The sequence below is a fragment of the Paenirhodobacter ferrireducens genome (assembly GCF_004022265.1).
Lineage (GTDB): Bacteria > Pseudomonadota > Alphaproteobacteria > Rhodobacterales > Rhodobacteraceae > Rhodobacter > Rhodobacter ferrireducens.
The window spans coordinates 1-57671 of the sequence record NZ_SAVB01000026.1; the positions used below are offsets into that span (position 1 = coordinate 1).

A 57671-nucleotide genomic window follows, 5' to 3' on the forward strand; every position below is an offset into this window, starting at 1 on the left:
CCCCACGCCGCCCATGGCGGAAAGCCGCCCGCCGTGGTCTACTTCAACCAGATCGAAACCGACCAGCAGGCGCAGAGAGTAGCTTAAATCATCCCGGAAACTGTCCAAGGGATCGGGAGTAGCTCACAAGGTGCCGATCGAAATCCGGAACTCCTCATCGCCCTCGACAATGGTCCGATGCCGATGGAGCTCGTCGATCGCCCTGCATACCGCGTAGTGGAAGCGGCCATAAATCTGTTGCTCATCGGAGAGTTGGGCCGCGACGCTCAGGCCACCCAACCTCAGCTTGGCACTCCCCTCCGGCAAGAGCTGCGAAGGGGCGATAGTCACGGCGCCGGATTTCATCAATTCGACGAAGGACGAAAACCCAAGGATACTCATCTGGCCGCCGATCGGGTCCGCCAGCTCATAGCCTTTCGAGCCGACCTTGCGGAGCAGGAGGTCGCGCCCCTGGACCACGATTTCGGTTCCGGCTTCGAAGTTGTAGCGAGGCGCGATCGTCATGACGCAACCTCGATGCGCGACCATTCCGCGATCACATGATCGAGGTTCGCACGCAGGGCGCCACGCGCGATCAGGCGGTAGCAGGATTTGAAGACCGTCTTCTGTGGCAAATCGAGCAGCGGAAAAAGATCACGCATCAGCCAGAGCGAGCGATAGTTTCGCGCGGTCCAGAGCACCATGTCGTCAACCTCCGGTTCCGGAGACTGAATGGCTTCATGCAGGCGGAAAAGGTTCTCCCGCCGCTGCCGTGAATAACGGCCGGCGTCGACGATCTTAATATTGTCTGCGGCGCTCGGGGAAGTCGCGGCCTTAATGGCTTCGATGTCGCGCCACGTCCGAGGCTTTTGCAGGCTGTCGGAGTTGCGAACGAAGATAAGCGAGCGCCGCCCATCCATGAAAGTGGCAAGCAGGTCATGGGTATAGCTTGGACCTTTGCGGTCACCAGGACGCAGATAAACCTTCAACGGCTGGAATTGCAGATCATAGAGGAGAGGCGAGAGCAGCAGCTCGTGGGCGACGGCGGCTTCCGCTGCACTTTCGGCAATGCCGGACTTGGGCTGGAAGTCATTCGCGATGGTCCGATACGTCAGCCACACACGATGAGAACTTGCGCTCCGGAAACCGGGATTGCGGACCCCATCGTAGGGCAAGACGCCGTGAATGCGCCCGAGCGTGATCTTGGACTGCCTGGGCAGCTTCGCCGGCGAATAGTTCCAGCTGTCATGATCAATAGTCTGATCGGCAGACATGACTTCTCCGTTCCCGGAACAGCGTTGCGCCGGGTGCATTTTTGTTTCTTTTCAAGAGGACATGCCACTCTTGCCACGCTCAACCGCTGTCGGTAGCGTGACAGATGTGAAGATGCGGCAGTACCTCTGCTTCTGGTGCCCGTCCTGGGCGAAATTCCGTCCTACCCCACCCGGCAGTGCTTGGGTGGGCTATGCGCTCATTTTCCGCGAAGTCGGCGAAAATCCCAATTAAAAACGCGTCGCCAAGCCTTCATGAATGTGGAAAACTCAACTAACTATATGATTTTTAATGGATAATCTAGGCCACTCCAGTCAATGGAGCATCGGCCGCCCCTGTTGGTCCGAGCCTAGCTCCAGCATCCGTTTGACGGTCCGGATGTTGATCTGATGGCCTGCCTCGAACGCCCCAGCCAGCGCGGCCGTAATGGCCGCTGAGATAGCGGGCGAGAGCTGCCGCTTCTCGGCCTCACGCAAGACGAGTTCATTGATTTGTTCCCGGGTGGGAGACGGTACGCTGACGACGCGGATCCGTGACAGGAGCGGTTCCGGCAGGCCGCGCAGGCTATTGGAGGTGAAGACCCAGTTGATGAACGACATATCGAACTGGTTCTGGAGATATGGGCAGGTCCATCGGCAGGCTGTCATTTCCTCGAGCAGCGGGAGAAGCGCATTCGGTAGACTGAAAGACCGGCCCTTGTCGGACATGACCGAGCCAGACTTCTCTATCTCGTCGATGATGACGAGCGGATTTGCAACCTGCCGCATCAGCATCAGGCTAATGAGCCTGCCGGGGCCGGCATTTGACCAGCCGCGTTGGCTGCCGACAAGCCCGAAGCTGGCATTCTCACCTGTGGCGTCTACGATCATATCCGGCGTTCCCAGAAGCTGCGCGAGACGACGTGCCCAGGCGCTTTTGCCGATGCCCGGCGGGCCATCGAGAAGAATTGGTGCAAATCGGGCGCCGGGCATGCCACCTGCCAGGTTTTGATGAAGGCTGCGCCAAACATGGGTTGTCGCTTCCGCAATCCAGGGAAACTCCGCATGGAGCGCCGCGGCGATCTCGTCGATATGATGCGCAGAGCGCAGGTCGAATATCTCGGCGCCGTCGCGACAGCCTTCCAGCATGGCACGGTCTTCTCTGGACAAACGCGTTGGCTCGACTTCCTTCAAATGGTGGCGGTGGATCTTCTGCGCCCACCGCCTGATCCGGATCTCGAGCGCTTTCGGGAGCTCATTCTGCGGGTAACGCCATAACTCATTGTGCGCCGCGCGCTCTTCCAGGGGGATGCCATCGGAAATCTGACGCTTGTCCTGCAATTCGGTATAAAATTCCTTGAGACGCTTGATGATCGCGGCCTCTTCTAGCGCGGGATCGGGCTGTTTGCTCAGGATGAAGCGGGTTTTGGGCATGGATAGGTGCTTTCGTCATTGCACCGCCAGCCGCCATGACGGCGGTCATGCGGGCAGAGCGTTGGATTGGAGGGAAGGCTGAATTCGCTGTGCGTCGAACATCTCTCTGAGCCGGAGGCTGGCCGGCCAAGAAGAATTCAGTATCAGCTCAGGGTATGAAGCGCAGGTATCATCGGGCACTCGCAGAGGACAGACATGGGAGGGACGCACCATTCCATCGGGAGTGGACGATTATTCGGCGAGCCCATGCCATAGCGCCCGAACTACCGCAAGTGATTCTAAGTTGCTGATATTATGTAAAAAATTCGGTTCAGTTTTTCGCAAATGCGAGATCGCCTGACCGGCAGGTGTCCTGGCCGACGTCCGCACATCGCCTCGAGCATGAGCCATGCGACCCATCAACTATAATTCGCCGCCCTGGTGCAGGCTCATCCAACGTTCCAAGCGCGGTCCGGTCGTTCATCTCGCGATCGCCCTGACCCGTATGGGCGGGAACCCGACCTTCGCTGCGCCGATCACGAACGGCGGCGATGCGGGACGAAGCGGGCATTTGCAGCACATCGCACGAATGTCCGTTTTCAGCAGGTCATACTCTGGAACGACAGCTCGCCGTCGCGCTCTATCGTAAGCATCCGGCGTAGGCCGCGGTCATGCAGCGAGTTTGCGTTCCGTTGGCTGCCAGTTCCACGGTAGAAGGCCCGGCACCCGTGAAGCCGTTGTGTTGGGGAGCCAGGCGAGGACGTCGGCGAGCCAAGTCTGCGGGTCGATGTCGTTCATCTTGGCGGTGACGATCAGGGAATACATGAAGGCGGCGCGGTCACCGCCGCGCTCGGATCCGGCGAAGAGCCAGGACTTCCGTCCCAGTGCGACACCGCGCAGCGCCCGCTCCGCTGCGTTATTCGTCAGGCAGACCCTGCCGTCGTTGAGGAACCGGGTGAAGGCAGGCCAGCGCTCCGCCTTGAACATGTAGTCGATCGCCTTGGCGACCGGGTTGTGCTTCGACAGCCGGTCGCGTTCGGCGCGTAGCCAGCCTTGAAGATCTTCGAACAGAGGCTGGGACAGATGGTCTCTGGCCGCCTGACGGGCCGCAGCCGTGAGCCCGTTGATGCCGCGCTCGATGTCGAAGATCACGTCGATCCGGGCGACGGCCTCCAGCGCGACGGGGGAGATGTCATGGGCGGGTTTGCCCTTCCGGGTATTTCCCTTGATGTCGGCGAGCTCGAAGAACTTCCGGCGGGCGTGACTCCAGCACAGCGCAGACTCGACTGGCCCCGGACCTCGGTCGGCGCGGTATAGATCGTTGTAGCCGCCATAGGCATCGGCTTGCAGGATGCCCTGCCACCCCGCGAGATGCCGGTTCGGGTTGACCATTCCTCGGTCACGAGAGAAGTGGAACAGCGCGGCAGGTGGGCTGTCGCCACCGAAGGGGCGATCATCGCGGACATAGGTCCAGAGCCGCGCGGTTTGGGTGCCGCCCTTCGCCAGCAACGGCACTGTCGTGTCGTCACCGTGCAGCCGCTCGGCATCGAGAACATGGGCCCTGATCAGCGCATGGATCGGCTCGAGCGCAGCAGCGCAGGCCCCGACCTGGTCGGCCAGCGTCGAGAGGCTGATCTCGATGCCTTCCTTGGCATAACGCTCGGCCTGGCGGTTCAAGGGTTGATGCTGTCCGAACTTCTCGAAGAGGATCATCGCCAGCAGGTTCGGACCGGCCCAGCCACGGGGTGTGGGGTGGAACGGCGCTGGCGGCTGGCTGATCTTCTCGCACTGCCGGCAGGTGAACTTCTCACGCGCCGTCTGGATCACCTTCCACTGCCGGGGAATGACCTCAAGCGTCTCGGTGACATCCTCGCCCATCTTCACAATGCGATCCGAACCACAGCAGGAGCAGGTGGTGGGCGCTTCAATGACCACACGCTCGCGCGGCAGATGCTCCGGGAAGGGCTTGCGCGCCGGGCGGCGGCGCTCGAACCCGGCGACGGTCGTGGTCTTCGCCACCTTCTCGGCAGCGATCTCGTCTTCGGTGGCCGCGGCCTCCAATTCCTCGAGTTGCAGCTCCATCTGGTCGATCAGGCGGGCGCGACGTTCCGAGCTGTGGCCGTATTGCTCGCGCCGGAGCTTGGCGATCTCGAGCCGGAGATGTTTGATCATTGCTTCCGAGGTCGAGACGACGGCCCGGGTCTGCGCTAGCTCGCTCTCGGCAGCCTCGGCGCGGGCTTCCGAGGCCGCAAGGGCGGCGCGCAATCTGGCGATCTCGGAGGCAGTATCTGACATGGACGAGACCTACCACGTGGCCCTCTAAAAGCCCATGCAAATAAGGCAGGTTGCACCGATTTACCCGGCCTTTGCAGGACGTTGCGTCCAGCGTGGATTGCGCCAGTCGATCCCCTCCAGGAGATAGCCGAGTTGGGCTGTGGAGATCTGCACCGCCTCGCCGGCACCACTGGTTGGCCAGATGAACTTCCCGGCCTCCAGCCGCTTGGTATAGAGCGACATGCCGACCCCATCGTGCCAGAGCAATTTTACCAGATCGCCCTTGCGTCCGCGGAAGCAGAAAATCTCGCCGGCGTGCGGGTCGCGCCCGAGCCCCTGCTGCACCGTCAGCGCCAGGGTGTTCATACCGCGCCGCATATCGGTGACCCCACCTGCAATCCACACGCGCACCCCCGCCGGGAAGGCGATCATCGGCCCTCCAGGGCCGGAAGCAGCCGCGCCAACACCTCAGGCTCCACCGACGAGGGGACGAGGAGCCGCCGCCCATTCCTGAACACGATCTCGAGCTGAACATCCCGGGTGTCGCGCGGCGCCTCCTGTGCCGTCACGGGCACTACCGCAGGTGCCACGGGCGAAACCGCCAGCGGGATGAAAGCGGGCGGCGCATCGACGCCAAGTTCGCCAGCCCGATACTGTCGACGCCATATCGTCAACAGAGAGCGCGACACACCATGTCGGCGCGCCGTAGCCGAGACCTGACGATCCCCCAGAAAGCTCTCTTCAACGATCCGGATCTTCTCCGCATCATCCCAATGTCGCCGGCGCGGCACATCCGCGGCAGATAGGACTTCAATCTCGGGTCTGAACTTATGGTCGGCCATAAGGTCGGACTTAGCACCGCCAGAAAAATTCCGTCAGACGGTCCTCGCCGGAACGTTACGCTCTATCGACAGTCGCGGGGTGTCTTAACCCGTCCGTTTCTGTCATCGGCGAAATCGACCGTTATTGCCCTGCCAACCATCTACCCCCGACCTTTTGGCCTGAAGACATGCATCGCGCCACCACAGGCGCAGGAGCTGCGGCGAGAGCATGGCGTTGCGGTCCTTGCGGCCCTTGCAAGCCGATTACCTGTCCGTCAGAGTGAACCACATTCAACCATGAGCGTAACAGTTGCGGAACACCGCAACTCTTTTCTTGCGCGCGAATATCTCTTGTGCGCGAATATCGCTAAACTCGAAAAAACAATACGTTACCAAAATGCACAGTTTTATCAGCAAAAACAATGGTGTACGCGGATGGCTCTCCCGCTTGGGTGCCGATAGTAATGTGTCGCTTGATCGATTGGCATGGGTCGAAACTGCCTTCAATGCCGCATGGACCGGTCCAACTTCTACTCCGTTTATCACAGACATCCAAACTCGCGGTGATCTCCTCGACGAGGCGGCACATTTCGCTCATGAGATACCGCTGTGGCGCCTATTCAATTCTGCCCCGACGCTCGCGGTCTGGGCCGTTCTCATCCCGCTTGCGCGCAACTACGGCATCTCGACCAATGAGGTTTACCGCCATATCAGCCGCTTCGTCGGCGAGAGCTTTGATGAACAGGAGGCCCGCGAGGATCTCAAGACCCGCTACCGCCGCACCGCCCGGGCTCTCGGCCTGCCGGTATTCGGCAACGAGCCGACAGGCCTCTTTTTCGCACCACTCGGTCCGGCCCATGCCCACCACGGTGATCTCGCCCGAGCCTTTGTCGGTGCCGCCCTCCACATTGGCCCGCCAGCAATCGAGGATACGGCTTCCGCACGGCGCTGGCAGAGAAGAGTTGTGGCTGATCGCTGTGCAGGACTCGCCCGCCTCAAGGCGACCATCGCCTTCGACACCTCCGCCCATGTCGCCCGCCGCTTCGAGGCCTGGCGACAGGGCGAAAGCCCCGTGGGAGATACCGAAGCCCATCTCTTCGAAGCTTATGATCAGGCGGCACGAAGCCTTGGTCGTTCAAGAGCCGACATCGTCGGCCCGCCGCGCCTCGTCTGGACCGGAGATCACCTCACCCTCGAAACCGAGACGTCGCGCGAACTACAATCCCTGCGGCTCGGGGCCATCCCGACTCGACTTGCTGGCGGCAAACGCCTCCAGGTGCCCCCGCCTTGGCGCCCGACCATTCGCTGGACCGCGGGCACCCTCTCCCGGGACATCCCCCTTGCCCCCGCGGAAGGTGAGGTTCTGGTCTTCGATGCCGACACCGGCGCCATGCTCTCTCGCCTCTCCTCTGAACAGGGGGAAATGGAAATTGCCGCAGAACGGCTCATCGTCCTTTCCGGAGCCCCTTTCACAAGCCTTTCTTTCGGCGACGCCATCCCCGCAAAGGATGCGTCCTTCAGAATTGCCTGGGTCAATGCGAACGAAACCCTCGCTTTCGAGGGTCGCTCCGACCTTTCATTCACGCGTCCGGTCGAAGACGCCATTTGGATCGACGCCCCGGTTCTCGGACGCGACGGAAGCAGGGCCCTCTATGCCTGCAACGGCGGGCTGCAGGTGCGGATCGACCCGGAGATCGGCGGGCCAACCCGGATCATCCGGACCCGCATCGGCGGACAGGTCCGTTTCCACCAGGTCGATCTCGGCGCCACCGGCGAACTCCGCATGGCCTTTGCCGACGCCCATCTCGAAGCCCTCGCCGATCCAGCGGAAGTCCTCTTCGAGGTCCTTACGCCCGGGGCGGCCGGAGACCTCGAAGCGCGGGTCGCCCTGACCACGCGCTGCTGGATATGGCCCGGCATCTCCGCCCCCGACGGTGACCTTGCGGACGTCCCGATCCCTGCCAATTTTGACCCTGCGCGCAGCGCCGGGCTGCGCGCGATCGATGGGCGCCTTTCGGTCGATCCCGAGGCTGACCAGGAAACCCCGATCCTCGGGCTTTCCGGTCCTGACAGAGTTCACGAATTTCGCCTTGTCGCCCGTGGCGAGAAGCTCTGGCACTTCCGGGTGGCGCGCGGCGACAGGGTCTACGTCCCGCGCGGGGCCACGCTGGTCTTCGGTCACGCCAACCGACACGATGCCCTCATCCTGCGCTCGCCGGACCGCGACGCCTCGCTTCTCGTTCTCGGCCGTGAGACCCGGCGTCCCTTCTATCGACGACAGACCATTGAGATCGGTGCGGCGGATCTCGAAGAGGACACTGAAGACGACCGCATTGCCCTGCGGAGGGCGGACGGGCGCGTCGATCTTCTCGCCCGGCTTCGCCGCGCCACCGACCCGGCGGGCCTCGAAATCAGCGAAGCCCCCGACGAGATCCGCCTGCGCTTTACCCCCCGGACAGACTGCGACGCCCTTCGGGTTCGCATAGAGCCCGTCCGCGGAGCCCTGATCGAGGGGGAATATGCCTTCGGCCGCGCACCCCTCGATCTTCCTTCGCTTCAGGGCGTTCGCACCACGCGCGATCCCGCGACCAGCCAGGTCGAGGTCATCCTCGATCCTTCGCAGCTGCCTGCGCCGGCGCGCGCCACCTTTCTTCTGCGCGACAACGCGGGGGTACTCCTTCCGCTTCGCGATGTCCGCAATGCACCGGTCGCGATCGGGCTTGCCGGAGAGATCAACACGCCGCAGCGAGGCCATCTCCTCGATCTTGCCCGCTTTCTCGCCGAACCCCAGCCGGACAGCCTGGGCGGACAAATCGGTCGGGCTCTCTCGCCAGCCTACGAGGCGGCACTGAATCACGTTGGCAAGTCTCACATGCTCGGATCGATCAAGCCTCTCCTCGCCGTTGTCCGGGAGGATCGGCAGCCACCCCGGCATGACCTCATCGGCGCCGCTCCCTGGATCTTCGAGGCAAGCCCGATCGCCTTCGGCGACCTCGACACCGACACCGGCCTTGCGCCGATCTCCGACATGGCCGGAGAACCCTCGCCAGTGCCGCCTCCGCGCGTCGATGGAGATACGCCACTTTCGGACTGGCTCGGGCGCGTCTCGACGGGTGCTGGCATCCCAACCGGGTTCCAGGCCGACAGGCTCCAGCATGCCTTCCAGGCCCTGCGCTGGCGGCTCAAGGAAACCGATCTCCACGACCTCGTCGGGGAAGAGACGCTTGCGGGAACCGTCAAGCTGATCTGCGGCGCCCATGTTGAAGGCCTCGAGAAACTTCGCTCCTTCGATCCGGGCGGAGGTGCGGACCCGCTTCCCGCCCGGATCGCCGCGCAGGTCGAGCGCCTTGCCCGCAGTTGCGCCGAACGCCGGTCTCACGCCTTCGTCGATGACGTCGTGTTTCGAACCGGCCTACCCCGGCGCGAAGTCGGGCAGGTACTGACCCTCATGCTGAGGGTCGGCGTCGAGTTCTTCGCCTATTTCCGTGCGCTCTGGGCGCATGCCAGCAAGGATGGATCCCCCTCCGCATGACGACCCTCAATCCCAACGATTTCCGCGAGCATCTCAACAACGTCCTTGCGCGCTTTGTCGCGACGTCTTCGCCAATCAACGACATCCGTGCGCCCCGTCTCGCAGAAGAGCTCAGGAACGTCATCGGGCAGCTCGACTTCGTCAAAGGGCCTTATGTCGAGACCCTTCCCGATTTCGAGAAGGGAAAATCTCTCCGCGGACTCCGGGAAGAAGGCCTTCTCACACCGCATTGGCAAACCCTCGCCTCGACAGCTCCTGCCGTCTTCGCCCGGCCCCTGCACGCTCACCAGGAAGCGGCAATCCGGCGGCAGGACAACTACCTCGTCGCCACCGGAACCGGTTCAGGGAAAACCGAAAGCTTCCTCTACCCCCTGGTCAACGACATCCTGTCCCAGGGGGATCTCGAACGCCCGGGAGTGCGCGCGATCCTCGTCTACCCCCTGAACGCGCTGGCCAACGACCAACTGGGGCGGATAGCGAAGCTCCTCTTTCACGACCTCGGCGATCCCGGCATCACGCTGGGAAGATACACGGGCCAGGTCAAGTCGCGCGCCACGCGGGATGAGGAAATCACGCGCCTTCGATCCTCCCCGAGTTTCATCGAGGCCTTCGGCGAGGATGCCGACGTGCCCGCGAACTGGCTCCTTTCCCGCGCGGAGATGCGCGAGGCTCCGCCGCACATCCTGATCACCAACTACGCGATGCTCGAGCACATCCTGCTCCTTCCGACCAATCGGCAACTGCTGGCCGGCGCTGACCTGCGCCGTATCGTGCTCGACGAGATCCACACATATGCCGGCGCCCAGGCGATCGAGGTCTCCTTCCTGCTGCGCAGGCTCAAGGCCCATCTCGGCATCCCCGACGGGCAGATCCGCTGCACCGGGACCTCGGCCTCGCTCGATCCCCGCCGCAAGTCGGAACTTGCGGATTTCGCCTCTCGGCTCTTCGGCGAACCCTTCGCCGGAGAGATCTCCGTCATCACCTCGGAACGCAAGATCCATCCCAGCCTGGCCGGCGGCGCCATGCCGAGCGGCCTCTCTCCCGAACACTGGGCGCGCGCACGAGATCTTGCCGAAGCCGCGCGCGACGCGGTCCAGAACGACACGCCGATGTCGATCGAGGACTGGAATCTCGAGACCGAATTTCTCGACCTTCCCAGACTGCACCTCGATGACGCCCCCTCTCTCGGCGATGCGCTTATCGAAAGGCTCGCCGGATTCGAGGAAATCCACCGCATCGCCCGGCGTCTCGAAGGCGGATCGGTCGCAATCGAAATCCTCGCGCGCGAGGTCTTTCCCGATGCAGGGGAAGCGGCCGTCGCCGCGCTCGTCGGGCTGATTTCCGTGGGCGTTCTCGCCGTCAGTGCCGACGCAGCGGTCTTTCCGCTTCTTCCTGCCCGCTATCACCTGATCTCGCGGGCGCCGGACCGCACCGGGATTTCGCTTGCGGCCGGCGGCGCTGACAATCTCCGCGAAGTCCTGATCGGGGCCGAACGTGACGACGAGGACCGCCCGGTCTACGAGCTCTACGTCTGCCGCAACTGCGGCGAGCCCTACCTCGAAGCCTGGGACAACGGCATTTCCCTCGACCCGACGCCTGGCGCGGGAGACCGCCATCTCTTGCGGCTTGTGCCGGGCGGGCTGACGATCGAGGAGGAAGATGACACCGAGATCGCCCTTCCCGGCCAGATGGTCCATCTCGATCCCTCGAACGGGCATCCAATGGAGGAGGGAACACCCGGCACGGTTGCCCTCGAGGCCGTGCCTCTCGAACAGGATCCCGACGACGGCAAGCGCTACATGCACCGCTGCGTGGCCTGCAATCATCGCTCCGCGCGATTTAATGAGCCCATCACAACCGTACGTCCCGGCGACGAGGCGATCGCGGCAGTCGCCGCCCAGACCCTCCTCGAATCCATGCCGTCACACGATCTCGGCACCACCCCCCCGATGGGCGGACGCAATCTCCTCGTCTTCTCCGATAACCGCCAGGATGCCGCTTTCTTCGCCCCATTCTTCGAGCGCACATCACGCGAACAGGCAGTGCGCAGTGCGATTCTTCGGGTCGTCGAGCGCAGCGGGCGCATGGATATCGACAACATCACCGGCGCGATCCTGCGCGAGCTTCAGGCCGACGGGCTTCGCCTCTACCGTCCCGGCGTCGTTCCCGAGCGCGAGACCGGGGAAAACGAACGTCTCCGCCTCAAGGCTCTCGTCGCCGCCGAGATCACGGTCTTCGGGCGGGGACGTCTCAGCCTCGAGGGCTTCGGTCTCATCGGGGTGGATTATGACGCCATCGCACGGCCCGTCGAGATGGTCCGGCGCGCTCTTCCCGACGCCATGAAACCCTACGCCGATACCTACGTCCGCTACCTGCTGAAAATGATCCGCGAGCACCGCGCGATCGCGCAGAAAGAATCCGGCATGATCGACCTCGAGGACGAGTCGATCTGGACGCGTATCGCCTCACAACAGAACCGCTGCGTGAGCCGTGAGCGCAATCCCCACACGAACCTTCCGCTCAGCCTCGTGCCGGCCGCCGGCCGGCAGAACCGCTTCACCGACCTTCTCGAACGCATGGCCCAGGCCTGCGGCACGACGATCGACGAGAATCAGGTCCGCGATGTTCTGACCCAATTCTGGAAAGCCATCGAGCACCCGAAATCGATGACCTCGAAACATGGTGTGGGACGCGGCCTGAAACTCGACCGGGGCCTCTTCATTCTTCCCGGCTCCGAGGTGTCGCTCTACCAATGCCTGTCCTGCGGCACGCGAACCCAGTTCGATACTGCCGGCGTCTGCCAGTCCATGAGGTGCAATGGAAAGCTCCACGAGGTTCCACGGGACGAACGCCAGACCCTCGATGCCCGCAACCACTACGTGGCCCGCTACCGCGAGCATCCGCAAATGGGCATTGCGCGCGAACATACCGCGGCGATCTCCAGCGAGATCAGGTCCGAGATCGAGGAGAAATTCAAGGCAGGCGAAGTCAACCTCCTGTCCTGCACGACCACCATGGAAATGGGGGTCGACCTCGGTGATCTCGAGTCGGTCCTGTGCAAGAACGTCCCGCCCTCGATCGCCAACTACCAGCAACGCGCGGGACGCGCCGGACGCCGCGCCCAGGTCGCGCCAATCGTACTCACCACCGCGCGTTCCGGGCGCTATGACCGGGCAGTCTTCGAGAAGTTCTCCGAATATCTCGCGGCCCAGCCGATCATCCCCTACCTCAGCCTCGACAACGCGGGCTTTTTCCGTCGTCACCAGCTCTCAATGCTGCTCGCGCGCTTCCTCGAACACCGCCTCGCGGGATACACCCGGACGGGATCTCCCCGCATGCGTGACGTCTTCGCCGATGCCCTGACAGAGGAGGCCAGAAAGACGTTCGACACCTCCTTCGCCGACTGGATCGAGCAGGCGGAGCCGGACCTTGCGGTCGCCGCAGACCTGGCTACCCGCTTGCCTCCTTCCCTTCGATCGATCGCGCTCGACGCGGCAGGTCTGAAGGCCGCCCTGAGCGAGCGGATCTCGCAATTCGCGGACATGGCCTGGGGTCGTTTCGGACTGATGCAGGAAGCAATCGACGACCTCGAGGCACGCCGAAACGATCTCCAAAAGACGGAAGCCGACAAGTTCATCAAGATCGACCGGTCGCTGGGCGCCCTGCGCACCCAACAGAAGCTCTACATGAACCAATTCCTGATCGACCAGCTATCGCGGCGAGCGATCATCCCCACCTACTCGTTTCCGGTTCACTCGGTCTCGCTCGAGGTTCTCAATACGGCCGGTCAGACCGCCGACACCGCCGTGCTCGAACTCGACCGCGACGGCTCGATCGGAATTTCCGAATACGCGCCGAGCGCCGAGATCGTCGCCGGAGGCCGAGTCTGGGTAAGCGCCGGGATTTCCAAGCGATCGAAATTCACCGGAGACGACGCCTTCATCGAACGATCCCAATACCGGGTCTGCGGTGCCTGCCGTTCTCCCCAGATCACCCTCCAGGGCGTGGAGCCAAAGAAGCATTGCCTGCAATGCGGCGCCGTGTTCCACAAGACCAATGCGACCCGGGCCTTCATCCGGCCCCATGGTTTCGTCACTTCCGTCGCCGATGGTCAGGGGCGCGACCCGGGCGCGACCCGGATCCGTCCGACAATCTCCGATGAGGCCCTGCTTCTCACGGAGGCTCCACGCTCCAAATACACCGCGACCGACCTGCCCGGCATCCTGACCTTCCACGCGCCGGGCTCGAACCGGCCCGAGGATGAACTCGGGCGCATCATCACCGTCAATCGCGGACGCCATGGCGGCGGCTTCGCCTGGTGCCCGAGCTGCGAGCACGCCGTGCCCGCGCATGGACATGGTCCCGACCTCGCCTGGCAACAGCCGACGCTTCTCGCTCCCCATGTCAACCCACGCAGCGGACAGCCTTGCCGTTTCGATCCCACCAAACAAGCTTGGCCGATCGATCTCGCCCATGTCTTCGAAACCGATGTCCGCGGTCTTCTCTTCGAGAGCCTCCCCGCAACCCCATCGGGGGACGCCATCCCCTCTGACAACTCCCTCGAACGCACGCTGCAGGAGGCCTTGCGGCTCGGCGCCGCCGAACTCCTGGAAACCAATCCGCGTGACCTTCGCGCGCTCGTTCAGAAACTCGACGGCCTCATCGTTGTCGTCATCTACGATTCCGTCTCCGGCGGGGCGGGCTACGCCACGCGGTTGACAAACGAGACCGGGTATCTCGCGCGAGATCTCCTTCTCTCCGCCCGCAAGATCCTCAACTGTCCCAACCCCGATTGCATCACCAGCTGCACGCGCTGCCTCAACGACTATTCGAACCAGCGCCACTGGCACATGTTCAATCGCCGCCCAGCCCAGGCATGGATCGAGACGATCCTGCTCGATGCCGGCGTCAAAATTGACCCGCAATGGGACATCTGAAACACATCGAAAGACAGACAGGCGCCTTCATGCTCAAGCACAAACCCCTCGATCCAACTGTCCGTTCGACGATGACGGAGTTCTCCATCTCCAGGAAGCCCCCTGGAAAGACGGATTTCCCGAAGTCCCATCCCGCTTGCATCGTCATGGCCGGATGGACGACCGAGGACTGGGAAAAGCTCGAAAGCTTCGGTGACTTTCCCCTTCTGGAAATCTGCCCTGAGGCTCCAGCCTACTTTGCGCAGGCAGGCCATTTCTCGGCGCGCGACCTCCGCAATATCGTCTCGACCTTCGGCCTCGACGTAGATCATCACGATGCGGAGGCGATCTATCACATCATCCTCGAGCGCGCCGAAGGGGCTCCCTGGGTTCTTCCAATACTCGAGACGATCATCGCACCGCAAAGGGTCAAGAACGGCGGTTTCAAGAATAAGAACAAGGTTTCCCAAGTCCTGCAGAAATTTCCTCTTTTGAAACTGCGTCTCAAGGCAAACCCACAACTCCATGAGCGGACAGGCGAACTTCTTCTTCCGCCGGTCGCCCCCGATATCGCCGTGGCAGCCTTCTGCGAATACGCGATCGAGGCCTACTACCAGAAGACCGAAAACAAGAGCCTCTTCGAAGAGCACTACATCGAGGCGAGGAAGATCCTATCGGATATCAGCCCTGCCGACATCATCATGGTCGAGCTTGGCCAGATCGATGACATCGAGGATTGGGACGAGCACGCATCCCTGATCTCATCCCTCATGTCCGACTACCCTGACGCCGTCTCCGAGCACCTCCATCTCCACCTCATCGCCACCCTGAAGCATTTCAGCCAGCACATCACGCAGACGAGCAGCGTCGACGATCTTGAAACCATCATGGTACTCTCCGGGGCCGCGGCAAAACAGGCAAAGCTGCTGCAGACCCCGCGCAAGGAAACCGTGATCGAACAGGTCCGGAAACTCGGAATCGAGGTGGATCTCAACCTCGTCACCGACGAAGCGGTCGCCACGCTTTCTGCCGCGCTGGATGCGGGTCTCGTCATGCGGGTGCGCATCCAAGACCTCGCCATTGCCGACCTCGAGGAAAAGATCGCGGAAACCAAGGAGGCGATCGCCGCGGCGAATGCCGAGGAAGATTACGCCCTTCTCACCCGCCTCGCGCCGCAGGCGGGGGAGGAGAAGGAGGCCCTGCGCGTCGCGCGCGAGGTTCAGGAGGCCATTCTTCTCTGCCTTGGCGAGTTGGTCTCTGGCACGGCGGAAGATCAGGATGCTGCGCTGGCCGAGCTGCGCGCCTTCATCGAGAAGAACGACCCGGACACAGAAGACTACGCCGAGGCCGATGCTTCCCTGGCATCCGAACTCTTCACCCTGCCCGACGCCGAAGAAGACCCCGTCGAAGACCACACCGCCGCGGACGATGTCGACCCCGAAGACGCGGTCGAGGACAACTCGCCCATCGACGCCACGAGCGTCTCCTCCGACCTCGTGAATAGCGATGATCCCGAAACCGCTGGGCACGATCAGGCGGAGGGGAACACATCTGAGCCGACTGTCACCGATGCATACGAGGAAGACACCGTCGAGGCGCAAAACCCTCACGCAGGCATCGATGAGAACGAAGGCGCGGCGAAGGAGATCGAACCGCAGGACGTCGATCCCCAGCCTGACGCCGATTCCGTCGCTATCGAGAATCCCCTCGAAGACGCACCGATTCAGTCTGCCATTGAGACGGCGGAAGATAGATATTCTGAACCCGAGGCGCTTCCCGATCTCATCCCCCGGATTGAGCCTGAAACCTATGTGGCCGAGATCGACATCGACACCACCCCGCCGGTCCCAGTCTCGGTGCTGGCAAGCCTGATCCATCGCAATCTCCTCGGGATCGCCGCTGATGCGGCGAAGAGCTTCGAACACGAAGGCAAGCACTGGCCGATCCGGGCCGTTGTCCTCGAGGCCGCCGCCGGCAGCCGCACGCCCCATCGCAAATACGGGGCTGACACCCAGCGGTTCCTGGAACTCGCCACCCGTGGGGCGGGTGATGCCGCATCCGATGTCGGATCCATCCTGCTCCTCGGAGCATTGATCCGGCCCGCGCTACTCGAGACTTCCCTCTCCAGCCTGCGCAATATTCTCCACGAGCTTTGCCGCGGCAGCCTCGGGCAGCACCTGCAGCAGGCCACCGATGCGATCTCGGAACTCGATTACGACTTCCCGCCCGACGCCGACGAGCTGGCGCGCCTCTCCGGTGGCCAACGCACGCCCCAGAAACAGAGGCTTGCGGCCCAGCTCGGGAAATGGGCCGACACGGTGTCGGCCAAGACCTCGCGCTGGCCCTTCGCCACCGCCATCATGCACTACATCGCCTCGCCCGCCGGCCCCATCGGCGCGGCTCTCTCCGCGATCAGTAACGGCAACAAGAATGCGGCCAGCCTCGCCCGCGAGGCGATCGACGGTCTCTCTTCCGCCTCGAAAATCGAGACGCTGGCCGCGGAATACGCGAGCGAGGCCGGGCGCAACACGGCCCGCCTGCACCCCAAGGGGATCGAGTATCTCGAGCGCCAGCTCGAGGAGCCCCTCGGCCTTCTCGACAGCTGGATCGACGCAACCACGCGCGAGGGCAGCCAGGGGCAGAAATCCGAGGCGCGTCTGCGCACCATCGTCGGCAACCTCATCTCCCGCCTCGAGAAAGCCGAAACCGGGCTGCGGGCGGAGGCGACAAGCGCCCCCGACACACTTGCTGGAGCAACTGCCCACTGGGTTGCGGATCAGGTCCGCGAAGTCCTGCAGGCACTGCGCGGAGAAGATACCGGCGCCTTCGCGACGCTCGATGAAGCGCTCGCCGCGGAACGCGATCTTCTGCCCGCCTCGGTGCGTGACACGCTCGATATCCCCGAGGGCCGCTTCGACGCCTTCAGCGATCTTCTCAACAAAACCGCAATTCCCGATCCCAAGGGCGCCCTGGCCCAGGCGCGCGAGGAAGGCGCCTTCGATACCGCATCCCGTCTCGCCAGCCGTTTCGGCATCGACGTCCAGGACGGCCTGACCCATGACATGAAGGTCTTCGCGAAAACCTGGAGCGCGGAGATCAACACCCGCGTCCGCCGCCTCAAGACCCTCTCGAAGGTCGACTACAAGCACCAGGAAGAGATCTCCAGGCGCCTTGCACTCTGCGAGATCCTTCTGGGGCGCCTCACGGCGGTCGACAACGGATCCGAGGTCCACGACCTTGCCGAACTACCGGCGGCTGCGGCCGAGATCGACGCCACATGCGCCCAGATCGAGGCCAAGATCCGCGCTGACCAGGTCCAGCGCATCGACCAATACCGCAACGACCGCAACTCGGAAGAAGCCGACACCCTGCTCGGGGCTCTCGACGGCATCACGGTCGAGGCGGCCGAAGACCGCATCGCGCAACTTCGCGATGGTCGCTCCGCTGCGATCTTCCAGACCGAACTTGGCGGGCTCGTGTCCGACTTCCTGCCCGACTTCCTCGCCTATGCGAGCTCTGCGCAATGGCCCACGACCAGCGAAGCGCTCGAGCGCACCGTCGCCGCGGCGGGGCCTCTGCATATCGAGGAAGATCGTCGCGGCGCCGGCCTTGATCTCATCCATCTCTACCGCGCCATCGGCACCTCGATGCAATCGAAGCAGCCCGATCTGCCGAAGGTTAAAGTGCTCTTCGAGGAGATCGGCTACGACAGCGTGAAGATCCACAACCCCCGGCCGGTCGGCCGTTCCGGACTGTGGCAGGCCCAGCTTGGCGGCCGGATCCAACCCCTCCGCTCCGGCGACTGGTTCCTGCCGCCGGTCTTCGGCTCGCAGGCCGCAAACGGGGCCGGCGCTGATCTCGTGCTGATCGGACGCGATACCCTTCCCGAGAACCTCGTGAAGACTCTCTCTTCGGACATGCCAGCGATCCTTCTTTTCGCCGGCGTCATCGATGCCCAGCGGCGGCGTGAACTCGCCGAACATCTGCGCGACAACGCGATCCCCGCACTCCTCATCGACGAGGCCCTCATTACCTTCGCGGCAACCCGCCGTCAGGCCAGGGCCCGGACCATCTTCGAATGCGGATTGCCCTATGGCCGCGTCGAGCCCTACACAACGGACGCGGGCCAGCTGCCGCCAGAGATGTTCTTCGGGCGCAGCGAAGAGATCCGCCTCATCATGTCGAAAACGGCTGACGGCTGCCTCGTCTACGGCGGGCGTCAGCTCGGCAAGTCCGCCCTTCTGGGCCATATCGCCCGTACTGAGCATGCCCCCGAGAAGGACCGGATCGTCGTGACGCGCGAGGTCCGACCGCTTGGGAAATCCGAGAAGCCTTCGGAGATCTGGTCCCATCTCGCCTCGATGCTTTCACCCGAGATCGTGCGTCCCGCCAGCCGCAACGCCGAGGATGTATCGCGTGACATCAAGGCCTGGCTCATGCACCATCGACAGGGTCACATCGTCGCCATGTTCGACGAAGCCGACAACTTCATGGATGCTGATACCCGCGACGACTACCCCGAGCTCGCCCGCCTCAAGAAACTGATGGAAGAGAGCGGGCGCGCGTTCAAGGTCGTCTTCGCCGGCCTTCACAACGTCCAGCGGATGTCTCACCAGCCGAACTCTCCGCTCGCCCATCTCGGCCTGCCCATCTGCATCGGTCCGCTGAACCGGACCGAGGACGACAAGCGCGCCGCGCATGATCTCGTCGTCTCGCCGATGCGCGCAGCGGGCTTCCGTTTCGAGAACCACGAGGCGATCGAGGAAATTCTGGCCTGGGCCAACTACTACCCCTCTCTGATCCAGGAATACATGAAGGGGCTTCTCTCCACTCTCCACGGCAGCGGTTCGGGCAAGCCCTATCGACTGCCCGAGGGCGATCCCCTCTGGCCGATCTCGAGCGACACCCTCTTTGATCACCGCGGCTTTGGCGAGATCGAGAACCGGATCCGCTTCAAGTTCCACCTCACGCTGAATCTCGATCCACGTTACGCGCTCGTGGCCTATACGCTCGGCCGGCTCAACGTCGAGGGCCAGGAAGACAAAGCCCGGGTCACCGGCTTCGATCCACGCGAGCTTCTCGACGAGGCGAGCACCTTCTGGCCGCGCAGCTCCGAGATCCCGGCCCTTGCCGCCTTCGAAGCCTTGCTCGAGGAACTCTTCGACCTTGGCGTTCTCGGCCGCGTTCCGATCCCCGGAACCAAGCGCTTCCGCTACCTGCTGGGCTCGCGCCAGGTCGCGACCATGCTCGGCTCCGAGGACGACATCTACCATGCGCTCGCCGAAATCGAGGAAAAGGATCCGGAGGTAGCCTATGACCGCTCCGTCCATCGGCGGCGCTACAACCTGAACACCTCCGGCAACCAGGGCGAGTTTTCCTACTGCCCGCTCACCGACCTCCAGATCGAGCGCATCGTCCAGCCCCAGGATGCTACCGGACAGATCGTCTGCGGCCTTGAGGCCCTCGGGCTTTCCAAGGTCGGCTCGTCGCTCAAGCGCATTGCCGAATCCGGCAACCTACCCGGAGCCCCCGAGCAGGGGATCAACGTGGAGATCGTGCGCAGCAAGCGCGAATTGCGCGCACCCGTCGAACGCAAGGGCGCCTCGCAAAACCCGGTGATCCTCGTCTTCACGCCGGAAGATCGCAAGGAGGCGCATGATGCGCTGACCTGGCTCGAGCATCAGCCGCGGGTTCTCAATAAGCAGGTTCGTCCGCTTCTCCTTCTCGATGCCGCCAACACGGAGATGCGCGACATCGCCACGCGGCGGCCCGAACAGAGCCAGTTTCTCACCGCCTGGGGGGCGGAGATGATCCGCATCCACCTGAGCCATATCGAAAAGGTGGAGCTCGATACCAAGCCGATGCGGTCCGCCATTCTTGCGGCGGCCGGCGGCATCCCTTCCGAAACCATCAAGCTGATCTCCGCGATGCGGGTGGCGGAAGACCCGCTGGAAGTCGCTCGGGAATGGAAGGTGTCTTTCCGTATGCCGGCAGGACTTCTCAATGGCCCCCTGGGCAAAGCCCTTTCCATTCTCGACATGGGGGATGACGAAGACGCTGACACTTTCAACGAGATCCTGCGCGATCACGCAGGAGCCGATCTCGTCGACATCGGGCCGGACCTTGTCGCAACCGGTCTTGCGACCTGGTTCAAGAAGAAAGCTGGACGCATCCGCCGCTCCGCACTTGGCGATCTGCTCGCCAGGGAGACGGAGTGACCTGCCCCCCGGAAGTTCCCTCGGCGTGATGTAGAGTCTGCCCAACCTGAAGGAGCAGACGAGATGAGGAAAAGCCGTTTCACCGAGGCGCAGATTATCGGGATGATCAAAGAGCAGGGTCAACGCACTGCGTTGACGGTTTGCCGACGGCCGAGCTCTGCCGGAAGCATGGTTTAAGCCCTGCCACGTTTTACAAGCTGAAGGCCAAGTATGGCGGGATGGACCTTTCAGACGCCAATCGGCTCAAGCAGCTCGAGGCCGAGAACACGAAGCTGAAGCGCCTTGTGGCCGATGTCATGCTGGACAATGTCGTGCTGAAGGATCTGCTGGGAAAGCCCTAACGACGCCGATGCAACGGCGGGACGCGGTGCTGCGGGCGATGAAGGATCATCCGATCTCTCAGCGTCGGGCCTGCGTCCTGATCGGTGTCGATCCGAAGACGGTGCGGCGAAAGAGGCCGCCCGATAACCCGGAAATCCGTGAGGCGATGCACGAGATCGTCGAGAAGCGCCGTCGCTTCGGCTATCGGCGCGTCGGCATCCTGCTCGAACGCAAGGGCATGATCATGAACGAAAAGAAGCTCTACCGGATTTACCGGGAAGAAGGCCTGTCGGTGCGCCGCAGGCGTGGCCGCAAACGAGCGCGGGGCAGCCGAACACCAATGCCGGTGCCGTTGCGGCCGAACCAGCGGTGGTCGTTGGACTTTCTGTCAGACACGTTCGGGGCCTGCCGAAAATTCCGCATCCTGGCCGTGAACGACGACTGCTGCCGCGAAAACCTCGCCCTGATTGCTGACACCAGCATCTCGGGAGCCCGGGTCGCGCGGGAATTGGACGCCCTGGTCAGGATCTATGGAAAACCCGCCTGCATAGTTTCTGACAATGGCACCGAGTTCACCAGCAAGGCGATATTGAAATGGGCCAACGCCAACAAGGTCGAATGGCACTACATCGACCCCGGCAAGCCGCAGCAGAACGGCTTCATCGAGAGCTTCAACGGCAGCCTACGCGACGAATGCCTCAACGAGGAGATCTTCGACAGCCTCGCCGATGCCCGCCGCACCCTGGCCCTATGGCGCTACGACTACAACCACATCAGGCCGCATTCCTCGCTGGGCAATCAAACCCCGGCAGAAGCGCGCCGGGCGCTTGAGCAATCTGAGGGCTCCGCGCCCGGCGCGCTTGCCCAACCCGAAATCGACCACTATCAACCCCAAGGACTCTCGTCATGACTGAGGGACCAGCAGGGGGCAGGTCAGGCCGCGTCGACCGGGAGTTCCTCCTGAAGTCGGACAACGGCATTCGCCATCGGGCTCGAACCGATGGCGCCTCGATGGCTCATTCTTCACCAGCCGGCACTTCACCGCCCTCGTGCGCAGCTACGGCCTTCGCCAAGAGTTCATCACCCCGCACTGCCCGCAGCAGAACGGCATGGTCGAGCGCCTGATCCGCACGCTCAAGGAGCAGTGCGTTCACCGCCACCGCTTCGAAAGCATCCAGCACGCGACCCGCGTCATCGGTGACTGGATCAGCTTCTACAACAACCGCCGCCCTCATCAGGCCCTTGCCATGCGCACGCCCGCCGAGGCATTCAGATTAGCGGCTTAACCTGAGCAGATTCCGCTGGGTCGATACAGGCGACCGGTTCGGGCGGGCACACAGCGCTCGAAACCGAGCGCCAGAAGATCGAGCTCCTCGACGAAGAGGTCGACGACACGGACCAGGTGATCCTCGCAGATCCAGTCCTCGAGACGATCAGGGAAAAGCGTGACCTGGTCTCGGTCGATGCCGTCGATGAAACCTGCCATCCTAGTCTCCCGTTGCCTCGCGGAAGCTTATCACGGGACAGCGTTTCCACACAGCCTCGGTCCTGCCCCTAATAGCCCACTACTCCGAACAAGGTCGAAAGACAAATCTAAAGCTATCTGTATCGAGAAGAGCAAAAGAACTCTTCAAATGATCCGTTTCAGTCTGCGCTCTTAGCTGCACTCTCGCATGAGACATGTCAATATATCCACACCAATCCCAGTCATAGAACTCAACAAACAAAAACGCACGCCCATCGTCGACGGGAAGCAGTTTTATATCGCCCCAGTACGTATTTCCATCAGCTTGATTTTTCTCAAAACGTGCTGGAATGTGACGCATTCCCTCCTTGGGCACCATGAGAAGCCAATCAAGCGGCCCAGCTCCAAACTGGGACGAAAGCTCCATCATTCCAAGTGGTTGCAAAACTATCGCTTCAAAAAAGCCGGCTTCTATTCTCTTGAATACCGGGTACAATTCAAGGCACTCCCCAAAGTTTTGCCTTGCAAAGTACGTATTCCACGCATGTCTCGCTGCCTCGCGGAAAAGAGATATCCGTCCAGTGACATCAATATCATTCATCTTAGTGCCCCTTCAGACCGAAACTGGGCCGATCCGGAAAGAACTCACACGTCTCTGGGTTTTGGTGATACCTGATCTCATGCCAATATCCATTATCATGCCCATGCCCCGGTTTTTTACGTGCCACCTATGTCCCTGCGGGCAAGGATTGCAATTCCCATCGCAATCCCGCCCGGGGTTCACTTTTGGAAAAGTCTCCGGGTCTGAGTTCCCCCTAGCTTCGGAATAGATCCAGTCGATCGCTACAGCCGCTCCAACAATCGCCGCATACCCTGCCCACTTGGGCAATGCAGCATCAGAAGGATCGGGAACCCCAATATCGATTGATATCCACCTTCCGACAACAGAAGTTGCGCTCTCCCCCCTCGGATCGCCCCACCTCCCTGGACTGCTCTGCACATACCCATTGCTGTGACCCCCGATAGTTCCTCCAGTTGATGCTAGAATCCGACCCAATGAGAGGACCGGACATGAAGCCATCGAAGTTCAACGAAGCCCAGATCATCGGCATCCTGAGAGAGGCCGAGGCGGGGGCGAAGACCGCTGATCTCTGCCGTCGGCACGGGATCAGCACCTCGACTTTTTACGCCTGGAAAGCGAAGTTTGGGGCATTGAGGTCTCGGACGCGAAGCGGTTGAAGGCGCTCGAGGAGTGAGCCCGTGAGCGCCACCGGTTCGAGAGAACGGGCGAACAACTCGAAGTTGAAGCGCCTGTTGGCAGATGCCCTGCTCGACCAGGCCGCGTTGAAGGATCTGCTCTCAAAAAAATGGTAACGCCCGCCGCCAGGCGCGAGGCCGTCGCGATCCTCGTGGAGGTCCACGAGATGAGCGAGGTTGGAGCGTGAGGCAAACAGTCCGGGGGACAGTTTGTAGCGAACAACGGCGTGTTCCGTTATCGGGGCGGACCGGACGTCGGTCCGCTACCGCAGTCGCCGACCCGACGACGCCGGGCTGCGCGAGCGCATGCGGGCGCTGGCCGGCGAACGACGTCGGTTCGGCTATCGGCGGCTGCATGTGCTGCTGAGACGAGAGGGACTGGTGATGAACCGCAAGAAGACCCAGCGGCTCTACCGCGAGGAGGGTTTGTCGGTGCGCAAGCGACGGGGGCGCAAGAAGGCAACCGGGACACGGGCGCCACTGCTGACCGTCGCGGTGCCGAAGGCGCGGTGGTCGGTCGATTTTGTGCATGATCAGTTTGCCAACGGCCGGCGTTTCATTCGCCATTGGGCTCGGACCAATGGCGCCACAATGGCTCATTCTTCAACGTGATCGACGATGTGACCAAGGAATGCCTGGCCGCCGTGGTGGACACCTCGATCTCGGGTCGTCGGGGGCGCGGGAGATCTCAGCGGTGATCGCGCGACGTGGCAAGCCGGGCTTGATCGTCAGCGATCACGGCACCGAGTTCACCTCGAACGCGATGCTGGCCTGGACCGAGGAGGCGGGCGTGTCCAGGCATTTCATCGCGCCCGGCCAGCCGATGCGAGACACGGGATCTGCGAGGCCTTCAACTCGAAGATGCGGGACGAGCTCTTGAACGAGACGCTGTTTCACGGGCTTGACCACGCCCGCGCCGTCGTCGCGGACTGGGTGGCGGACGACAACGCCGACCGACCGCACTCCGCCCTCGGTTACCAGCCCCCCGCCGCTTTCGCAGCCCAACTCACCGCAATGGGCGACCGGCTCCACGCAACGGAAACGTTCCGCCGCTCGCCCATTGCTCCCGCGGGGCAACCGCGCCAAACTCAACCGCGGACTCTGGCATCAGCTGGATGAATGTCGGGGGTCACAGCAGCGCCTTCTACGCTTCGCTGCCCCTTGGGAGCCGTCGCCGACCTGCAGCTATCGCTGATTTTTGCGTCTGCCGTGCTGCGCCTGCAGCGAATGGCGACTTCGCTTCCGATCCCGAAACGGCTATGGAACCGCATATCCAAACACATAGGGCGTTTGAGAACACAGGAGGTGTATTTGCTGCGGAGACTTGCCCTTACGGTGGAGCCGGTTGACCGCGAGACGCTCCCGTCGCTGTTTTCGCGCATGGCAATCCTGAATGGAACCGACGCCGTCAACTTCGCCCTCGATCTCGGTATCACCTTTCGGCGTATCCTGGAGCAGGACGAAGAGGCCGTCGCGATTTTTGCAGAACGCGCAGGATTGTCGTCCACGCAGCTCACCGAGCTGCTCTCCTGGACAGGTGAACGCATCGGAGACGTTCGGATGCGGTTTCGGAAGGAAGTCTTCGTCTCGCGGGCCCTACGAAACCCGATAGTCCGGGGCTGCCCACACTGCATGCGTGAGCAAGCAGCCGATCAGCCCCATCCGTTGCGGCACATTGCCTTGCGGGGGGACTGGCTCTGCAGAGGTGTTGATATTTGCCACCAGCACCGCCATCCGCTGGTTCCCTTGTGGTCTAGCTCGCGCCCCATCGAACGGGATAATATAGGAGCGAGATTGGCGGAAATCCTGCCAGACCTGCGAACAGGATCATTCGACTGCGTGCGCATTGATCCTACCGACTATGACCTTTGGCTCGATAAGCGTCTATCGCAGGGTATCGCTGCCGACGACACATGGCTGGCCTCACAGCCAGTGTTTCCGGCGATCACACTCTGTGAGTTCATTGGTGCAGCCTTGCTGCGCAAACAGGGCGAGGTTCCGGACGATCGGCGCGCCAAGGCCACGGGCTTTGCCTTCGTGTCGCAAGGCCCTGATGGGATCCGAGCGGCTCTGGACATCCTTATGCGATCACAGGACGGGGGCCACATCGTGACGCAGGGCGAATTGGGTCCGCTCTTTAATCACCTTAATAGCATCTACCTTGATGACGATGCCTTTGCGGTATTTCGCGGGATCCTTCGTGATTATTTTCTGGAAATATGGCCTTTGGCCCCAGGTGATGACCTTCTAGGGCAGGCCGTGACAGAGCGGCGTCTCCACTCTCTTACATCAGCATCCAAGGAAACCGGAATCGGCCCGGCTGTTCTTAATGATTTCTTGACAGAGGCGGGCGCGTTTGCGCCCAGTGACGCGCGTGCCGATGCTCGCAAGACCTTTGACGCGAAGGCCTGGCAGCACATTCTGGATGAAATCCCGACATTGGTCGGCCCAAGCGCGCTGCGACGGGCAATCGGCGCAACGCTAGCCGAATTGAAAGGGTTGAAGGCTGACGGTATCCTCGTCCCGAGAACCAACATCGCCACGATCAAATCGCCCTGGCGGATTGCGGATGGCCAAGCTCTTCTTGAGGAGTTGGAGGCCTATGCGCAGCCGGTTGCCGCAGAGGAGCCAGGGTGGGAGACGATCCAACTCGTTCACAAGCGGCTGGACCTTCCTGTCGGCGAGATCATTGCGGCCATTCGGACGGGTTCTCTGCACCTTGGTCAGCGTCCTGATGTGTCCGGGTACCACGGGCTTGTGGTGGAAATCACTGAAGTTGCAGCGTTCAAGGCGAAGTCCGCTCCGCAGCGCAAGCCGTCGACCAACAAGGCAGAGGTGACCGCAGCGGCCTTCGCCCGGTCGGCGGGGATTCGGGGGAAAGGTCAATTCCTGGCTCTGATCGAAGGTGGTCACACGTCTGCGATGCTGGTTGTGAATCCCACGACCCGGCGTCAGGAATGGCGCATGAGCCACGACCACATCTCTGCGTTTGAGGCGAGCTATACCACACCGACCCTTCTGTCCGCCGAAACCGGTGCGCATCGCAACACGATCCGGGCCGTTCTGCAGAGCGAGGGGATCCAACCGTTCCGACCGAACGGCCTGGATGTCGGACCGGTCTATCTTCGGAACGTTGTTGAGCCGGTTGTGACCCTCTTGAAAACTCAGGGAAAAAATGACCTCTAGACAAGGGTCATACTGAAACACCGTTTTATCTCAGTGCGCTGGAAGAAATCTTCAACATCGCATCCCAAGTCTCTTGACAGGGGTGTGCATGGAAAATCGCCATTTCGTGCAAGCTTATGGTGCATCGGCAGCGGAAAGATTGGCGACCCCACCAGGACTTGAACCCGGAACCTAGCGCTTAGAAGGCGCTTGCTCTATCCAGTTGAGCTATGGGGCCGCACGCCCCCCGTTTTGCGCGAAGCGGCGCGCGCGTGCAAGCCCGCTCGGGCTCAAAGCGCAATCGTCATGTAAACGCTCATCGGATCAAGCCGGTAGCCCTCGAAGGGCGGGCAGGTCTCGAAGCCCGCGGCAAGGTAGAGCCCACGCGCCGGGGCGAAGCTGTCCTGCGAACCGGTCTCTAGGCTGAGCCGCGAATACCCCGCCGCCCGCGCCTCGGTCACCAGATGGCCGAGCAGCATCCGCGCCAGCCCCCGCCCGCGCAGCTCATAGAGCACATGCATCGACTTGATCTCGGCATGGGCTGCGTCGATGCGCTTCAGCGCCCCCATGCCGATGGGCCGCCCCTCCTCGCGCATCACGTAAAACAGGATGCCCGGCGCGGCGAGCGCGTCGGCGGGCAGCATGTGGATCGACCCGGGCGGGGTGTCGGCGTGCATCGCCTCGGTATGGCGCGCGTGCAGCAGCGCCAGCTCCTCCTGCACCGGGTGTTCCAGCGTGATGGTGATCATGTCTCTCCTCCCCGCGGCGATCCGTCGCCTCTGCCACAGCCATTCTCGCCGCTTCGGCAGGCGAAGGGAAGACGGGCAATGCGCCGTCGCGTGCCGCGCCATTGCGCACCGGGCGAAGATCCGCGCGGCCGTAGCGTCACTCCCGGCCAGCCCCCTTGCCGCGGGCAGCCGACGGCGGCTAGCATCCCTCACCCGATCCCGCGCGGCGCATCGTCATTTCCGCCCCGCGCCCATCCCGGAGGATTCATGAAGCTTTCTGTCGCCATTTCCGCCCTCGCTCTTCTCGCCGCCGCCCCCGCAGGAATCGCGGCGACCGTCCCCGAGGGGACGAAACTTGCCGCCAACCAGAGCTATACCTTCTGGCTGCTCGACGCGATCAAGTCGATGGACCCGCAGATCAACACTGATGTCGAGGGGTCGGACATCCTGCGCAACCTCTTCGAGGGGCTCTACAACGAGGGACCAAAGGGCGAGCTGGTGCCGGGTGTGGCGACGGGGTTCGACCTTTCGGACGACAAGACAGTCTATACCTTCCACCTGCGCCCCGAGGCGAAATGGTCCGACGGCAAGCCGGTGACAGCGCAGGATTTCGTCTATGCCTGGCGCCGCCTCGCCGATCCGAAGACCGCCTCGGAATACGCCTGGTACATGGAGCTGATGCAGGTGAAGAACGCCGCGGCGATCACCGCGGGCGAGAAGCCGGTCGAGGAGCTGGGAGTGAAGGCGGTCGATGACCACACGCTCGAGGTGACGATCGAGACGCCGCTGCCCTATTTCCCGCAGATGCTGGTGCATGGCTCGACCTTCCCGGTGCGCGAGGATGTGATCGCGAAATACGGCCAGGACTGGACCAAGCCCGGCAATCTCGTCGGCAACGGCGCCTATGTGCTGAGCCAGCACCTGCTGGGCGAGCGCATCGAGATGGACAAGGCGCCGACCTACTGGGATGCCGAGCACACCGTGATGACCCATCTGACCGCGCTGACGATCAACGACAAGAATGCCGCGCTGACGCGCTATCTCGCGGGCGAGCTCGACCGGGTCGAGATCCCCGCCGGGCAATATCCGCGGCTGAAGAAGGAATATCCCGATCAGGCGATCTCCTCGCCCTATTCGTGCAGCTACACCTATCTGGTGAACCTGTCCGACAAGGGGCCCGAGGCGCTGAAGGACGTGCGGGTGCGCAAGGCGCTGTCCTATGCGATCAACCGTGACGTGATCGTCGACAACGTGCTGCAGGGCGGCCAGAAGCCCGCCTACAACTGGACCCACTGGGCGACCGCGGGCTTCAAGATGCCCGATATCGACTATGCGCACTGGACCCAGAAGGAGCGCACCGAGAAGGCGAAGGAACTGCTCGCAGAGGCGGGCTATGGCCCTGACCATCCGCTGAAGCTGACGCTGAACTACAACACCTCGGACGACCACAAGAAGATCGCGATCGCGGTGCAGCAGTTCTGGAAGCCGCTCGGCGTGGCGCTGACGCTCAACAACATGGAGTGGAAGGTGCACACCGACAAGATGCAGAACCAGGACTTCGACCTTGCGCGCTATGCCTGGTGCGGCGACTACAACGAGGCCTCGACCTATCTCGACTTCTTCACCTCCTACTCGGGCCACAACAACGGCAAGTTCCTGAACGCCGACTATGACCGGATCCTGAAGGAGTCGAAGACCGCGGCCGATCCGCAGCCGCTCTACACCGAGGCCGAGCAGATCCTGGCGGATCAGATGCCGCTCCTGCCGATCTATCACTATGCCAAGGTCGACATGGTGAAGGCCGACATCAAGGGCCTGCCGACCGAGAACGTGATGCAGACCTGGTACGGCAAGGACCTGTACCGCGTCGCCAAGTAAACCGCAGCCCGGGTGCGGGGCCCGTCCCCGCACCCAGCCACCGGACTTTCCGCATGATCGTCTACATCCTCAAGCGTCTGGCCATCGCGATCCCGACGCTCCTGCTGCTCATCGTCCTGTCCTTCCTGCTGATGCACGCGGCGCCGGGCGGCCCCTTCACCCAGGAGCGCGGCCTGCCGCCCGAGGTGCTGGCGAACCTGAACGCCAAATACGGGCTCGACCAGCCGCTGTGGCGGCAGATCACCTCCTATGTCTGGGGCATCGTCAGCGCCTTCGATTTCGGCCCCTCCTTCGTCTACAAGGACCGCTCGGTGAACGACATCATCGCGCAGGGATTCCCGGTGACGCTGACCTATGGTTTCCTGTCCTTCCTCGTCGCGGTTCTGGTGGGCGTCACGCTCGGCGCCATCGCCGCGGTGCGCCACAACACGGTGATCGACTATTTCGCCGTGGGCCTGTCGATCGGCGCGCAGGTACTGCCGAATTTCGTGATGGCGCCGATCCTCGTGCTGGTCTTCACCCTCGCCCTGCACTGGCTGCCGGGCGGCGGCTGGCGCTTCAACGACCCGCATTTCTGGGTGATGCCGGTGATCGCCCTCTCGACCTCCTACATGGCCTCGATCGCGCGGATCATGCGCTCGTCGATGCTCGAGGTGCTGACCTCGAACCACATCCGCACGGCGCGGGCGAAGGGCCTGTCGGGCCTGCGCATCGTGCTGCGCCACGCGCTGAAACCCGCCCTGCTGCCGGTGATCTCCTATCTCGGGCCCGCCTTCGTGGCGATGATCACCGGCTCGGTCATCGTCGACATCTATTTCTCGACCGGCGGCATCGGCAAGGCCTTCGTCGACAGCGCGCTGAACCGCGACTATGCGGTGATGATGGGGATCACCATCCTCGTCGGCGCCCTCACCATCCTCTTCAACCTCGTCGTCGACATCATCTACGGATGGATCGACCCGAAGATCCGGTATTGAGCCCATGGTCATCGACAGCCAGAAAATGCAGTCCCTCGCCGCCGCCACCGCGCGCGAGGACATCGCCGGCCGCTCGCTCTGGGCCGATGCGCGGCGCCGCTTCCTGCGCAACAAGGCGGCGCTCTTCGGCCTTCTGCTCCTTGTCTTCGTCGTGTTCTTCGCGCTCTTCGGCAACAGCCTCGCGCGCTGGAGCAATGACGAGATCGACTTTGCCGTGATGGGACAGGCGGCCGAGCTGGGCGGTCCCTCTCTCGAGACCGGCCATTACTTCGGCACCGACGACCTTGGCCGCGACCTTTTTGCGCGCACCGTTCAGGGCACGCAGATCAGCCTCGCCGTCGGCATCATCGGCTCGGCGATCGCGGTCGTCGTCGGCACGCTCTGGGGGGCGACCGCAGGCTATTTCGGCGGCCGCATCGACAACCTGATGATGCGCACCGTCGATATCCTGCTGGCCATCCCCTACATGTTCGTGCTGATCCTGCTGCTGGTGATGTATGGCCGCTCGATCACCATGCTCTTCGCCGGCGTCGGGCTGATCTCCTGGCTCGAGATGAGCCGGATCGTGCGCGGCCAGACCCTGTCGCTGAAGAACCGCGACTATATCGAGGCGGCGCGGGCGATCGGCGTGCCGGCGCGCACCATCATCCGCCGCCACATCCTGCCCAATCTGATCGGCGTCGTCACCGTCTTCGCCACGCTTCTGGTGCCGAACATGATCCTGACCGAAAGCTTCATCTCCTTCCTCGGCCTTGGCGTGCAGGAACCGATGACCTCGCTCGGCGCGCTGATCTCCGAGGGCTCGGGCACCATCGCCTATGGCACGCTGTGGCAGCTCGCCTTCCCGCTTCTCTTCTTCGTCACCACCCTCTTCGGCTTCTTCTTCGTCGGCGACGGGCTGCGCGACGCGCTCGACCCGAAGGATCGCTGACATGGCGCTGCTCGATGTGAACGCCCTCTCCGTCCGGTTCGACACGCCCGAGGGGACGGTGCATGCGGTCAACGAGGTCTCCTTCTCGATGGAGCGCGGCGAGACGCTGGGCATCGTCGGCGAATCCGGGTCCGGCAAGAGCCAGCTCAGCTTCGCGATCATGGGGCTTCTGGCGAAGAACGGCCGCGCCACCGGCTCGGTCCGCTTCGAGGGCGAGGAGATCCTGAACCTGCCCGAGCGCGCGCTGAACAAGCTGCGCGCCGACCGCATCGCGATGGTGTTCCAGGACCCGATGACCTCGCTCAACCCCTATATGCGGATCGCCGACCAGATGGCCGAGGTGCTGGAGCTGCACCGTGGCCTCGACCATCGCACCGCGGTGGCCGAGGCGGTGCAGATGCTCGACGCGGTGCGCATCCCCGACGCGCGCAACCGGGTGCGGCTCTACCCGCACGAGTTCTCGGGCGGCATGCGGCAGCGGGTGATGATCGCGATGTCGCTCCTGTGCCATCCCGACCTGCTGATCGCCGACGAGCCGACCACCGCGCTCGACGTCACCGTGCAGGCCCAGATCATGGCGCTTCTGGCCGATCTGCAGCGCGATTTCGGCATGGCGACGATCCTCATCACCCATGACCTCGGTGTCGTCGCCGGGTTTTGCGAACGCGCGATCGTGCTCTATGGCGGGCGGATTATGGAGGAGGCGCCGGTCGATCCGCTGTTCGCCGAACCGACGCATCCCTACAGCCGGGGCCTTCTGGACGCGATCCCGCGGCTCGATGCGACCGGCGGCGCGCTGCACGCGATCCCCGGCAACCCGCCGAACATGACCGGCGCGCCCGTGGGATGCCCCTTCGCGCCGCGCTGCACGCTGGCCGACGATCTGTGCCGCACGGCGATGCCGCCGCTCGTCCCCTTCGCCCCCGGCCGCGCCCGTGCCTGCCACCGCCCGATCCTCGAGGTGACCCGATGACCCGCCCCCTGCTCGAGGCCCGCGACGTCCGGGTCAGCTTCGAGATCCGCCACCCTTCCGATCTGCCCTGGACGCCGCCCGCGCTGCTGCACGCGGTGAACGGCATCTCCTTCCGCCTCGAGCGCGGCCAGACCCTCGGCATCGTCGGCGAGTCGGGCTGCGGCAAGTCGACCCTCGCGCGCGCGCTGATCCGGATGTTACCGGCGACCGGCTCGGTGATCTGGGAGGACGGCACCGACCTCTTCACCCTCTCGCCGCGGCAGATGCTGCGCTACCGCGCCGAGATGCAGGTGATCTTCCAGGACCCGCTCGCCTCGCTTGATCCGCGGATGACGGTGGGCGAGATCATCGCCGAGCCGCTGCGCACCCACCGGCCGCGGATGGGCGCGACCGAGCGGCGCGAGAAGGTCCGTGCGGTGATGGAGCGGGTGGGCCTTTTGCCCAATCAGATCAACCGCTATCCGCATGAATTCTCGGGCGGGCAGTGCCAGCGCATCGGCATCGCCCGCGCGCTGGTGGTCGAGCCGAAGCTGCTGATCTGCGACGAGCCGGTCTCGGCGCTCGACGTCTCGATCCAGGCGCAGGTGATCGGCCTGCTCGAGGAGCTGCGTCGTGACCTCGGTCTGACGATCCTGTTCATCGCCCATGACCTGAGCGTGGTGAAGCATCTGTCGGACGAGGTGATGGTGCTCTACCTCGGGCGGATGATGGAAAAGGCGCCGTCTTCGGCGCTCTTCTCCGACCCGCGCCACCCCTACACGCAGGCGTTGCTCTCCGCCGTGCCGATCCCCGACCCGCAGATCGAGAGGACGAAACGGGTGATCGCGCTGGACGGCGAACTGCCCAGCCCGATGCACCCGCCCTCGGGCTGCGTCTTCCGCACCCGCTGTCCGCGCGCGACGGGGCTCTGCGCCAGCCCCCCGCCCGAGGAATGCACCTCCGACGCGCGCCATCACACCCTGTGCCATTTCCCGGGCCCCGCCGCCGAGCTGATCGGCTGAGGCCGCGGCCATCGGGGCCGGTCGGGCCACCTGCCTCAGTCGGTGAAAAGCTCGACCCCGTTGCCGGCTGCGACCGGCGGCGGGCATTGGATCACCATCGCTTCGCCCAGAAGTCGCTGCCGCACCCGTCCGGTCATCGGCCAGAACTCGATCCGCCGGGCCTGGGTGCCGCCCAGGCTGCGGCTGACGCAGGCGATGCCCTCGCGATCGAGGAAATCGAGCACGAAATCGACGTTCTTCTGCCCGATGTCCGAGAGCCCCGCGATCATCCGCGCCCCGCCGAAGACCTTCGCGCGCAGATTCGGCCGATGCGCGCCGCGCTTGATCAGCGCGTTGATGAGCAGTTCCATCGCGTTGACGCCGAAGCTTGCGGCCTGGATCGCGTCGCCGCGCCCCTCGGGCAGCAGGAAGTGGTTCATCCCGCCGATCCGCGCATCCTCGTCGAACAGGCAGGTAGCGATGCAGGAGCCGAGGATGGTCGAGATCGGCCGCTCGTCCGCGCCGACGACGAACTCGCCTTGCGAGATGTAGATCGGGCGGGCCGGCATTTCCACGGGCGGCATTCTCCCTAGGCCAGGCGTCGGTCGGGCGCGCGACACAGATCGAGGATCGCAGCCGACATCTCGGGCAATGCCACCGCCCGTTCCGCCGCCCCGATCTCGAGCGCTGCGCGCGGCATGCCGAAGACGACCGAGCTGTCCTCATCCTGCGCGAGGCAGCGCGCCCCCCCCTGCCGCAACGCCAGCATCCCCGCCGCCCCGTCGCGGCCCATGCCGGTCAGCAGCACCGCGACGGTCCGCTCGGCGACCGGCACCGCCGAACGAAAGAGCACGTCGACCGAGGGGCGATAGCCGCCGACCTTCTCGCCGCGCCGCAGCCGGCAGCGCGGCGGCAGGCCCGGCGCAAGTTCGAGATGCGTCTCGCCGCCCGGTGCCAGCGCCACCATGCCCTGCACCAGCGGCTCGCCCTCGCGCGCCAGCGCCATGCGCGGCGCGATCCGCCCGGCCAGCCGCTTTGCGAAACTCGCCAGGAAACTCTCGGGCATGTGCTGGGTGATGAGCGTCGGCGGACAGTTTTCCGGATAGCCCGCCAGCAGGGTCTCGAGCGCATCGACGCCGCCGGTCGAGGAGCCGATCAGCACGAGGCGGCCGTTCCAGTCAAACCCCGTCGCCGGGCTCACCTGCCGCCTCGGGCCCGGCTGGCGCAACCGCGCCCCGGCAGCGGCGACGAGCAGGTCTGCCAGGTCGCCGAAGGCCGCGGCAAAGCGCCCGCTCACCGGCTTGCCGATGCACTCGACCGCGCCGAGTGCCAGCGCCTCGAGCGCTGCGCGCGACCCCTTCTGCGTCTCGCTCGAGACCATCACCACCGGCAGCGGGCGCAGCCGCATCAGCTTTTCGAGGAAGGCGAGGCCATCCATCCGCGGCATCTCGACATCAAGCGTGAGCACATCGGGCTGCAGCGCCTTGATCAGCTCGCGGGCCTCATAGGGGTCGGCGGCGTCGCCCACGACCTCGAGCCGCGGATCGGGCCGCAGCACCGCCCGGATCAGGCCGCGGATCGTGGGCGAGTCGTCCACGATCAGCACCCGTTTCGGCAGCCGGGCCATGCCCGGCGCGCCGCGCGTCTGGCGCTGCTCAGAAATCTTCCCAGTCCTCCTCCTCGACCGCGACGGCCGCCTGAGCCGTCGCCGCGGCGGCGCGCGCCACCGAGGCCTTGTGCCGCGCAAGGTCGATCGGTTGCGCCGCAGCGGGGGCGGGCTTTGCCGCGCTGCCCGCGGTGCGGAACTGCGCGGTGGTGACGGTCAGCGCCTGCGCCCCGCGGGTCAGCGCGTGGCTCGCGGCGGTGGTCTGCTCGAACATCGCGGCATTGTGCTGCGTCACCTGATCGAGCTGGTTCATCGCGGTGTTGATCTCCGCGAGCCCCGCCGACTGTTCCTGCGCCGAGGCGGCGATCTCGGACACCCGCGCGGCGATGTCATTCACCGAGCCGAGAATCCGCTGCAAGGCGCTGCCGGTCTCGCCCACCAGATCGACACCGCGCCGGACGTGGTTCGACGAGGCGGTGATCAGCGTGTCGATCTCGCGGGCGGCTTCCGAGGAGCGCTGCGCCAGCGCCCGCACCTCGGAGGCGACAACCGCAAAGCCGCGCCCCGCCTCGCCCGCCCGCGCCGCCTCGACGCCTGCGTTCAGCGCCAGCAGGTTGGTCTGGAAGGCGATGTCGTCGATCACCCCGATGATGCGCGAGATCTTGCGCGAGGATTCCTCGATCTCGCCCATCGCCGCCACCGCCTGTTGCACGATCTGGCCCGAGCTCTCCGCGCTTTCGCGGGCCTGGACGACGACCATGTTCGCCTCGCCCACCCCCGCCGCGGCCGAGCTGACCGAGGAAGTCAGCTGATCGAGTGCCGCCGCCGTCTCCTCGAGCGTCGCGGCCTGGCGTTCGGTGCGGCTGCTCAGGTCCTCGGCGGCATTGGAGATCTCGCGCGCCTCGCCGTCGATCTCGGCGGCATTGTCGATCACCACCTGCACCGCCTGCGACAGCGTCGTCACCGCGCGGTTGAAATCCTGCCGCAGCTGCTCGTATTCGGGCGGGAATTCCGCGTCGAGCAGGCTGCACAGATCACCGGTCGCCAGCCGCTGCAACGCCACACGCAGCCCCTCGACCACCTGCTTCTGCCCGGCCTGCATCGCCTCGTTGCGCTCGTGCTCAAGCTGCAACTCCGCCTGGGCTTCGGTCACGTCATTCGCGATCAGAACGATCTTCAGCAGCCGGTCGTTGCGGTCAGGCACCGGGGTGACGCTGCCCTCGGCCAGAAGGCTGCGCCCGCCGGGGGCCGTGAGCCGGAACCGCCCGACGATCGGCTCGTGCTTTTCAAGCCGCGGCCAGAACCCTTCGAGCCCATCGACCCCCTCGAGCACCGCCTCGTGCGGCAGACCGAGCAGCGCCTCCGCCTCGACGCCGAGCGCCGTCACAAGGTTCCGGTTGACCCGGCTCAGCTCACCGCTCGGCGCGAATTCGAAGATCAGCTGGTAATCGTCGATCGCCGCGAGCAGCGCGCGGTTCATCCGCAGCTCGGTGACATCGCGCCACTCGACGACATAGCCGATACGCCCCTTTTCGGGCTGCGTGATCTCGGTGATGTCGAGACCGAAGCGCCCTTCGCCGACGACGATCTCGGCACGATAGGGCAGGTTCGCCGAGTCACTCAGGATGGCGCGGGCATGGGTGGGGTTGCGGTGGAACATGTCCATCGACTTGCCGACCAGCGCCTCGGCGTCGATCTCGGGGGTCACCTGGCGGAAGTCCTCGATCCGGGAGCGGATCATCTTCACCACCGCCTCATTGACGTAGCGGATGTTGAACTCCGCATCCACCATCATCATCGCCGCCGAAGAGGCGCGGAAGGCTGTGCCCTGTGCCGCCGCCACGCGCCGTGCGACCTCGGCCTCGGCCAGGTCGTCGCGCAGCGCGGTCAGCGCCCGGGCGATATCGCCGATCTCATCACCGCGCTCGCCGTCGCGGACCTCGGCGTCATAGACGCCTTCCGAGATCGTGCCGATCGTGCCGGTGAGCCGGCCGAGCGGTTTCGAGACCGAGCGCGCCATCCAGGCCGACAGCCCGCCCAGCAGCACCAGCAGCAAGGCACCGTTCAGCGTCAGCCGCCGGGCCAGCGCACGGGCGGGCTCGAACAGCTCCTGCGTGCTCTGTTCGACCACGGCGGCATAGGCCTTGCCGAAAAGCGTGAAGGGCGCGAAGACCGCCATCACCTCGGCGCCGTCGACGCCGGCCTCGATCACATGCCCGCTCTCGCCCGCCAGCGCCCGTCGCACCGCCGAGGTCTGCAGATCCGGCGCGCCGGCGGCCGGGGTGCGGCGCAGTGCGCTTTCAAGCGTCTGGCCGGCGCCGACGACATAGCCCTGCCCGCTCTCCCCCAGGGCGCGCGGATCGGCCATCACCGCCGAGAGCGGATCGGCCGAAGCCTCGAACACCAGAACGCCGAGCAGCAGCCCCTCGGAACTGCGCAGCGGCCGGGCGAGGAAAACCACCCCCGGCGTGCCGGGATGCCCCGGGTCACGCAGGAATCCGGACGCCACCGGCGCCTCTCCCGTCGTCTGCTGTGCCGCCTCGACGATCTGCGCCAGCGGACCGCCGCGGGCCGGTCCCTCGCGCAGGTTGGTGGCAAAATCATCTTGCTTGCCCAGCGAGTAGATCACATTGCCGGTGACACTGACGAGATAGATGTCAACCAGGTGCTTCTGCTCGGCCAGCGCCACGAACCCGGGATGATAGCGCCGGTGCAAGATCGTGTAATCGTTCACTTCGCCCGGATAGTCGAGCTTGTAGCGCTCGGCCGGCGGGTTCGGGTTCGCGTCGATGAAGGCCTTGCGCAGATCGTCCTGCGGCGTCTCGCCGAGCCGGTCCCAGGCCGCACTGAACTCGCGCAGCGAGCGAGCGGTGCCGGCATTGCTGGCCGTTGCATGCAGGTCCGACGTCAGCCCGGCGGCCCAAGCCTCGAGCGTGCCGACCCGCGTGTCAAGGCTCTGCTGCAGCCTGTCGGTGCCTTCGCTGGTCAGGATCTTGCGCGCCACCCCATAGGAGGACACGCCCATGATGGCGAGCGCCACCACCGAGATCGCCACCAGCATCAGCGGCAGCCGAATACCAAGTTTGATGCCCTTCAGAACCTTCATGCCTTCGCCTCCGAGGGCGCGCGCAGCCTTGCACACGCCGATCACCATTTCGCGGACTCCGCGCGAGCGACGATGGAGGGAACTGCTGAAGATTCCTTTAAGCTCGATGCCTTGGCGTCAAATTGTCAGCGCCGCGCACAACAGGCCGAAGCGGCGGGAAAATTCCGAACGGCCAAGCCCGTCCTGCGCCACCCGCCCGGGCGCGCGTGCCGCCAGGTCGAGCACCGCCGGGGCCTGCCAGCCGGGCAGCATGGCGCGGCGCACCGGTGCGGGGGCGCGGCGCAAATCGGCGCGCGCCGCGGCAAGCTCGGCCAGCGCCACTCTGGCAAGGCCCGAGATCGCCTCGGGCGCCTCGTCGGGCAGTGGCGCGCGACCGCGGGCAACCAGCTCGGGCACGGCACGGAACCAGGCCGCAAGCCCCGCCGCCGCGCCGAAACGCGCCAGCGCTGCCTGCGCCGCCGCATCGGCCCCGAGAACCAGCCCCGCCGCACGAAACAGGGTGCCCGAGGTCTCCGCCAGATAGGTCGAAAGCTCCGCCGCATCGGCAAAGGGCTCGTTCCAGCAATCGCGGCGCCGCGCCTCGGCCAGCGCCAGCAGATGCGGAGCCGCCGCACGCAGCGGCACCAGCGCCGCGCCGATCTCATGGCGTGGTTCATGGCCCTGCTCGGCCAGCGCCTCGAGCGCATCGACCCACCATTGCAGCCGCATCTCGGCCACCATCGGCTCGGCCGAGGCCCAGGGCGCGCGGGCGATCTCGAGGTTCGCCGCGTAAAGCGGCCAGAGCCGCGCGCGTTCCTCCGCCGGCACCGCCATCGTCGCCGCGAACCGGTCGGGATCGCCCGCCTCGACCCGCGCCGCGGCGGCGGCCACGCTTTGCCCGAGATCGCTCATGCCGGCTGCACCCCCTCGCGCGCAAGCTTCCAGGTGATCGCGTCGAGCAGCGCCTCGAAGGAGGCGTCGACGATGTTCGGGCTGACCCCCACCGTCGACCAGCGCAGCCCCTTGCTGTCCTCGCTGTCGATGATGACGCGGGTCACCGCCTCGGTGCCGCCATGGGTGATGCGGACCTTGAAGTCGACCAGCTTCATGTCCTCGATATGGCACTGATAGGGGCCGAGGTCCTTCGCCAGCGCCTTCGAGAGCGCGTTGACCGGGCCGCCGTCGGAGCCGTCGGCGACGATCCCCTCGGACACGCTCAGCCGCCGCTCACCGCCGATGTTGACGACGACCACCGCCTCGGACAGGTGCCCCATCCGGCCACGCGCATCGCGCCGGCGCTCGACCGTCACGCGATAGCGCTCAACCGAGAAGAACTCGGGCAGCAGGCCGAGTTCGCGCCGCGCCAGCAGCTCGAACGAGGCCTGCGCGCCGTCATAGGCATAGCCGCGGTCCTCGCGCTCCTTGATCTCGTCGAGGATCGCGCCAAGGCGGGCATCCTTCGGATCGACCTCGATCCCCATCGAGGCGAGGCGTGCGCGCAGGTTCGACTGCCCGGCCTGGTTCGACATCGGGATCAGCCGCGCATTGCCGACGAGTGCCGGGTCGATATGTTCGTAGGTGGTCGGGTCCTTGAGGATCGCCGAGGCATGCAGCCCCGCCTTGTGGGTGAAGGCCGAGGCGCCGACATAGGGTGCCGAGCGCAGCGGCACCCGGTTCAGGATGTCGTCGAGCTTGCGCGAGAGCTTGGTCAGCCCGGCCAGCGCCGCATCGGTGATCCCGGTCTCGAGCTGCGAGCGGAACGGCTCCTTCAGCAGCAGCGTCGGAATGAGCGAGGTGAGGTTCGCGTTGCCGCAGCGCTCGCCCAGACCGTTGAGCGTGCCCTGCACCTGCCGCACGCCTGCGAGCACCGCAGCAAGCGAACCCGCCACCGCCTGCCCGGTGTCGTCGTGGCAATGGATGCCGAGCCGGTCGCCCGGGATCCCCGCCGCGATCACCGCGGTGACGATCGTGCCGATCTCCTGCGGCAGGGTGCCGCCATTGGTGTCGCACAGCACGATCCAGCGCGCCCCAGCGTCCTTTGCCGCGCGCAGGCATTCAAGGGCATAGGCCGGGTTCGCCTTATAGCCGTCGAAGAAATGCTCGGCGTCGAACAGCGCCTCCCGCCCCGAGGCCACCACATGTTCGACCGAGGCGCGGATGTTCGAGATGTTCTCGTCCAGCGCCAGGCCAAGCGCGGTGGTGACGTGATAGTCATGCGTCTTGCCGACCAGACAGACGGCGGGCGTCGCCGCATTCATCACCGCCGCCAGCACCTCGTCATTCGCCGCAGACCGGCCCGAACGCTTGGTCATGCCGAAGGCGGTGAAGGTCGCGCGCGTCTCGGGCCGTTCGGCGAAGAACTCGCTGTCGGTCGGGTTCGCCCCGGGCCAGCCGCCCTCGATATAGTCGATGCCGATCGCGTCGAGCGCCCGCGCGATGGCGATCTTCTCGGAGACCGCGAACTGCACGCCGGCGGTCTGCTGACCGTCGCGCAAGGTGGTGTCGTAAAGATACAGTCGCTCGCGACCCATGGCTGGCTCCTCCCGCCTCTTCAATTCCGCCGATGCCCGCGCCCGCTCAGAGCGGCGGCAGCTTCGCTGCGTCGAACCCCGCCCCCGGCAAGAGCTCGACCCCTGCCTTCGACATCCGCACCTCGACGCCTGCGGCGACAAGGGCCGCCTTCATCGCGTCGACCGGGGCGAAATCCTTCGAGACCATCGCCGCCGCGCGCAGATCGGACAGCCGCGCCGTATGGGCAGTGAGATCCACCTGCGGCGCAGCGGCCCAGGCCCCCATGGCGGGCTCGAGCAGACCCATCAGCTGCGCCGAGGAGAGAAGCCGCGCCGGATCGGAAGCCAGCGCATGCAGCTCGGCAATCGCGCCCGCGGTGTTCAGGTCATCGGCAAGCGCCGCGATCACCTCGGGCGCGGCGCTCGGCGCGGGCTCGATGCCCGCGGTGAGCGCACGCCACTTGCGCAGCGTCGCCTCGGCCTGTGCCGCCTTCTCGGCGGTCCAGTCCATCGGCTTGGTGTAATGCGTCTGCAGGAAGACGAAGCGGATCACCTCGCCCGGGATGCCCTTGTCGAGCAGGTCACGCACGGTGAAGAAGTTGCCGAGCGACTTCGACATCTTCTTGCCCTCGACCTGCAGCATCTCGTTGTGCAACCAGTAGCGGGCGAACTGCCCCTCGGGATGGGCGCAGCAGCTCTGCGCGATCTCGTTCTCGTGGTGCGGGAATTGCAGGTCGATGCCGCCCGCATGGATGTCGAAGCTCGCGCCCAAGAGTTCATAGGACATCGCCGAGCATTCGATATGCCAGCCCGGCCGGCCACGGCCCCAGGGGCTGTCCCAGCCCGGCAGATCGGCGTCCGACGGCTTCCACAGCACGAAGTCCATCGGGTCTTCCTTGAACGGCGCCACCTCGACCCGGGCGCCGGCGATCATGTCGTCGACCGAGCGACCCGAGAGCGCGCCATAATTGGTATAGCTGCGCACCCGGAACAGCACATGCCCGTCCTTGGCATAGGCGTGCCCGCTCTCGATCAGCCCGGCGATCATCGCGATCATCGCGCCGATGAAATCGGTCGCGCGCGGCTCGAGCGTCGGACGCAGCGCACCAAGCGCGTCCATGTCGGCGTGATACCAGGCGATGGTCTCCTCGGTGCGGGCGCGGATCAGCTCCTCGAGCGTGCCCAGGGCCCCCGCTTCCTTGCGCGCGCGCGCCGTCGCGTTGATCTTGTCATCGACGTCGGTGAAGTTGCGCACGTATGTCACATGCGCCGCGCCATAGACCAGCCGCAGCAGGCGGAACAGCACGTCGAACACGACGACCGGCCGGGCATTGCCCAGATGCGCCCGGTCATAGACGGTCGGGCCGCACAGATACATGCGCACGTTCTGCGGATCGAGCGGGACGAAAACCTCCTTGGTGCGGGTCTTCGTGTTGTGCAGGCGGATCTCGGTCATAAGTCCTCGCAGGCTTTCCCGGCGCGGGCTTAGCAGGTTCATCGATCTGTGGAAATGCGAAGAACGGCCCGCGTGACGGATGTCAGCGGCAAATAATGATGCAGATGAGGGGGGCACGGTTCTTCATGCGCCGTTTCTAGCGCGCCGCCGCGCCGCTGTGAAGCCCCTTCGGGATCTGGACATTGCTCCCGGCCTCGGTCACGCTGCCAGCAACGACCATAACCAGTGCGATCTTTTCGATGACGATCCGTCCCGCCGATGTGCCCGTCCCCGCCGAGGGGCAAAGCTATGCCCACTGTCTCGAACTGGTCGAGGCGCACAAGGGCTTCCTGCGCGACTATACCCACCACAGCCTCTGCTATCTGCCGGGCGAAGGCGCAGCGGCGAAGCACCTTGTCGTCACCCTCGGCAACCTCGCCTCCTATCACGAAAAGGGCGAGCGGCTTCCCTGGGCCTACGGGCTGATCGCGAAACAAGGCTGGTCGATCCTCGGCGTGATGAACAAGCGCGGCGACTGGTTCCGCGAGCCCGAGATCCTCGCCGTGCTGGCCGAGTTGCGCGACAGCGGCTTTTACGATGAGTTCACCCGGATCTCGACCTATGGCAGCTCGATGGGCGGCTATGGCGCGCTCGCGCTGGCGCCCTATTTCCCGCGCGCCCATGCCGTGGCCTTCGCCCCGCAATCCACGCTGAACCGTCGCGCCGCGCCCTTCGACAAGCGCTATCGCTATGGCCGGGGCCTGGGCGACTGGACCGCGCCCGAGGCCGATGCCGCACGCGGGGCGAAGGCGCTCGAGGGCGGGTATATCTTCTATGACCCCTTCATTCCCGAGGACAAGGCGCATGTCGCCCGCATCCGCGCGCCGCAGCTGATGAAGATGAAGCTGCGCCACTGCGGCCATGCGATGCCGCCGGTGCTGATGCGGATGGAGCTCCTGAAACCCCTCGCTCTCGCCGCGCTGCGCCGCGAGCTGACCGAGGAAAGCCTCGCGCAGATGCTGCGGGTGCGGCGCGACTCGGTGCGCTATGTCGACCTGCTGCTCGAGAATGCCCGCGCGCGGGGCCACCTCACCCTTGGGCTGCGCGCCGCGAACGAAGCTCTGTCGCGTCTCGACAACTGGAAATTGCGCAAGCAGCGCAAGGCCTTGCTGGACGCCCTTCAGAAAGGGAATGAAGCCGTCTGAGGCTCAGGCCGCAGCCTGCCACAGCGCCGGGGCGAAAGGTTCGATCTGCACCGACTTGCCCTCGAAGGTGCAAAACGACCCGGGCGGGATCTCCTGCCAGTCGCCCTCGTCATCCTCGAGCGGCTCGGAGACCACGGCGCGGCCGCGGCGGGTTTCCGACCAGCGGTGATAGAGCGTCGGCGCCGCCTCGTCGCTGGCATAGCGCACCGCATAAAGCCGCACCCCATCGGACAGCGCCGCCGTCAGCCGCAGGAAGGGCGCATGGCCGCGCTCGCGCGCATGCGCCTCGAACCGCGCGGCCGCCCGTTCGAGCGCGCATTTCGGATCGGCCTCCAGCCCCTCGCCGAGCGCCACCAGAAACAGCGCCTCGCTGTCGGTCGCGCCCTTGCGCTGCGGATAGAGGGAATCGGGGATCATCATCTCGGCGTCGCGGCGGAAGGCGTCGAAGCCGCCGATCTGGCCGTTGTGCATGAAGCTCCAATGGCCGACGACGAAGGGATGGCAGTTGTTGCGCGAGGTCGCGGTGCCGGTGGAGGCGCGGACATGGGCGAGGAACAGCCCGGATTTCACCGTCGCGGTGAGCGAGCGCAGGTTCGGGTCCGACCAGGCCGGCATCACGTCGCGGTAAAGGCCGGGCTCGGGCTTCTCGCCATACCAGGCGACACCGAATCCGTCGGCGTTGATCGCCGTGTGGCAGCGCGTCGCGCAATGGCTTTGATGGATCAGCGAATGCCCCGGCCGGCTGACGATGTCCTCAAGGAAGGTCGGCTGTCCGATATAGGCGGCCCAACGGCACATTCTGGCTCTCACACGGCGCGAAACGCGCCGCCCTCACTCATGCTGCATTGCGGCAATGTAACACGGCGATGACGGCGCGCAAAGTCACTCGATCGCTTCGACGATCACCAGATCGCGCTCGGCCGCGCCCTTGGCATGGGCAAGCGCCGCCTGATACTCGGGGCCGCGATAGCAGGCCTCGGCGGCCTCGAGGCTCGGGAACCAGGCGACGACATTGCGCGCCCGCTCCTTGCCCTCGAGCTGCACATAGCGTGCGCCGCGGGCCAGGAACTTGCCGCCCGCCTTGGCGATCGCCGGCCCCGCGGCCTCGGCATATCTGCCATAGGCCGCGGGGTTGGTGACGGTCACATGCGCGATCCAGTAGGCGCCGGGCATCAGACCGCCCCCGCCAGAACCGCCCGCGCGGCCGAGACCGCCTCAGCGGCCTTCGACGGATCGGCCCCGCCCGCCTGCGCCATGTCGGGACGGCCACCGCCGCCCTTGCCGCCAAGCGCCGCCGCCGCCGCCTTGACCAGATCGACGGCCGAGACGGTGCCGGTCTTGTCGGCGGTGACGCCCGCCGCGACCGCAGCCTTGCCGCCGGTGTCCGCGACGACCAGAACCGCGCCCGAACCGACCTTGTCCTTCAGTGCATCGACCAGCGCCGGCAGGTCCTTGCCCGAGACGCCGGTGACGATCTGGGCGAGGAACTTGACCCCGCCGATGTCCTCGGCCTCGGGGCCACCCGACGCACCGCCGCCCATGGCGAGCTCGCGACGCAGCTGCGCCACTTCGTTCGCCAGGTGCTTGCGTTCCTCGGCCAGCGCATGGACGCGCTCGACCAGATCCGCGGTCGAGGTCTTCAGCGTCGCTGCCGCCTCGGCCGCCAGCGCCGCCTGGCCCTTGAGATAGTCGAGCGCCACCTGCCCGGTCAGCGCCTCGACCCGGCGCACGCCGGCCGAGGACGCGCTGTCGCCCAGCACGACAAAGGCGCCGATGTCGCCGGTGCGCGCCACATGGGTGCCGCCGCAGAGCTCGAGCGAATAGGTCTTGCCGGCCGGGCCCTTGCCCGAGCCAAGCAGCTCGCCCATCGACACGACGCGGACCTCGTCGCCGTATTTCTCGCCGAACAGCGCCTGCGCACCAAGGCTGCGGGCGTCATCCGGGGTCATGATCCGGGTCTCGACCGGGGCATTCTGGCGGATGAAGGCATTCACCTCGGCCTCGACCGTCGCGATCTCCTCGGCGCTCATCGCCTTTGAGTGGCTGAAGTCGAAGCGCAGCCGGTCCTCGGCGTTGAGCGAGCCCTTCTGCGCGACATGCGCGCCCAGCGTGCGGCGCAGCGCCTCGTTCAGCAGGTGGGTGGCCGAGTGGTTCGCCCGGATCGCGCCGCGGCGCTTGTGGTCGACCTCGAGCCGCGCGCCCTGCCCGACCGAGATCTCGCCCATCGTCACCTCGGCGATGTGCAGGAACACCCCCGCGACCTTGCGGGTGTCGGTCACATGGGCCTCGCCGGTCTCGGTGCGGATGATGCCGGCATCGCCGACCTGACCGCCCGATTCCGCATAGAACGGCGTCTGGTTGACGACGATCTGCACCGTGCGCTTGGCCGATTTCACTTCGGCCCCGTCCTGCACCAGCGCAAGGATCTGGCCCTCCGCCTTCTCGGTGTCATAGCCGAGGAATTCGGTCACGCCCTTCTCTTCGGCGATCTCGAACCAGATCTTGGCATCCTTGGTCTCGCCCGAGCCGGCCCAGGCGGCACGCGCCTTCGCCTTCTGCTCGGCCATCGCGGCGTCGAAACCATTGGTGTCGACGGTCATGCCCTTTTCGCGCAGCGCATCCTGCGTGAGGTCCAGAGGGAAGCCGTAGGTGTCATAAAGCTTGAAGGCCGCATCGCCCGGCAGCACGCCGCCCTCGGGCAGGGTCGAGACCTCGTCGTCAAGCAGCTTCAGGCCGCGGTCGAGCGTGGTGCGGAACTTCGTTTCCTCGAGCTTCAGCGTCTCCTCGATCAGCGCCTGTGCGCGCACGAGTTCGGGATAGGCCTCGCCCATCTGCCGCACCAGCGCCGGCACCAGACGGTGCATCACCGGATCCTTCGCGCCCAGCATGTGGGCATGACGCGCGGCGCGGCGCAGGATGCGGCGCAGCACGTAGCCGCGGCCGTCGTTCGAGGGCATCACGCCGTCGGCGATCAGGAAGGAGGTCGAGCGCAGGTGGTCGGCGATCACCCGGTGATGCACCTTGCCGGGGCCGTCGGGGTCCTGGCTCGTCACGTTCGCCGAGGCCTCGATCAGCGCACGCATCAGGTCGGTGTCATAGTTGTCGTGCTTGCCCTGCAGCAGCGCACCGATGCGTTCGAGCCCCATGCCGGTGTCGATCGACTGCATGTCGAGAGTGCGCATCGAGCCATCCTCGAACTGCTCGTTTTGCATGAACACGAGGTTCCAGATCTCGATGAAACGGTCGCCGTCCTCGTCCTTCGAGCCGGGCGGGCCACCCCAGATGTGATCGCCGTGATCGAAGAAGATCTCGGTGCAGGGGCCGCAAGGGCCGGTCGGCCCCATCTGCCAGAAGTTGTCCTTCGTGGCGATGCGGATGATGCGCTCGTCGGGCAGGCCCGCGACCTTCTTCCAGATCTCGGCCGCCTCGTCATCGGTGTGATAGACGGTGACGAGCAGCTTGTCCTTCGGGATGCCGAAGTCCTTGGTCAGCAGCTCCCACGCAAAGGGGATTGCGCCGGTCTTGAAATAATCGCCGAAGGAGAAGTTCCCCAGCATCTCGAAGAAGGTGTGGTGGCGCGCGGTGTAGCCGACGTTGTCGAGGTCGTTGTGCTTGCCGCCGGCGCGCACGCATTTCTGCGCGGTGGTGGCGCGGACGTAATCGCGCTTCTCGACGCCGGTGAAGCAGTTCTTGAACTGCACCATGCCGGAGTTGGTGAACATCAGCGTCGGGTCGTTGCGCGGCACGAGCGGCGAGCTTTCGACGACGCGGTGGCCGTTGCGTTCGAAGAAGTTGAGGAACGTCGATCGGATATCGTTCAGGCTGGGCATATCTCTGGCCTTCCGGGGCAATTTGCTCCCCGTTTAGCCTTCGCGCCCGCCCCTGTCCAGAAAGCAAAAGGCCGGGCGACTGCCCGGCCTCGTCACAAGGGGCTCGCCCCGCTCTCACTCCTCGGTGAGAGGCTCGTCGTCGGTGCTGGTGCTGAAGTCGAGCCCGTGGCTTGCGCGGATCTTATCCTCGATCTCATAGGCCATGTCGGGGTGGTCACGCAGGAACTGCTTGGCGTTCTCGCGGCCCTGACCGATGCGCTCGTCGCCGTAACTGTACCAGGAGCCCGACTTCTCGACCACGCTCGCCTTGACGCCAAGATCAATCAGCTCACCGACCTTCGAGATGCCTTCGCCATACATGATGTCGAACTCGACCTGACGGAAGGGCGGCGCGACCTTGTTCTTCACCACCTTCACGCGGGTCGAGTTGCCCACCACCTCGTCGCGATCCTTGATCGAACCGATGCGGCGGATGTCGAGACGGACCGAGGCATAGAATTTCAGCGCGTTGCCGCCCGAAGTGGTCTCGGGGCTGCCGAACATCACGCCGATCTTCATGCGGATCTGGTTGATGAAGATCACCATGCAGTTCGAGCGCCCGATCGAGGCGGTCAGCTTGCGCATCGCCTGGCTCATCAGCCGGGCCTGCGCGCCGACGGTCGCGTCGCCCATGTCGCCCTCGATCTCGGCCTTCGGCGTCAGCGCCGCAACCGAGTCGACCACCACCATGCTGACCGCCCCCGAGCGCACCAGCGTGTCGACGATCTCGAGCGCCTGCTCGCCGGTGTCGGGCTGCGAGATCAGCAGCTCGTCGAGGTTCACCCCGAGCTTGCGTGCATAGAGCGGATCGAGCGCATGTTCCGCGTCGACGAAGGCGCACACGCCGCCCTTCTTCTGCTCCTCGGCGATGCAATGCAGCGTCAGCGTGGTCTTGCCCGAGCTTTCCGGCCCGTAGATCTCGATGATCCGCCCCTTCGGCAGACCGCCGATGCCGAGCGCGATATCGAGCCCGAGCGAGCCGGTCGAGGTCGCCTCGATCTCGGTGGCGGGATTGTCGCCGCCGAGTTTCATGATCGCACCCTTGCCGAACTGCCGTTCGATCTGTGCCAGCGCCGATTCGAGCGCCTTCTGCTTGTCCGCACTGCGTTTGTCGTTCATCTCGAAAAGGCCCGCCGTTGACATCGATCGCATCCTTATCCCACAGTGCGCCGACCGCGGCAATCACGGGGCCGTCCGCCATTCGTTCTCAGTTCGTTCTTATTCTTATGAGCACAATACGAGAACATTGCAACAGGTTATTGCCGGATGCGGACCGCAAAAGATTGCGTCACGCCCCTGTCCCGGGGCAGGAACGAGGCAAGACAACGAGGGCAGGATGCTCATCTTCTGGGATCAACGACTGGTCTTTCTGGCAACGCCCAAAGCCGGCTCGAGCGCGGTCGAAGCCGCGCTGGAACCGCTCGCCTCCGTGGCGATGAAGCGGCCTGATCCGCTCAAGCATATGTCCGCGCAGGATTATCTTTCCAATCTCGCGCCCTATCTCGAGGCCGCAAGCGGCGAGCGCTTCACCACCGTCGCACTGATGCGCGAGCCGGTGGGCTGGCTGATGTCGTGGTATCGCTTCCGCCAGCGCGATGCTTTCGACGGCGAGGAGGCCGCGATCCGCCGGCACAGTTTCGAAACCTTCGCCCGCGCCTATGTCGACCCAGCCGATCCGCTGCATGCCGAAATCGGCCGGCAATCCGACGTGCTGGCCGATGCCGAGGGCAAGCCGCTTGTCGACCGGATCTTCCGCTACGAGGCTATCGACCGCTTCGTGCATTTCCTCGAGGACCGGCTCGACTGCGCGATCACCCTGCCCCGGGTCAACGTGCCGCCCGCCGCCGACGTCAAGCTGACGCGCGAGAGCGAGGCGAAGCTGCGCGAGGCGATGGCCGCCGATGTCACCCTTTACGGCCAGCTCGGCTGAGACCGGGCTGGCCGCTCAGCGGCGGATCTGGTTCTGCACCGTCGCGGTCAGTTCGCTCAGCGAGAAGGGTTTCGGCAGGAAGACCGAATTCGCCACCGGCGGCCGGCCGTCGCGGAACACGTCCTCGGCATAGCCCGAGACGAAGATCACTGCGGTGTCGGGGCGCGCCTTCAGCGCCTCGGCGACCCAGCTCGGCCCATCCATCCCCGGCATGATGACATCGGTGACGAAGGCGTCGAAGGCGAGGCTCCTGTCCTCGAGGATGCGCAGCGCCTCCTCGGCGTTCTCGGCCTCGAAGACGGTATAGCCACGCAGCTTCAGCGCCCGCGAGGCGAAGGCGCGCACCGGCGCCTCGTCCTCGACAAGCAGGATCGTCGCACTCACCGCCCGCTCGGGGACGGCAGGCTCGGACGCCGCGACCGGCCCGGGCTCGGCCAGCGCCAGCCGCTCGTGCGCCGGCAGATAGAGGGTGAAGCAGCTGCCGCTGGCCACCACCGAGTCGCAGAAGATATAGCCACCGGTCTGCTTGACGATGCCATAGGCGGTGGAGAGACCCAGCCCCGTGCCCTCGCCCGTGCGCTTCGTGGTATAGAACGGCTCGAAGATCTTCTGCAGCTTGTCGGCGGCGATGCCGACCCCCTCGTCGATCACCCGCACCACCACCCAGTCCCCCTTCGCGACGGTGGCGCGGTCGCGCTTCAGGTCCTCGGTCAGGGTGACGTTCTCGGTCTCGATCCGGATCTCGCCACCGCCCGGCATCGCGTCGCGCGCGTTCACCACGAGGTTCATGATCACCTGCTCGAGCTGGCGCTTGTCGGCGCGGATCGGTTTCAGATCCGGGTCATGGCTCAGCCGCAGCACCACCTTCTCGCCCACCAGCCGGTTCAGCAGATGCGTGAGGTCCGACAGCGTGTCGCGCAGGTCGATGATGCGCGGATTCATCGTCTGCTTGCGCGAGAAGGCAAGCAGCTGGCCCACCAGCGAGGCCGCGCGGTTCGCGTTCTGGCTGATCTGGTCAAGGTCGGCATAATCCGGATCGCCCTTGTCGTGGCGCAGCATCAACAGGTCGCAATGCCCGGAAATCGCGGTCAGCAGGTTGTTGAAATCATGCGCCACGCCGCCCGCAAGCTGGCCGATCGCCTGCATCTTCTGGCTCTGCACGAATTGCGCCTCGAGCGTCTTCAGCTGCGTCGCATCCGACAGCACCGCGACAAGGCCGACCTTGCCCTCCTCGACCATCCGGCTGAGCGTGACCTGCAGATAGACCTCGCGGTCGCCGCGACGGGCACGCAGCACCTCGGGGCGGCGATCGGCCCGGCCGGCAACGGCATCGGCGACCCAGTCGGTGACCGGCCGGCCCAGCCCCTCGAACAGATCCGACAGCCGCGCCTCGGGTGCGATCTGACCAAGCAGCGCGCGCGCCGCACGGTTCACGGCCAGCACCCGCCCGTCGGCGCCAAGCCGCATCAGCGCCACCGGCAGCGCCTCGAAGGAGGCCGGATCATGCGACGCGACGCGCCCTGCCGGCAGCGGCAGCAGATAGATCTCGCTGCGCCCGCCCGGCCCCTCGATCTCGGCAATGATGCAGCGCAGCGGGCCGTCCGGTGTGGCGATCTCGTGCTCCTCGCCCGGATGCAGCGGCAGGTCGATGAAGATCCGGTCGAGCGTGCGCGCCCGCTCGCCGACGATCCGGCGCAGCGACTCATTCATGAACAGGATCGTGCCGCTGCGCGAGGCGGTGAGCATCGGCAGGCTGATCGTCTCGGCGCCGCGCCCGCCCATCGGCCGCTCAGCCATGTCTTCAAGCCGCCACAGGAACCCTTCCTCGCCGATCTGGTGCACCGACAGCCGGACGTGGCCGCGCCGGGTCACCAGATCCTCGCGCGTCGCGCCAAGCGCCGCGGCCTTCTGCTGCATCCGGGCCAGCATCGCCGTCGGATGGGCAAAGACCTCATTCAGCGCATGCGACAGCGTCTGCCCGCCGCGCGAACCAAAGCGCTCGAGCGCCGCGGCGTTCTGAAAGGTGATCTCACCGTCGGGATCGGTGGTGAAGGAGGGCGCGGCATCTTGCTCGACGAACTGCGAGATCGCGGCGCGCAGCCCAGCCTGCCGGCGCGCCAGGGCAAAGCCCGCAAGCCGCACCACCCCGGCCAGAACAGCGAGGGTTCCGGCGACCGAGGCAAGCAGCAGCGTCATCATCCGCTCCGGCACCAGAACGGCCGAGACCGCCGCGACAAGAGCACCGCCCAGAAGATAGATTGCGCCGGGCGCGAGCTTCGCGGCAGCGCGACCGAAGGGCAGCAGGGGCTGATCGGTGTGCGACACGTGCCTCGTCCTTTGCAGATTCGTCTTTCCAGCATTCGGGGATAAAAGGCTTAAGGCCCCCTTAACGCGATGGAAGACACACCCTCCGGGCGTGTCAATCTCTGCGTTCGAGCTGCGCCGCGAAAAACCCGTCGCCACCGTCCAGCGGGGTGAAGCGGCGCTGTTCGGTCACCTGCCAGCCGGTCTCGCGCACGAAGGCCTCGGCCTGCGCCGCGTTCTCGGCATCGAGCAGCGAACAGGTCATGTAAAGCAGCCGCCCGCCCGGCACGACCCGTGCCGCCGCTGCGCGCAGGATCTGCGCCTGCAGCGTGCAAAGCTCCGCAAGCCGTTCGGGCGTCAGCCGCCATTTCGCCTCGGGCGTGCGCCGCCAGGTGCCCGAACCCGAACAGGGCGCGTCGACCAGGACCAGGTCATAGTCCCGCCCCAGCCGCCCGGGCGCCACGGTCGAGATCCGCGCGCCCGCCCGCGCCGCGCGCACCGGAATGTCGCGCATCCGGCCGGGATCGATGTCATGCGCCTCGATCCGCGCCGCCGGCGCGCGCGCGGCCAGCGCCAGCGCCTTGCCGCCGCCGCCCGCACAATAGTCGAGCACCCGCATCCCGGCCGCGACCGGCACCTGCGCGATCGCCGCCTGCGAGGCCGCGTCCTGCAGCTCGACCAGCCCCTCGCGATAGGCCGCCGACGCCTGGATCCGCCGCGCCCCCTCGACGACCTCGAGCGCGGTCTCGGCCAGCGGATGCGGCCGCGTGGCGATGCCCTCGGCCGCCAGCGCCGCCTGCGCCGCGGCGCGGTCGCCGCGCGCGAGGTTCACCCGCAGGAAGACCGGCGCACGGGCGCGCATCCGCGCGCTCACCGCGGCATAATCGGCACCCAGATCCGCGCGAAGCTGCTGGCGCAGCCAGTCGGGCCAGTCGAGATCGGCAAGGGCGCCCTCGTCGGGCAGCGGCTGCGCCAGACGCGCGGCCTCCTCGTCGGAGAGCGGCGCCGGCGCATGGCCTTCGCCGGTGAACAGCGCGGCAACATCCAGCCCCTGCGCCCGGGCGAGCCCCAGCACCAGCGCCCGCCCGCTCTCGCCACCGCCAAGCGCGGCGAAACTGCCGCGACAGCGCAAGACGTCGAAGACATGGTCGCGCACCGCCGCTCGGTCGCCCGAGCCGGCAAACCGACTCGCCCGGCCCCAGTTCGTCAGCGCCCGCTCGGCCGGCGTGCCGTCACGCAGCTGGTCGAGGATCGCGATTGCGGCGGCAAGACGGGCGGCGGGGGTCATCGGGGATCCTTTCGGGACGGAAAAAGGGGGCGCTGCCCCCTCGGCCTGCGGCCTCACCCCCCGGAGTATTTTTGCCAAGAAAAAGACCAAGGGGCTTTCTCCTTGCCGGAAATACCTCGGGGGTGAGCGGCCCTGGCCGCGAGGGGGCAGCGCCCCCTCTCTGTGCGGTGCCGCAAGGCCGGCGATGCGGCCTCGCGGAGGAAAGTGCAGCCTGCCCTGCGCTTGTGCTTCGGGCGTTCGAGATTTGAAACGCTCACCAGAGCATTTCATCGGGGCGCGCCGGCGCGCCCCGACCATCGCTCACCCGATGCGGTAGTTCGGGCTTTCGCGGGTGATCTGCACGTCGTGCACGTGGCTTTCCTTCAGCCCGGCGCCGGTGATGCGCACGAACTCGCAGCCGCCGCGCATCTGCGCGATCGTGGCATTGCCGGTGTAGCCCATCGAGGCGCGCAGACCGCCCACCATCTGGTGCAGCACCGTTGCCACCGGCCCCTTGTAGGGCACCTGGCCCTCGATCCCCTCGGGCACCAGCTTGTCGGAGGCCGCGTCCTTCTGGAAGTAGCGGTCGGCCGAGCCGCGCGCCATCGCGCCGAGCGAGCCCATGCCGCGATAGGACTTGTACGACCGGCCCTGATACAAGATCACCTCGCCCGGCGCCTCGTCGGTGCCGGCGATCGCCGAGCCGACCATCGCGCAGCTTGCGCCCGCCGCGATCGCCTTCGAGAAATCGCCCGAGAACTTGATGCCGCCATCGGCGATGATCGGCACGTCGCCCGCGCCCGAGCAGGCGTCCATGATCGCGGTGAGCTGCGGCACGCCGACGCCCGCCACGATGCGCGTGGTGCAGATCGAGCCCGGGCCGATGCCGACCTTGACCGCATCCGCCCCCGCGTCGATCAGCGCCTTCGTCGCCGCAGCGGTCGCCACGTTGCCGGCCACCACCTGCACGTCCTCGCGGTATTTCTTGATCCGCTCGACGGCAATCGCGACGCCCGCCGAATGGCCGTGCGCGGTGTCGATCACGATCAGGTCACAGCCAGCGTCGACGAGTGCGCAGCTGCGCTCGTAGCCCGCATCGCCCACGGTCGAGGCGGCGGCGGCGCGCAGACGGCCCTTGGCATCCTTCGTCGCGAGCGGGTGCAGCACCGATTTCTCGCTGTCCTTCAGCGTCAGCAGGCCGGTCAGCTTGCCGTTGCCGTCGGTGACGAGAAGCTTCTCGATCCGGCGCGCCTTCATCAGGTTCATCGCCTCTTCGCGGTCCGCGGGCTCGTGCAGGATCGCGAGGTTGTCGCGCGTCATCATCGCCGAGACCGGCGTGCGATCATCAGTGGCAAAGCGCATGTCGCGGTTGGTGACGATGCCCACGACCTTGCCCGAGGCATCGACCACCGGGAAGCCCGAGACGTTGTAGCGCGCGACCAGCGCCTTCGCGTCGGCGAGCGTCTGTTCCGGGGTGAGCGTGATCGGATTGTAGACGATGCCGCTTTCGAAACGCTTCACCCGGCTGACCTCTTCGGCCTGCTGCGCGACGGTGAGGTTGCGGTGGATCACCCCCATGCCGCCCGCCTGCGCCAGCGCAATGGCCATCGGTGCCTCGGTCACGGTGTCCATGGCAGAGGACAAGAGCGGAATGTTCAGCCGGATCGTCTTCGTCACGAAGGTCGAAACATCGGCCTCCGACGGCAGGACCGAGGAAGCGGCGGGAACGAGAAGAACATCGTCGAAGGTGAGCGCCTCGCGAATCTGCATCGGAATCTCCTTGGCAGGCTACGTTTGGCACGCCCCTGTTTCACGCATCGGCGCCGGATGCAAGCCCCCTCAGGCGATGGCGGCGTTGGTTTTGATCGCAAGCGTCCCCTTTGCCCAGAGCTTGGCGACCTGCAGCGCGATCGGCACGATGATCACGGTGGCCACCAGCAGCAGCACCGCCCCGGGCAGCGTCCAGGCGCCGCCGAGCGCCAGCCAGAAATTCGCGGTCGCGGCGAGCGGGAAGGTCAGCGCTCCCCAGAGCGGGCTGAAGCCTCCGGCAAGCAACCAGCGCGCGCGGATCACGAACAGCGCGAGCAGGACCACGCTCAGCGCGGCAAAGACGAGCGCCATGCCCTCGGCATTGAACCCGGTCGCCACGCTGCCGAGCAGCGCGGCGGGGGCAAGGTGAATCGCCAGCAGCGGGCGCAGGGGCGCCGGCACGCTTTCGCAGGCGAACTGCCGGATCGAGAGGCTCCAGATCGCCAACGCGACGACAAGCGCCCCCCAGAACAGGGCAAGCGCCAGCGTGGCAAGGCCCAGCCCCTGCGCGGCAAACGCGGCAACGATCCAGCCGGTGAAGGTCAGATGCCAGACCGGGTTCACCCGGCGCTGCTCGGCCGGACCATGGGCAAAGGTCCACAGCACCGCGGCGGTCAGCGCCAGATGCGCCAAGATGCCGAGGATCAGGATCGGCCGGGCCTGGGCAGGTGAGAGCGGCGCGAAGACGAGCGCCAGCAGATAGAGGCAGAGTACCGCCGCCGCCAGCCCTGCACGGCCGGGCAGGATCCGCAGATCCTCGAGCCCGACGGCCGGGCGGCGCATCAGCTTCACCACATAGGTCAGCAGCGCGAACAGCGCGAACAGCGTCACCGCGCCGAGGAACAGATCCGCAAGCCCCGGCGGAAGCGCGAACTGCCCGACGCCGCGGCGCCACCCAAGCGCGAGGCCCAGCAGGCCGAGCGTCGCCGGGAAGATCGCCGGCGGCGTGCGCCGCCACAGCCCCTTGGGCGTGGGTTTCGGGGGGTGGAAGGCCATGCTGTCCTCGCGCGCTGTCTGTCCCTGCCCGCCGGTCCTGACCTGCGGGCGCGCGGAAGACTGCAATATTTCGCCGCCAAGGGAAAGCCGGGCCGATCGCCGCAGGCGGACCGCCCGACCTCGCTCGGCACGCCGAGGCCTGTGCTGTTGCCAGGATATCGAAAGTCGTGACGGCTGATCGGCTCCATGGCATCCGTTAAGCGACGCGTCACCTTATTCAGGCTTGATCGGACACACCACCGCCCCCCCCCGAGTCAGGAGAGACAGGATGACATCCCTTCCCGCGCCTGCCACCACGCCGCCGGCCAGCCCGGGCCACCGGCGCGCTTTCGCACCTCGCCCCGACCGCTTTCAGCCGCACAACCGGGCGGCATGCCGCGTTTTCACACTTGTCGTGGCGCGGCGGTCACAAGCTGCAGTGCAGCATCCCCTCGCGACGCGACGTAAGGCCGCAGGCCGAATTGATTCACTTTTGCGTCATGCTACGGTCGGGTGTGGAGAGAGGTCTCACACTCTAGGGAAGAGGTTCAAATGAAACACATTCTTATGGGGGCAAGCCTGCTTGCCCTCAGCGCGGGAGCGGTGTCCGCCGGCGGGATCGAACGGTCCACGCAGTCGGTCGGCGTGCTGTTCGAGAAAGGCAAGAATTACGTCGAGCTGTCCTACGGCCGGATCCGTCCGTCGGTGGACGGCGTGGGGGTCATCACCGGTCAGGACACCGGCGGCGTCGCCCGCAACCACTACCTGCCCGGTTTCGCCTACAAGCACGAGTTCAACGACAAGCTGTCGATGGCGCTGATGTACGACCATTTCTATGGCGCGAACATCGAATATCCGACCAGCGGCGCCCTTGAATTCGCCGGTACTCACGTGAACGTGCAGTCCGAGGGCTATACCGCGCTGCTGCGCTACAAGTTCGACGAGAACTGGTCGGTGCATGGCGGCGTGCGCCTGTCCGACGCTTCGGCCGTGATCGGGCTGAACGGGCTCGCCTATGGCCCGGCCTCGGGATACCTTGCCCATTTCGCGAACGATTGGGCCATGGGGTACTCGCTCGGCGCCGCCTATGAGAAGCCGGAAATCGCGCTGCGCGTCGCCCTGACCTACCAGTCGAAGGTGACCCACAAGTTCGACACCACCGAGCAGGGTTTTGGCGAGACAGCCACCGGCACGACCGAGGTCGATACGCCCGAGGCGGTGACGCTCGACTTCCAGACCGGTGTCGCGCCCGACTGGCTGGTCTTCGGCTCGGTCCGCTGGGTGCATTGGACCCAGTTTCAGATCGACCCGGCCCTGTTCACCGCCGCCACGGGTGGCGGCCTCGTCAACCTGAACAACTCGACCAGCTACACGCTCGGCGTCGGGCACAAGTTCACCGACGCCTGGTCGGGCTCGGCCTTCCTGATGTACGAGGGCGGCGGCGGGGACGACAAGCTCGTCTCGCCGCTGGCGCCGACGCGCGGCTACAAGGGTATCGGCCTGGCCGCGGTCTACACGCACGAGAACGTCAAGGTCACCGGCGCGGTGCGCTATCTGTGGCTGGGTGACGCCGATGCGCAGACCGCCGGCGTAGCGCGGGCGAACTTCACCGACAACCACGCTGTTGCCGCGGGCGTCCGCGTCGGCATCACCTTCTGATCCGCCCGGATCGGCACGACACCGGCAAGGCCCTGCTCCGGCGGGGCCTTCGCCTTTGCCCGAAACCCCGTGACGGCGCCGGCCGCGCGCGCTAAACGGGGCGAAACACGGGGGTTCGGATGATCTATCGCAATCGGGCGGACTGGCTGGCGAGCGCGCGCAAGCGGGTGCTCCTGTTCGGCATGTCGGGGCTGGGCAAGACCTATCTGGCGTCAATGCTGCGCGGCTCGGGTTCGGGCTGGTTCCACTACTCGGTCGATTACCGCATCGGCACGCGCTACATGGGCGAATACATCGCCGACAACTTCAAGCGCGAGGCGATGAAGAACCCCTTCCTCGCCGAGCTGCTGCTGTCGGATTCGGTCTCGATCGAGTCGAACATCACCTTCGACAATCTCGCGCCGCTCTCCACCTATCTCGGCAAGCCCGGCTCGGCCGCCCGCGGCGGGCTCGCGCTCGAGGAATACGAACGGCGCCAGACCCAGCACCGGCTGGCCGAACAGGCGGCGCTGCTCGACACCCCCTATTTCATCCGCCGCGCCGAGGAGATCTACCGGATCCCGAATTTCGTCTGCGACTCGGGTGGCTCGATCTGCGAGGTGGTGAACCCCGACGACCCGGCCGACCCGATCCTGACGGCGCTCTCGAAGAACCTGCTGATGGTCTGGATCGAGGGCTCGGCGGCGCATACCGACGAGCTTGTCCGCCGCTTCGACCGCGCGCCGAAGCCGATGTATTACTCGCCCGATTTCCTCGACCGCAAATGGGTGCAGTACCGCGTCGAGCGCGGCCTGCGCGAGGACGAGGTCGACCCCGACGATTTCGTGCGCTGGACCTACCGGCAGGCGCTCGAGCATCGCCAGCCGCGCTATGCGGCGATGGCGCGGAACTGGGGCGTGACGGTCACCGCCGAGCAGGTCGCCCTTGTCCGCGACGAGA

36 protein-coding genes, 1 tRNA gene and 3 pseudogenes (1 of these 40 running past the window's edge) are annotated in these 57671 nt (G+C 65.4%); 16 read left to right on the forward strand and 24 right to left on the reverse strand.

Annotated features, from left to right (window positions below):
- Positions 1 to 123: 123 nt before the first annotated feature.
- The 6 genes from EOW65_RS17050 to tnpA all read right to left on the reverse strand — a co-directional run bounded on the left by EOW65_RS17050 (position 124) and on the right by tnpA (position 5758).
- Positions 124 to 504 carry a hypothetical protein gene (locus EOW65_RS17050; RefSeq protein ID WP_128151501.1) on the reverse strand — a complete coding sequence of 127 codons (381 nt, stop codon included), beginning with the start codon at positions 502 to 504 and terminating at the stop codon, positions 124 to 126.
- Complete coding sequence (locus tag EOW65_RS17055) at positions 501 to 1253, reverse strand: hypothetical protein (protein WP_128151503.1); 753 nt, start codon at positions 1251 to 1253, stop codon at positions 501 to 503. The genes EOW65_RS17050 and EOW65_RS17055 overlap by 4 nt, the downstream gene beginning before the upstream one ends.
- Before the next feature lie 312 nt (positions 1254 to 1565).
- Positions 1566 to 2663: an AAA family ATPase gene (locus EOW65_RS17060; RefSeq protein WP_128151504.1), complete on the reverse strand. Its 1098-nt coding sequence runs from the start codon at positions 2661 to 2663 to the stop codon at positions 1566 to 1568.
- Positions 2664 to 3311: 648 nt separating this feature from the next.
- Positions 3312 to 4937 carry an IS66 family transposase gene (tnpC, locus tag EOW65_RS17065; protein WP_128151506.1) on the reverse strand — a complete coding sequence of 542 codons (1626 nt, stop codon included), beginning with the start codon at positions 4935 to 4937 and terminating at the stop codon, positions 3312 to 3314.
- A 60-nt stretch (positions 4938 to 4997) separates the two neighbouring features.
- Positions 4998 to 5348, reverse strand: coding sequence for an IS66 family insertion sequence element accessory protein TnpB (gene tnpB / locus EOW65_RS17070; protein WP_128151508.1), 351 nt, complete (start codon positions 5346 to 5348; stop codon positions 4998 to 5000).
- Positions 5345 to 5758 (reverse strand): IS66-like element accessory protein TnpA, encoded by a 414-nt coding sequence (gene tnpA, locus EOW65_RS17075; RefSeq protein WP_128151510.1) that lies wholly within the window; start codon positions 5756 to 5758, stop codon positions 5345 to 5347. Before tnpA ends, tnpB begins: the two co-directional genes overlap by 4 nt.
- A gap of 376 nt (positions 5759 to 6134) precedes the next feature.
- Here tnpA and EOW65_RS17080 point away from each other — a divergent pair, with 376 nt between their 5' ends.
- The 5 genes and pseudogenes from EOW65_RS17080 (at position 6135) to EOW65_RS17100 (ending at position 22010) form a co-directional block, all read left to right on the forward strand.
- Positions 6135 to 9269: a hypothetical protein gene (locus EOW65_RS17080; protein ID WP_128151512.1), complete on the forward strand. Its 3135-nt coding sequence runs from the start codon at positions 6135 to 6137 to the stop codon at positions 9267 to 9269.
- Positions 9266 to 14206 (forward strand): DEAD/DEAH box helicase, encoded by a 4941-nt coding sequence (locus EOW65_RS17085; RefSeq protein ID WP_128151514.1) that lies wholly within the window; start codon positions 9266 to 9268, stop codon positions 14204 to 14206. Before EOW65_RS17080 ends, EOW65_RS17085 begins: the two co-directional genes overlap by 4 nt.
- On the forward strand, positions 14194 to 20403 hold the full coding sequence (locus tag EOW65_RS17090; RefSeq protein WP_164880142.1) for a hypothetical protein: 6210 nt from the start codon (positions 14194 to 14196) through the stop codon (positions 20401 to 20403). Before EOW65_RS17085 ends, EOW65_RS17090 begins: the two co-directional genes overlap by 13 nt.
- 63 nt (positions 20404 to 20466) lie before the next feature.
- A pseudogene (locus tag EOW65_RS17095) lies at positions 20467 to 21634 on the forward strand (IS3 family transposase).
- Between the two features lie 139 nt (positions 21635 to 21773).
- Entirely contained in the window at positions 21774 to 22010 is a 237-nt protein-coding gene (locus tag EOW65_RS17100; RefSeq protein WP_240664762.1) for an integrase core domain-containing protein, read from the forward strand.
- Positions 22011 to 22024: 14 nt separating this feature from the next.
- Here the strand turns inward: EOW65_RS17100 and EOW65_RS17105 are convergent.
- Both EOW65_RS17105 and EOW65_RS17110 read right to left on the reverse strand, forming a co-directional pair.
- Positions 22025 to 22210: pseudogene (locus EOW65_RS17105) on the reverse strand (IS5/IS1182 family transposase); the annotation flags it as partial.
- A gap of 79 nt (positions 22211 to 22289) precedes the next feature.
- Positions 22290 to 22790 (reverse strand): hypothetical protein, encoded by a 501-nt coding sequence (locus EOW65_RS17110; RefSeq protein WP_128151518.1) that lies wholly within the window; start codon positions 22788 to 22790, stop codon positions 22290 to 22292.
- Between the two features lie 470 nt (positions 22791 to 23260).
- On the opposite strand from EOW65_RS17110, the pseudogene EOW65_RS17115 reads away from it, so the two are divergent.
- Both EOW65_RS17115 and EOW65_RS17120 read left to right on the forward strand, forming a co-directional pair.
- Positions 23261 to 24565: pseudogene (locus EOW65_RS17115) on the forward strand (IS3 family transposase).
- A gap of 108 nt (positions 24566 to 24673) precedes the next feature.
- Positions 24674 to 26632, forward strand: coding sequence for a TniQ family protein (locus EOW65_RS17120; RefSeq protein WP_276319611.1), 1959 nt, complete (start codon positions 24674 to 24676; stop codon positions 26630 to 26632).
- Between the two features lie 140 nt (positions 26633 to 26772).
- Here EOW65_RS17120 and EOW65_RS17125 read toward each other — a convergent pair.
- Positions 26773 to 26849, reverse strand: a tRNA-Arg gene (locus EOW65_RS17125).
- A 52-nt stretch (positions 26850 to 26901) separates the two neighbouring features.
- Complete coding sequence (locus tag EOW65_RS17130; protein WP_128151522.1) at positions 26902 to 27360, reverse strand: GNAT family N-acetyltransferase; 459 nt, start codon at positions 27358 to 27360, stop codon at positions 26902 to 26904.
- Positions 27361 to 27606: 246 nt separating this feature from the next.
- Here EOW65_RS17130 and EOW65_RS17135 point away from each other — a divergent pair, with 246 nt between their 5' ends.
- From EOW65_RS17135 to EOW65_RS17155, 5 genes are read left to right on the forward strand one after another with little or no spacing between them, the layout of a single operon-like run.
- Complete coding sequence (locus EOW65_RS17135) at positions 27607 to 29217, forward strand: peptide ABC transporter substrate-binding protein (protein WP_128151524.1); 1611 nt, start codon at positions 27607 to 27609, stop codon at positions 29215 to 29217.
- A 53-nt stretch (positions 29218 to 29270) separates the two neighbouring features.
- Positions 29271 to 30194: an oligopeptide ABC transporter permease OppB gene (gene oppB, locus EOW65_RS17140; RefSeq protein WP_128151526.1), complete on the forward strand. Its 924-nt coding sequence runs from the start codon at positions 29271 to 29273 to the stop codon at positions 30192 to 30194.
- Positions 30195 to 30219: 25 nt separating this feature from the next.
- Entirely contained in the window at positions 30220 to 31125 is a 906-nt protein-coding gene (locus EOW65_RS17145) for an ABC transporter permease subunit (protein WP_240664766.1), read from the forward strand.
- 1 nt (position 31126) lies between these two features.
- Positions 31127 to 32098, forward strand: a complete 972-nt coding sequence (locus tag EOW65_RS17150; protein ID WP_128151530.1) for an oligopeptide/dipeptide ABC transporter ATP-binding protein — start codon at positions 31127 to 31129, stop codon at positions 32096 to 32098.
- Positions 32095 to 33099, forward strand: a complete 1005-nt coding sequence (locus EOW65_RS17155; RefSeq protein WP_128151532.1) for an ABC transporter ATP-binding protein — start codon at positions 32095 to 32097, stop codon at positions 33097 to 33099. The genes EOW65_RS17150 and EOW65_RS17155 overlap by 4 nt, the downstream gene beginning before the upstream one ends.
- Before the next feature lie 35 nt (positions 33100 to 33134).
- Here the strand turns inward: EOW65_RS17155 and EOW65_RS17160 are convergent, their stop codons facing one another.
- From EOW65_RS17160 to cysS, 6 genes are all read right to left on the reverse strand, one after another.
- Positions 33135 to 33647: a chemotaxis protein CheD gene (locus EOW65_RS17160; RefSeq protein WP_128151601.1), complete on the reverse strand. Its 513-nt coding sequence runs from the start codon at positions 33645 to 33647 to the stop codon at positions 33135 to 33137.
- 20 nt (positions 33648 to 33667) lie between these two features.
- The gene (gene cheB, locus EOW65_RS17165; protein ID WP_128151534.1) at positions 33668 to 34705 is read right to left on the reverse strand and encodes a chemotaxis-specific protein-glutamate methyltransferase CheB; all 1038 of its coding nucleotides are present in this window, start codon (positions 34703 to 34705) and stop codon (positions 33668 to 33670) included.
- A gap of 28 nt (positions 34706 to 34733) precedes the next feature.
- Positions 34734 to 37790, reverse strand: a complete 3057-nt coding sequence (locus tag EOW65_RS17170; protein ID WP_164880144.1) for a methyl-accepting chemotaxis protein — start codon at positions 37788 to 37790, stop codon at positions 34734 to 34736.
- Between the two features lie 117 nt (positions 37791 to 37907).
- A complete protein-coding gene (locus EOW65_RS17175; RefSeq protein ID WP_128151538.1) occupies positions 37908 to 38681 on the reverse strand; it encodes a squalene/phytoene synthase family protein in 774 nt (257 codons plus the stop codon).
- Positions 38678 to 40300 carry a citramalate synthase gene (cimA, locus tag EOW65_RS17180; protein WP_128151540.1) on the reverse strand — a complete coding sequence of 541 codons (1623 nt, stop codon included), beginning with the start codon at positions 40298 to 40300 and terminating at the stop codon, positions 38678 to 38680. Before cimA ends, EOW65_RS17175 begins: the two co-directional genes overlap by 4 nt.
- Positions 40301 to 40346: 46 nt before the next feature.
- Positions 40347 to 41735 (reverse strand): cysteine--tRNA ligase, encoded by a 1389-nt coding sequence (gene cysS, locus EOW65_RS17185; RefSeq protein ID WP_128151542.1) that lies wholly within the window; start codon positions 41733 to 41735, stop codon positions 40347 to 40349.
- Positions 41736 to 41974: 239 nt separating this feature from the next.
- Between cysS and EOW65_RS17190 the strand changes: the two genes are divergently transcribed.
- Positions 41975 to 42919 carry an alpha/beta hydrolase family protein gene (locus EOW65_RS17190; RefSeq protein WP_128151544.1) on the forward strand — a complete coding sequence of 315 codons (945 nt, stop codon included), beginning with the start codon at positions 41975 to 41977 and terminating at the stop codon, positions 42917 to 42919.
- A gap of 3 nt (positions 42920 to 42922) precedes the next feature.
- On the opposite strand, the gene EOW65_RS17195 is transcribed toward EOW65_RS17190, so the two are convergent.
- The 4 genes from EOW65_RS17195 to recA form a co-directional block, all read right to left on the reverse strand.
- Positions 42923 to 43717 (reverse strand): class II glutamine amidotransferase, encoded by a 795-nt coding sequence (locus EOW65_RS17195; RefSeq protein WP_128151546.1) that lies wholly within the window; start codon positions 43715 to 43717, stop codon positions 42923 to 42925.
- Between the two features lie 84 nt (positions 43718 to 43801).
- Complete coding sequence (locus EOW65_RS17200; RefSeq protein WP_128151548.1) at positions 43802 to 44092, reverse strand: DUF1330 domain-containing protein; 291 nt, start codon at positions 44090 to 44092, stop codon at positions 43802 to 43804.
- On the reverse strand, positions 44092 to 46749 hold the full coding sequence (alaS, locus tag EOW65_RS17205) for an alanine--tRNA ligase (RefSeq protein ID WP_128151550.1): 2658 nt from the start codon (positions 46747 to 46749) through the stop codon (positions 44092 to 44094). The genes EOW65_RS17200 and alaS overlap by 1 nt, the downstream gene beginning before the upstream one ends.
- A 114-nt stretch (positions 46750 to 46863) precedes the next feature.
- Positions 46864 to 47931 carry a recombinase RecA gene (gene recA, locus EOW65_RS17210; protein WP_128151552.1) on the reverse strand — a complete coding sequence of 356 codons (1068 nt, stop codon included), beginning with the start codon at positions 47929 to 47931 and terminating at the stop codon, positions 46864 to 46866.
- A gap of 193 nt (positions 47932 to 48124) precedes the next feature.
- On the opposite strand from recA, the gene EOW65_RS17215 reads away from it, so the two are divergent.
- Positions 48125 to 48718, forward strand: a complete 594-nt coding sequence (locus EOW65_RS17215) for a hypothetical protein (RefSeq protein WP_113901445.1) — start codon at positions 48125 to 48127, stop codon at positions 48716 to 48718.
- A gap of 15 nt (positions 48719 to 48733) precedes the next feature.
- Here EOW65_RS17215 and EOW65_RS17220 read toward each other — a convergent pair whose 3' ends face one another.
- From EOW65_RS17220 to EOW65_RS17235, 4 genes are all read right to left on the reverse strand, one after another.
- Positions 48734 to 50917: an ATP-binding response regulator gene (locus EOW65_RS17220; RefSeq protein ID WP_128151603.1), complete on the reverse strand. Its 2184-nt coding sequence runs from the start codon at positions 50915 to 50917 to the stop codon at positions 48734 to 48736.
- A gap of 220 nt (positions 50918 to 51137) precedes the next feature.
- Positions 51138 to 52310, reverse strand: coding sequence for an RsmB/NOP family class I SAM-dependent RNA methyltransferase (locus EOW65_RS17225; protein ID WP_128151554.1), 1173 nt, complete (start codon positions 52308 to 52310; stop codon positions 51138 to 51140).
- Positions 52311 to 52610: 300 nt separating this feature from the next.
- Entirely contained in the window at positions 52611 to 54059 is a 1449-nt protein-coding gene (gene guaB, locus EOW65_RS17230; protein WP_128151556.1) for an IMP dehydrogenase, read from the reverse strand.
- A gap of 69 nt (positions 54060 to 54128) precedes the next feature.
- Positions 54129 to 55094, reverse strand: a complete 966-nt coding sequence (locus tag EOW65_RS17235; protein WP_128151558.1) for a TDT family transporter — start codon at positions 55092 to 55094, stop codon at positions 54129 to 54131.
- A gap of 531 nt (positions 55095 to 55625) precedes the next feature.
- On the opposite strand from EOW65_RS17235, the gene EOW65_RS17240 reads away from it, so the two are divergent.
- The gene (locus EOW65_RS17240) at positions 55626 to 56732 is read left to right on the forward strand and encodes an OmpP1/FadL family transporter (RefSeq protein WP_128151560.1); all 1107 of its coding nucleotides are present in this window, start codon (positions 55626 to 55628) and stop codon (positions 56730 to 56732) included.
- 119 nt (positions 56733 to 56851) lie between these two features.
- Positions 56852 to 57671, forward strand: partial view of an ATPase gene (locus tag EOW65_RS17245; protein WP_128151562.1) — the 5' portion only. Its footprint extends 41 nt past the window's final position; only the first 820 of its 861 coding nucleotides appear in the window; it begins with the start codon at positions 56852 to 56854; its stop codon lies off the right edge, out of view.

What these genes read in the sequence shown, in the direction of transcription:
- EOW65_RS17050 (WP_128151501.1), bottom strand. Translation starts at nt 504, where the DNA reads ATGACGATCGCGCCTCGCTACAACTTCGAAGCCGGAACCGAAATCGTG.
- EOW65_RS17055 (WP_128151503.1), bottom strand. Translation starts at nt 1,253, where the DNA reads ATGTCTGCCGATCAGACTATTGATCATGACAGCTGGAACTATTCGCCG.
- EOW65_RS17060 (WP_128151504.1), bottom strand. Translation starts at nt 2,663, where the DNA reads ATGCCCAAAACCCGCTTCATCCTGAGCAAACAGCCCGATCCCGCGCTA.
- tnpC (WP_128151506.1), bottom strand. Translation starts at nt 4,937, where the DNA reads ATGTCAGATACTGCCTCCGAGATCGCCAGATTGCGCGCCGCCCTTGCG.
- tnpB (WP_128151508.1), bottom strand. Translation starts at nt 5,348, where the DNA reads ATGATCGCCTTCCCGGCGGGGGTGCGCGTGTGGATTGCAGGTGGGGTC.
- tnpA (WP_128151510.1), bottom strand. Translation starts at nt 5,758, where the DNA reads ATGGCCGACCATAAGTTCAGACCCGAGATTGAAGTCCTATCTGCCGCG.
- EOW65_RS17080 (WP_128151512.1), top strand. Translation starts at nt 6,135, where the DNA reads ATGCACAGTTTTATCAGCAAAAACAATGGTGTACGCGGATGGCTCTCC.
- EOW65_RS17085 (WP_128151514.1), top strand. Translation starts at nt 9,266, where the DNA reads ATGACGACCCTCAATCCCAACGATTTCCGCGAGCATCTCAACAACGTC.
- EOW65_RS17090 (WP_164880142.1), top strand. Translation starts at nt 14,194, where the DNA reads ATGGGACATCTGAAACACATCGAAAGACAGACAGGCGCCTTCATGCTC.
- EOW65_RS17110 (WP_128151518.1), bottom strand. Translation starts at nt 22,790, where the DNA reads ATGAATGATATTGATGTCACTGGACGGATATCTCTTTTCCGCGAGGCA.
- EOW65_RS17120 (WP_276319611.1), top strand. Translation starts at nt 24,674, where the DNA reads ATGGCGACTTCGCTTCCGATCCCGAAACGGCTATGGAACCGCATATCC.
- EOW65_RS17130 (WP_128151522.1), bottom strand. Translation starts at nt 27,360, where the DNA reads ATGATCACCATCACGCTGGAACACCCGGTGCAGGAGGAGCTGGCGCTG.
- EOW65_RS17135 (WP_128151524.1), top strand. Translation starts at nt 27,607, where the DNA reads ATGAAGCTTTCTGTCGCCATTTCCGCCCTCGCTCTTCTCGCCGCCGCC.
- oppB (WP_128151526.1), top strand. Translation starts at nt 29,271, where the DNA reads ATGATCGTCTACATCCTCAAGCGTCTGGCCATCGCGATCCCGACGCTC.
- EOW65_RS17145 (WP_240664766.1), top strand. Translation starts at nt 30,220, where the DNA reads ATGCAGTCCCTCGCCGCCGCCACCGCGCGCGAGGACATCGCCGGCCGC.
- EOW65_RS17150 (WP_128151530.1), top strand. Translation starts at nt 31,127, where the DNA reads ATGGCGCTGCTCGATGTGAACGCCCTCTCCGTCCGGTTCGACACGCCC.
- EOW65_RS17155 (WP_128151532.1), top strand. Translation starts at nt 32,095, where the DNA reads ATGACCCGCCCCCTGCTCGAGGCCCGCGACGTCCGGGTCAGCTTCGAG.
- EOW65_RS17160 (WP_128151601.1), bottom strand. Translation starts at nt 33,647, where the DNA reads ATGCCGGCCCGCCCGATCTACATCTCGCAAGGCGAGTTCGTCGTCGGC.
- cheB (WP_128151534.1), bottom strand. Translation starts at nt 34,705, where the DNA reads ATGGCCCGGCTGCCGAAACGGGTGCTGATCGTGGACGACTCGCCCACG.
- EOW65_RS17170 (WP_164880144.1), bottom strand. Translation starts at nt 37,790, where the DNA reads ATGAAGGTTCTGAAGGGCATCAAACTTGGTATTCGGCTGCCGCTGATG.
- EOW65_RS17175 (WP_128151538.1), bottom strand. Translation starts at nt 38,681, where the DNA reads ATGAGCGATCTCGGGCAAAGCGTGGCCGCCGCCGCGGCGCGGGTCGAG.
- cimA (WP_128151540.1), bottom strand. Translation starts at nt 40,300, where the DNA reads ATGGGTCGCGAGCGACTGTATCTTTACGACACCACCTTGCGCGACGGT.
- cysS (WP_128151542.1), bottom strand. Translation starts at nt 41,735, where the DNA reads ATGACCGAGATCCGCCTGCACAACACGAAGACCCGCACCAAGGAGGTT.
- EOW65_RS17190 (WP_128151544.1), top strand. Translation starts at nt 41,975, where the DNA reads ATGACGATCCGTCCCGCCGATGTGCCCGTCCCCGCCGAGGGGCAAAGC.
- EOW65_RS17195 (WP_128151546.1), bottom strand. Translation starts at nt 43,717, where the DNA reads ATGTGCCGTTGGGCCGCCTATATCGGACAGCCGACCTTCCTTGAGGAC.
- EOW65_RS17200 (WP_128151548.1), bottom strand. Translation starts at nt 44,092, where the DNA reads ATGCCCGGCGCCTACTGGATCGCGCATGTGACCGTCACCAACCCCGCG.
- alaS (WP_128151550.1), bottom strand. Translation starts at nt 46,749, where the DNA reads ATGCCCAGCCTGAACGATATCCGATCGACGTTCCTCAACTTCTTCGAA.
- recA (WP_128151552.1), bottom strand. Translation starts at nt 47,931, where the DNA reads ATGTCAACGGCGGGCCTTTTCGAGATGAACGACAAACGCAGTGCGGAC.
- EOW65_RS17215 (WP_113901445.1), top strand. Translation starts at nt 48,125, where the DNA reads ATGCTCATCTTCTGGGATCAACGACTGGTCTTTCTGGCAACGCCCAAA.
- EOW65_RS17220 (WP_128151603.1), bottom strand. Translation starts at nt 50,917, where the DNA reads ATGATGACGCTGCTGCTTGCCTCGGTCGCCGGAACCCTCGCTGTTCTG.
- EOW65_RS17225 (WP_128151554.1), bottom strand. Translation starts at nt 52,310, where the DNA reads ATGACCCCCGCCGCCCGTCTTGCCGCCGCAATCGCGATCCTCGACCAG.
- guaB (WP_128151556.1), bottom strand. Translation starts at nt 54,059, where the DNA reads ATGCAGATTCGCGAGGCGCTCACCTTCGACGATGTTCTTCTCGTTCCC.
- EOW65_RS17235 (WP_128151558.1), bottom strand. Translation starts at nt 55,094, where the DNA reads ATGGCCTTCCACCCCCCGAAACCCACGCCCAAGGGGCTGTGGCGGCGC.
- EOW65_RS17240 (WP_128151560.1), top strand. Translation starts at nt 55,626, where the DNA reads ATGAAACACATTCTTATGGGGGCAAGCCTGCTTGCCCTCAGCGCGGGA.